This is a genomic window from Flavobacterium silvisoli, assembly GCF_004329815.1.
Lineage (GTDB): Bacteria > Bacteroidota > Bacteroidia > Flavobacteriales > Flavobacteriaceae > Flavobacterium > Flavobacterium silvisoli.
Window position 1 is genome coordinate 1 of sequence record NZ_SJPE01000012.1, and the last position, 57,221, is coordinate 57,221.

The following is a 57,221-nucleotide window of genomic DNA, read 5'->3' on the forward strand; positions in this document are numbered from 1 at the left end:
CAAGTATTAGGAGCAGAGCGAGTAGGCGAAAACGTAGCTTACAATTACAGCACTGCAGAAAGCGCTTTCAGTGCCTGGATGAACAGTCCAACCCATAAAGCCAACATTGAAGGGAATTTTACCCATTTCGGAATTTCCGTAACCACCGACCCAGCCACCGGAAGAAAATATTACACCAATATGTTTATTAAAAAATTACCTTAATAACCTAGTGTACAAAGAGAAAATAATAGTTTGATTATTGTTTTGTTTGATTTTGACAGATCTAAAAACCCGCCTCTAAAGCGGGTTTTTTAGTTTATTTAAATCCTAGACGTGACTTGAGTTTCAGGAATAATAAAGCGATTGAATAAGCATCATCTGAAGCGGAATTTTTTTCGCTTTGTGGAATTTTATACAGCTTAATTAAGTCATCCAACGAAAATGATTTATTGGTAATATCATATAGTTTTTGATGCATGATTTCGATATCCAAAGCCTCATTTTTTAATTTACCGCACTCCATTTTTTCGAGCACCTCATTAATCATTTCAATGTCAAAATGAATGCGATGACCAACCAAAACCGCGTTGCCGATATAATCTACTAAAGCTTGAATAGCTTGTGGTTCAGCCAATTTAGATAATTTACTTTCAATCAGGAATTCATTTGACAAACCATTGTCATGAAGGTATTTGTATTGCAAAATGACAACTTCAAAATTGTCTCCCACCTTGATAATGTCATTAACCACACCAATAGCTCCAAAGGAAAGAATTACATCTTTCTTCGGATTTAAACCGGTCGTCTCAGTACTCAGAATAACGTATCGGTTGGATTTTGTTTCAAATTTAGCCAGATACAATTTCCAAAACTCAGGATAATCTTTGTTTATGTTTTTAATCCAGTCCAGCATATTAAGAGAATTGTGTCAATCTGAATTTGTCTTTTATTAATTCTTCGAGCTCTTTCATTGGGCCGAGTGCATTTTTGAGTTTTTCCCTGTCAGCTTTAGAGAGTTCATCGATATTTATGAAATCACCAGAAGTGTCGTTTTTAAGACCTTCGAGTGTTCTGAATTTAGATAAAATCAGAAAGGCATCGGCACAATTCAAATAAATTTCGGAATACTTGGGATCTATCATTGCCAATTGTTTGAAACGCAAATAGGTATTATTAATTCCTCTTAAATTCAAACTGATAGCGAAAAGTCGTGCTCCGTCAACCAAAGGCATAATCGCTCTGTTTTTGATATCAAATTTACCTTTGTGTTCTCCGTCTTCTTCCAAATTAAACTTTTTGAAAAAATTCAGCGGCGGATTTTTACGCAGGGTGTCATTACCCAAATAATCGAAGAATAAGACGTTGTTTTTGGAATTATTGAAAATCACATCAGTAATAGCGTCTTCAATTTTTCCTTCTCCAAAAGCAATTTCATAATCGAAAAAAATGCTGCTGATATCGTTCGATTTTTCCCCGGGTGTTTTCATCCAACTGTTGTACTGCTTTATCCAATCGGTTAGTGATTTACACCAAAGCATATTGCTGGCCATGTGTCCGTTTGGACAGAATTCATATCCTACTTTTTCGAGTATAGCAGTCGCCCTTTTAGCTAATTTCAAGAAATAATCCTTAACATCACGATATTTTTCAACAGATACATCCTCAAAAACCAAAATACTGTCCTGATCAGTCAATAAAAGTTGTTCTTTTCTGCCTTGACTTCCGATGCTCAACCATGCAAAACGGGCGGGAGGTGAGCCCAAATCAAGAATCGCTAATTCTACCGATCTTTTTACAATAGCAGTTATAATTTCGCCTGAAATGTTATAAATATGAGGTAACGGAATGTTCTTAGCGATGGATGCCTGAATTAAATCGGTTAGCTTTTCACGTACTTGTTTCAATTCCTTAGGCGAGAGAGCCCGTTTAATCTCTTTAATTAAAACTCCAGGGTTATTTGCCTGTGCTACAATTAGATCATGCTCAGATATAATACCTTTTACATCGGATTTATCCGAACCGTCAGCCGTTACACATAAATGACTCACATTGTGCTTGAGCAATAATAATTGAGCTTCTGCTACCGAAACATTTTCCGGAACAGTAATAACCGGTGAGGACATTATCTTTTCAACAGTATTAGTAATCGGAAATCTTCCGTTGGCAATTTTACTTCTGAAATCTGTATCCGTAACAATACCGATTGGCTGATTTTGATCTGTAACTATAGCACTGTCGATTAAATTTTCTGTCATTAATTGTGCCGCATCTTTTATGACAGTAGTTACAGCTATTTTAATAGGAGTTTTGTTGTAAGCTAATGATTGGAAATACTGAATTTCAGTAGTTTGATTTTCAGTGTATACATTATCCGTAATGAGTTTTCCCCGGTTTTCTTTGTCGAATGGATTACGGGTGTTTGTGGCAAAACTTTCGAGTAAAAAGTCTAGAACCTGAGAATTTTGTGCAACAAACGGTTTGAAAACATTGATGGGAATGGCGTAAACAATACTGTCTTCACGAGCTTTGGCGGTCATCATATAGTTGTTTTTGGCAAAAAACGGACGCAAACCAAACACATCACCCGCATAGCATTTATTCAGCAATGTTTCTTCGGCATCTGCAATAACGGAAAGATTGATAACTCCTGATGCTACGACATAAAAACTGTCATGAAGTTTGTCATCAATTTGAAACAAGGTTTTATGTTTGTCTAAATTAACCACACCGATACTGGTTGCAACCTGAATTAACTCGTCATGACTCAAATAGTTAAATGGCGGATATTCTTTTAAAAAGTTGGCAATATTTTCAGCTATCGAATTACTCATGATTTTTAATGCGTTAAATTGAATTCAATTTGATACAGACAAAAATAGGAAAGCTTTAATCAAGTTGGGACCATTGTTAACAAGATTTGAAAACTAATAAACTCTTTAATAGTAAATGTTTTTGAAAAATTCTATTTTACATAATATAAATTATGATTCAAAATAAGTATATAATAATTTAGGCTTACTATAGATGTATTTGTTTGTATTTAAACAATTTATATAATTCTATGTAAATAAATAATATCAAAAATTGAGTTCTCTGAATTTTTTGCCAATGGCTAAACTCAATTTCGTTTTATAATCCTCAATCAACCATTCACGATAATTTTTACTGGTTTTACCAAGACATTTCACAAAACTCTTGACGCGACTTTCAATATCATCCGAAAGCAATTTAGATAACATTCGTGCGCCATTCAGTTCGTTTGAATTTTCGACACACATCGTAGCATGTTGTTGAATTGATTTTTCGAGCACTTCTTTGGGACGCAAATTCATAGCCATGTTTTTCTTGAATTCACTTTCAATATCCATATCAATCACTGCCGTTTTAGCAAATATTTTACGCGTTGCTTCGGGCATGGTATATTTGAAATTACTTTCAATTTCGGCATCATCTCTTAAGTTTTCAAGATAATATTCGGGTGATTTAAAAATATGCTGCCAATCTACCGGATCATTCCACAAGCCAAATCGCAGGGCGTTATTTCCTAAATCGATGACAATAAAATTGTCCTTATTGGGTAATTTTCGTGAACCGCGACCAATCATTTGAAAATATAACGTCAAAGACTTAGTAGCTCTGTTTAGTATAATACTTTCAACAGTAGGCTCATCAAATCCGGTCGTCAAAATCCCTACAGAAGTCAATATTGCGTCCGGTGTTTTTTTGAACCAATGTAAAATTTCTTTGCGATCTTCAACACTTGTTGTATTATCAAGGTGTCTTATAGCGTAACCGGCTTCTCTGAAAGTTTCGTACACATACAATGATGTATTGATACCGTTGTTAAAAATCAGAGTCTTCTTGCCTAATGATTTTTCGGTGTATGCATGGAGCAATTTTTCCTGCATAACCATGTTCATGTACAAATCATCAGAAGACTTTACTGTATAATCTCCGTTAATTCCAACTTTCAACGAAGTTAATCCAACATCATAACTATACGTAGTTGCTTTAGCGAGAAATCCTTTATCTATAAGGGACTGAATGGTATCACCAACAATTAACTCATCGTAATTTTGATGCATGGGCAATTTAATATTGGAGCTCAAAGGAGTGGCTGTAACTCCAAGTATAAATGACTTTTTGAATTGTCCGAGTAATTTTCGAAAAGAATTATAATGAGCCTCATCAATGATGACCAAACCAACGTTATCAATCATTAGTTTTTCGTCATTCAAACGATTTTTCAGGGTTTCGACCATCGCTACAAAACAAGAATATTCATCCTGATCCGGTAGCTCTTTGATGTTGCTGTTGATGATTTTATTTTTAACATCAAAGCCTTTGAGCATTTTAGAAGTTTGTTTGCAGAGCTCAATTCGGTGGGTTAATACCACTACTTTTTTATTGTGTTGCGACAAGTAGCGTCTTACAATTTCAGAGAAAATTACTGTTTTTCCACCGCCTGTTGGCAATTGATACAACAAATGATGGTCGTTCGGGGCATTGTCTATACGGTCAAAAATTTTGTCAATATCGCCTTTTTGGTAACCGTAAAGTTCCTTTTTTTCTTCGATTTCGATACTTAAATCTTTGTGAGACATGGTGATTTGTACAATTTTGCAAAAGTACAGCTAAAAAAGAGTTCTTACACCATTAATTTTTCAAATAACACAAATTTAATATTCAAATCGCTCAACGATGGCCTCGAATTGATGAGCATTGAACCAATCTTGATTGACGGCTTCTTCCTTAATACCCATCATCCTATTCTTGAATTCGTTTAAAATCCCGTTTTCAATTAAAAAACTAACGGCTTGATGATAAGAAGTCAGCATGCTTTTAAAAAACAATTCCGATTTGATGATTTTCTCTGCCGAAAACGCTTGTGCAATTTCAATGTTGTATAGCATCACATCAGCAATGATGAATGCGTCAACTCCAAGCGAAATAAAATGTTTAATGAATTTTTGAGCTACTGAACGACGCATTTTGGCCCTCTTACTTTTCACAGGGAAATATTCGTTTGAAATTTTAAACTTAGCTTCCTGCACTAATTTATCTTCATTCGGATTAAAAGCGAAATTATAGTACACCTTTACGTCATTAAACTTTTCGTAAAGCTCTAACAATTGCTGCTCCAATTGTTCTTTTGTAAGTTCGTGCAGATACTTTTTTAAATCGCGTTTGCTCATGGGTTGTGTATGATGACAAAAGTAACCGCTTTTTTAGTTTCAGTATTGATGTTATTACTTAATTTTGCAATCAAAATAAAAATCATGACTAAACTCTTTAAGTTCACCGCTATTGCCGAAGGTATTTCGTATCTTGTTTTATTTGCCAACATGCTGATTGTGAAACCCAGCAACCTTGAATTGTATAAAACATTATTATTTCCAATAGGAATGGCACACGGATTATTGTTTATTGGTTATGTTATTTTGGCACTGGCAATTCGCACAGCTCAAAATTGGAGTTTTAAAGACTTATTTGTAGTGCAGGTTGCCTCCCTCCTGCCGTTTGCCACGTTTTATGTAGAGAAAAAATATGTAAGAAATGCATAAGTTCGTAGCTAAAATATTCGGTTGGAGTTACCCTCTTTTCAAAAAATGGGATTTTGGAGAGACACTTTCCGCCTATTTGAGCTTAGCGATTAACATTGTTGTCTTATCATTTTTATCCTATCTGATATTCCTGATTTTTCGCTATGTATTGGTCAGAACGATGATAATTGTTGCGCGTAAGACCAAAACCCGATTTGATGATTTATTAGTTTCAAATAAAACGGCGAAATATATTGCTCATTTAATTCCGTTACTTTTTGTTTACAAAAGCGTTCCGATCATCCTGGAAAACTTTGTTTACTGGGAAGCTGTATTCGGAAAACTTGTAGCAATCTATATTGTTTTGTTGAGTTTATGGATTATTAAAACCATTTTACATGCAGTCAGAGATCATCTGAAATCAAACCCGTCTTACAGTGATAAACCTATTGACAGTTACATTCAGGTAATCATGATTGTGCTGTGGTTGTTTGCATTTATTTTTATTGTTTCCAAAATTTTTGACATCAGTACCGGAACCATGTTAGGAACATTCGGAGCTGTTTCGGCCATCATATTGTTGATTTTCAGAGATATTATTTTGGGATTTGTAGCCAGCGTACAAGTTTCGTTAAACGATATGGTTCGAATTGGTGACTGGATTACGTTCGATAAATTTGGTGCCGACGGAGATGTAATCGAAATCAATTTGGCTACGGTTAAAGTTCGGAATTTTGACAACACTACTACCACTATTCCCACCTACAGTATGATATCCGATTCGTTCCGAAACTGGCGTGGTATGTTGAATTCACAAGGAAGAAGAATAAAACGACACATCCTCATCAAGGCCAATAGCATTCGATTTCTGAATGAAGATGAATTACTGGAACTAAAGAAAATTCAGCTGGTAAGCAGCTACATTGAAAAGCGTCAAGCTGAAATTAACAAGTTCAATAAAGCCAATCAAGTTGATAAGTCAATACTGATTAACGGGCGAAACATGACTAATTTTGGTTTGTTTCGAAAATACATTACACAGTATCTTAGCCAATACCCAGGTTTAAACAAAGATATGATTTTGCTTTGCCGGCAGTTGCAACCTACTCCGCACGGAATTCCGTTAGAGATTTATGCCTTTTCAAACGACAAACGCTTTGAGAACTATGAATACATCATGGCCGATATTTTTGACCATATATTTGCGTCTATTGTTTACTTTGATTTAGAAATATACGAACTTCCTTCGAGTAAAGATTATCTTTCTGATTAATCTCCCAAGCGGTCTTTTATGTATTCTATTTTTGTTTTTCCGTGAGGAGCCGGCTTTCCGTCATCTCCTAAACTCACCATTGTAATATTCTCCAGAGTTATGATTACTTCTCTGGTCATCATATTTCGAACTTGACAGGTCAAAGTCAAAGATGTTCGTCCAAATTTAACAACATCGATACCAATTTCAACGATATCACCCTGACGTGCCGAGCTCACAAAATTAATCTCGGACATGTTTGGTTACAATTTTATTGTTTTCTAACTGAATGACCGAATATAACGCCAATTCCTCATCAATCCAGGCTAACAATCTGCCACCAAACAAAGTACTGTTTGGATTTAAATCTTCCGGTTTTACCCATTTTCTGGTATGAAATCTCATTTTGTTTGTATTTTTTGTAAAGCAAAATTAATGATTTCATCATGGTCAAAAGCCAATTTTGGCAAATCATTAATCGGAAACCATTGTGCCTCTTTAGCATCATCTGAAGCTTTTGGAACAACATCGGCGGAAACAAAACCGTAATAGGCTACAGAAACTACATGATGTCTTGGGTCTCGGTATGGTTTCCCGAACGCCTTAAGTTGTGTCATGGTTTCTATTGCTATTTGGGTTTCTTCCAGTAATTCTCTTTTTACAGCAACATCAATATCCTCGTGTTCATCAACAAAACCACCCGGTAATGCCCAAGCATTCTGAAAAGGCTCATTTTTTCTTTTTATCAATAGAAGATAAAGTGTATTGTGTACAGATTTGAAGATGACGGCATCAACCGTCAGGAAAATTTTGGAAACTCTCATTTCTGTTTTTAATAGTTGATTGTGAACTGTTTTCTGAAATCCAATAATAGGCAAAAAACTTGGTTATTTGGGGGAAACGTTTATATTTGCAATGACTTTAACATTTCATTAAAATAATTACAAATCATATCATATGAAGAAACACCTACTACTAGTAATTACTCTTTTAAGTGCTTCAGTAGTTCTTACTGCACAGGAAAAGAAAAATGAGAAAAAAGCCGATAAGGAGTTTATCAGTGCCGATGTTGACAAAGAAATTCAAGGAGACACTTACAACAGATGGTCAATAGAGGTTGATTTTGGACAAAGTAAAGGAGGAAAACCCTATGCTGACGGTTATTTTGCCAGTGACCCGGACAAGTTTATGGGAGGATTTCAATTCAATCACTATGGTATTGGTGCGCGTTATATGTTAAGTCCGAAGTTTGGTTTAAAGTCTCATTTATCGTATGATGATATTAAAAAATTACCAGGCTCAAGAAGTTTAGATTTCAAAGTGCAACACATACAGCTTACATTTGAAGGTGTAGTAAATGCTGCCAGATTATTTGATATACAAGAAGGAGCAAAACGATTTGGAATGTTATTCCACTTTGGTATTCAAGCATCACAAATGATGCCTAAGATGAACACTGCTGCGGGAAGCAACAAAGGCAGAAAAGAATTAAACGGCGGAATTGTGGTGGGTATTACTCCATCATACAGAATTTTTAATAATGTTAGTGTTTTTACAGATATTACCATCAATTCAAACGTAAGACAACATTTTAACTGGGATGGTTCTTATTCTGACAGAAGTAATAACTTAACCGGAAGTTTATTTACTACATCACTTGGATTGTCTTTTGCTTTAGGAAAAGGAAAAGTTCACGGCGATTGGGCGATTATTAAAGATAAAAAAGACAAAGAAATTGATGAATTATCTAACCGAATTGGTGAAATCGAGACCTTGATGAATGATTCTGATAAGGATGGAGTTCCGGATTATCTGGATGCTGAAAACAACTCAATTGCCGGTGTGGCTGTTGACACCAAAGGAAGAATGGTTGATAAGAACAATAATGGTGTGCCGGATGAGTTAGAAAAATATATCGACAAAACAATCACAAACAATAATAACAACAACACTAACACTGCAACCGTAACTAACGGCATGTTAGAACAGTTGATTAACGATGGTTATGTGGCTGCTTATTTTGATGCTAACAAAACAAAACCTACCAATGCATCTGCTGATAATATTGGTTTTGTATTAAACTACCTGAAAAACAATCCTGATAAGTCAGTACAAATTATCGGATATGCCGATGAATTGGGTAGCAGCGATTACAACAATAAATTGTCTGGAGAAAGAGCACAAAACGTGAAAACAATATTAACCAAGGCCGGTATAAGTCCTTCACGATTGACAATCGTAGGAAACGGTATCGATAGTTCTGTAGATAAAAACTCAGAGTACGCCCGACGTTTGGTTCGCAAAGTAATCTTCAAAATCAAATAATAATTAACAATCAATTATTAATAACTAAAAAAAACCTCTGCTTTTCAGCAGAGGTTTTTTTTTAATTTTAAGTAGTCCGATAGTACGAAGAAAAGTATTTACTTAAAAACTAACTCGATCAACTTTTACTGTTGTAATCTTAAAAAACAAATAACTATGGAAGCACGCGATAATCATGTTCTCGAACTAAGAGGCGAAGCTCTGGGAATAATCAACCATCAATCTTCGTTAGAAGAGACTTTTCAAAATAAAACGCTGAGACCCATACTGAAAATACAAAATGACTTGTTTATTGCGGTTTTTATCAATTACGCCATAAAACAAAAAAATGTCTTTTTTGGTTTGACCCCCGAAAAAAAGATTGCTTACATAGAAAACGTTATTCAGCGGGACATTAAATTCAGAAATTCACTCAAAGGAATTGTTATCGGATTGTTTACTGTAGATGAGTATAATGAGTACATTCAAAACTCTTCTAACCTAAATAAAAGAATGATGAATATGCTGATTGAAAGACTAAAAAGTCAAATTCAACTGCTAGAGCCTAATTTATACAGTTAAATACTTAAACCTTTTTCGCTATTTTAAATAGTTCTGTTTGATATCCAAAAAAGTTTGATTTGTATGAATCAGGGTCGAGACTATATCTTTTCTCAACTCACTTAAATCTTCATAATGCAAGTACTTGGCCCAAGCAGTTTCAAAAAGTACTTCTTTAATAATACGCATGATTTTAGCTGTTTCCTTTGAATTCCTTAATGCATAGGTTTCAGTTTCAATAAGCGATTCTTTGTGAAAAAAATCGACTTCTCCGGTTTCAAAATCTACTTTAATATAAAACAACTTGGAGGTATCATCATTCGGATAAAAGCTTTCCCAGTTGGCAAAGGCAACCGTGATATTCTGATTTTTAAATGTATTCAAAGGAATTAAACGCCAATAACAATCACCCACTCTACCCCAATGATTAGAAATGCGGTACAATCCTTTTTCAGTGAAAATATAGTGACTTCCGGACTTGCTTTTGTAGTTTACTTTCATCGACTGTATTTCGTCTGATGATACTTCATTCCAAATACAAAAAGTATGACTGTGAAAATTGACTCTGTTATAATTTTTGACCAAAATATATTCAGTTCCTGTCTAAATGTAATTAGTCTTCTTCTCCTTCTGATTCGGCACCGCTGCTGAATGCTTTAAAATCTTTTCTGATTTCAGTATGGCGAATTTCACCGCCTGAAGTTCCAACCTGCTGAGCTAAAAATACTCCAGCCAAAGCAATTACGAAAGCGATAAGTGAAATCAGTTTTGCCTTGCTGTGATTTTTAAAGTTGGCATATAGCCCTAACAAAGAAACTGCTCCCAATATGTATAATACCAAGGCTAACTTTTCAGCTATTTCCTCATGCTCATGAATTATTTGTTTACCAATACCCGGCATATCCTCGACTACTTCCTCTGCTCCTTCTCCGGTGGTCATACTCAGCGCAGCAAAAACAGCTGCGACAATAAAAATTACATAAGCTACGTTCTTGACAACATTGTTTTTAGAAAAAATTCCGGCCGCTAAAATTCCCAATCCAAGAATGGTTCCAATGATGGGAAAATGATTTACTACTAAATGATAATGGGCTTCTGTCATGATAAATAAGTTTTAGTATGTACCCAAAGTTACCATATTTTGGTTTAACTGAAATGATAATTATCAGTCTGAACGCTATTTAGAAAAACTCAAAATTACTTTGGTTCCCACTTTTTCTTCACTCTCAATTTCTAAATCGATTTGCAGTAAGATACACAATCGTTTCACTATTGACAACCCCAGACCGGTTCCTTTAATCTCGGGATGCTCGTTGGCTTTGGAACGGTAAAACTGATCGAATATTTTTTGAAGATCTTCTTTGGCAATTCCTATACCGTGATCGGCAATACTGCATATGATCTTATCATTGGCTTCAATAATGTCGAAATTGATGGTATCTCCGGTTTTAGAATACTTAACAGCATTGGTCAGAATATTGTTGATGACAATACAAAGCAGATAAGCATCGGTAGTGACATAATAATCTTTTTGTGTATGCGATATGCAAGTGAGCTTCTTTTCGCTTATGATACTGGCATTTCTCGACATTACATCAAAAAAAACAGCATTGAGCGAGACTTTTTCCATTTTCAAAGACTGCTTTTGATTTTCAAAACGAGCCAATAAAAGCAATTCATCTACTAAATTATTCAACCGATTCACTTCATTGATACAAAAATCAATTTTTTCTTTATACTGTTCAGGATTACGGGGTTTACGAACTAATACCTCTAAAGTTCCTTTAATTACAGCCAAAGGGGTTCTCAGTTCATGAGAAGCATCTGAAGTAAATTGTTTTTCACGCTCTATTGCATTTTCCACCCGATCCAACAAGTTGTTTATGGTTTTGGAAAGTGTAAACAATTCATCTCTGTTTTGTGGCAAAGGAATTCTGGATTTCAGATTATCCTTGGTAATGATATTTGACGTTTCTATAATAGAACTAATGGGCTTTATGCTTTTGCCGGCAATGAATCGCGCGATAAAAAATAGCACGAGTAATACTAACGGATAAGCCACCACCAATATGACAAACAGGTTATTCAATACCATTTTAGAATCTTCGAGTGACATGGCAACAATCAAAAAACCAATAATTTTGGTTCCCTGATACAATGGTACCTGTACTTGTCGAACAGAGATATTATCTAATTTACCATCAAACAATTCATTGTTGATAGCACCTGGATAAAAGGTTAATTTCTTCTTCTTTAAGTTAGGCGATTTGTTGACTAAAGCCCCCAGCTCATCTACGAATTGTATGAAAGCCGGACTGACATCTACTTTGTTAAATTGTACTTGTTTCCACTGTTCTTCGCGAACCAAAAGGACGCAGTTTTCTTTGACTTCGATTTCTTTTAAATGTTTTGCAATTTCATTCTGAATATCGTTATTTACTTTTACATAAACACTGAAACGAACAATGGAAAAAATGACAAAAAACACCACAAAAATCAAGAGTGCTGTGGTGATGATGTAATTAGAAGCTATTCTGTTTTTAAACGAAAGTTGTTGCATCAGTCTTTATCGTTAGCAATATATCCCACACCGCGAATGGTTTTGATATAATCTTCATCTACTTTTAAATTCAGTTTTTTGCGAATGGAATTCATAAAAACATCAATAACACCGGTATCATATTCAAAGTGAATGTCCCAAACATCCTGGATGATTTGTGTTCTGGAACATACGCTACCTTTGTTTTTAACCAAATAAGAAAGCAGATCAAATTCTTTTTGTGTCAACGAAACTTCTCGCTTATCAACGGTGACTGCGTGTTTTAACAAATTGATTTCTATGGGACCCAAAGTCAGAATTTCTTGTTCACTTTTGTCGCGCAATTGAACCTTAATGCGCTCCACCAACTCATCGAAACTAAACGGTTTTTTGATATAATCATTGGCACCGCTTTTCAATCCTTCAACGGTTTCCTGAACGGTGTCTTTGGCGGTTAAAAATATTATGGGCAATTTTGTGTTTTGTTGTCTTATGGCTTGGCAAACCTCTACTCCTGTCATTTTAGGAAGCATCCAATCGAGTAATACTAAATCAAATTTGCCATTTTGAAACAGTTCAAATCCTTTTGCTCCGTCATTGGCTGAAGTAATCGTATAACCTTCTTCTTCAAGCCCTTGCTTCAGGAATTGTACAATTCCCTCTTCATCTTCTACAATTAGAATGTGCTTCATTTGAGTTGTGTTTATTCTTTGGATAAAGATAAATTAAAAATAAGGTCTTGCCAATGCAATCGAATCTATTTTAATCAAATATTAATAGAAATTGATTGAAAATTGAACCGGAGAAGTTATAATTGTGTTATTTTGTCAAAAAAAAATAAATATGCAGTTTTTCAAAAAGTATTCTCCTTTCGTTAATTTGACGTTGCTGTTTCTTCTGGCCAATTTTATTCTTCGAATTGTACTGCTTTTCCATCCGATTACCCAATCCAATTTCGGTTTTTTAGAGATTATCAACATCTTTGCGTTAGGGTTTGTTTCTGATGTTTTTGTTTTTACTGTAGCCGCAATTTTTCTTTGGTTATACTTACTCTTTTTATCCGATTCAAAATACTATAAACCTTGGGGATATATCATTTTCGCCGGTTTTGTTGCCCTGTTTCTGTATGTGACTTTCGGCAATACCATTTTAAACGAATACGGTGGCTCATTGCCCGAAATCGGAATGTACTTCATCGGCATTAAAACGATTGCTTTTGGATTGTTGTTATTCTTGCCTAAGTACCGCAAAAACATACGATTAGGATTGTATACTATTACCATTTTCATTTTTGTTTTATTGATTATTCAAAATGCCATCAGCGAATTCTTTTTTTGGAACGAGTTTGGCGTGCGGTATAATTTTATAGCGGTTGATTATTTGGTTTATACCAATACCGTAATTGGAAACATCATGGAATCTTACCCAGTCATTCCATTGTTTACCGGAGTTGGACTCATTGCTGCTTTCTTCACTTATGTCATCGTTAAGAGAACAAAACCATTTCTTGAAAAACTACCGTCCTTTACCGATAAAATAAAAAACATGGCGATTTATGTCGTCTTATTTATCATTTCATTAGGAGCTATTCCTTTTTTGGCCAAACAGCAAAATTCCTCCAATGTTTTCACCAATGAATTACAGGCCAATGGCGTTTATAAATTTTATGTAGCATTCATGAGTAGTGAACTCGATTTTGATACGTTTTATAAAACCATGCCCCAAGAGGAAGCTTTTGCTTTATTGCACAAACAACTACCGGGTACTGCTAACGAGAGTAGTTTAAGAAAAACGAAAAGCGATTCCACCGAAATACATAAAAATGTAGTGTTGATTACCATTGAAAGCTACAGCGCTGAATACATGAAAGCGTATGGCAACGAGGATAACATCACTCCTTTCCTAGATTCTTTGGCCACCAAAAGTTTGCAGTTCACTAATCTGTACGCTGTAGGTAACCGAACGGTTCGTGGTTTGGAAGCTGTAACCTTGTGTTTGCCGCCAAGTGCCGCCGAAAGCGTTGTGAAAAGAAAAGACAACAAAAATAAATTTTCAACCGGCAGCATTTTCAAACAAAAAGGATATAACGTGAAATACATGTATGGTGGAGATGCTTTCTTTGACAATATGGGTGATTTTTTTGGTGGCAATGGTTATGACATAGTCGATAAAAAAACATTTTCTCCCCAAGAGATTACGTTTTCAAACGTTTGGGGCGTTTGTGATGAAGACATGTATAAAAAGGCAATCAAAGTTATGAATTCTGAAGCTCAGGAAAATAAACCTTTCTTCAACCACATTATGACCGTGAGCAACCACAGACCGTTTACGTATCCGGAAGGAAAAATTGACATTTCAGGTCTGTCAAAATCAAGAAAAGGCGGTGTAAAATATACTGATTATGCACTGAAACAATTTTTCGCCATGGCTAAAAAGCAACCTTGGTTTAAAAATACCGTGTTTGTTATTTTGGCCGATCATTGCGCCTCAAGTTCAGGTAAAACCGAATTGCCTATGGATAAATACCGTATTCCGGCCATGATTTATGCACCTGGCATGATTCCGGCTAAAGAAGTGAATACACTGATGTCGCAAATTGATGTGATGCCTACATTATTCGGGCTCCTGCATTTTGATTACGAGAATAAGTTTTATGGCCAAAATATTTTTGACAGCAGTTATACGCCCCGTGCTTTTATAGCTACTTATCAGGATTTAGGATATATAAAAAATAATGTATTAACCATCATTTCACCGGTTAAAAAAGTCAAGCAATTCGAGTTAATTCAACAGCCAAATCCCAAAGTTGGCACTAATTTTCAGTTGTATTTCGAAGAAAAACCAATGAAAACTCTTCGTGAAGATTTAGTGAATGAAACTATTGCTTACTACCAAACTTCTGCTTATTTGTTAAAGCATAAAAAATATCAGAAATAGTTTAACTATTATCGGTTGATTTTATTAATCGTAAGATAATACCACTGATTTCATAAAGGTTGTCGGTACAAAAGTTAATATCGATTGAACTAATCGTTTTTTATATATTTTTGTTCCAAATACCACTTATGATGAGGCACAAAAATTGGCTTGCAATAGCTTTTATGGCTATTGGCATTTCGTTGGCTTATAGTCAGCAAACCGTTAAAGAAAACGATTATACTATTACATACAACAAGGCAAAAATTGATTTACAATTCGATCAGTCAAACGCAATCATCACCAATGCCATTGATGTAAATACCCAAAAACCGATTCTGGTTCGCAAAGAAGGAAATGGTTATGTTTTAGATAACTTATCTCCGGCAGAAATAATCAAAGTAGAGTATCAGACCGTTACACAAAAAGGAACTTCGGAACATACGACATATTTAGCCAGTCCTTCAGCTTCTTCGGGCGAAATTAATGTTTATTTCAACCATGCCGTTAATACTAGTTACAGCCAAATTCAACCTGCTGTTAACTTAGGCAATACGCTCGATGATATGCTGATCAGTTACATTAATGCTTGTCAAAACACGTTAGATATTGCTATTTACAACTCTTATTCACCCAGTACTGTGACCGGAATTGCAGGAGCTATCAATGCCGCTTATGCCAGAGGTGTTCAGATTAGAGTCATTTACGACGGAAGTACCAGCAGTGCTATGATTCCGTTATTAAATTCAGGTATACCTACTTTGGCCAGTCCTAATAATTCCAGTTATGGAATCATGCACAATAAATTTGTCATTTTTGATGCCAACAGCAGCGATCCGAATAAACCTTATGTTTGGACCGGTTCAACCAATTGGACAGTGGTTCAAATTGACGGTCCTGACCGAAACAGTGTTATCACCATTCAGGACCAGGCCTTAGCCTTGGGCTATAAAATAGAATTTGAGGAAATGTGGGGTAGCTCCACTGCGACTCCTGATTTAGTAAACTCCCGATTCGGACCTTACAAAACGGATAATACTCCGCATACCTACATCATAGGAGGAAAAACCATCAACAGTTATTTCAGCCCGAGCGACAATGTTACTTCTAAAATAATTTCGGCCATCAATTCGGCTGACAGCGATATTAACATTGCGACTATGGTACTGACCCGAACTGATATCAGCAATGCTATAATCAGCAAATACAATGGAGGATTGACGAATTTAAACATAGTAATGGATACTCAAAATCCAACCGGAAATCAATTTGAAACTTTAAAAGCAGCTTTACAAACTAATCATGTGGTTAAATTTACCAACAGCGGTATTATGCATCACAAATTCATGGTTGTTGATAATTTCAACAGTACTTCTGACCCATTGGTATTATTGGGCTCTCACAATTGGAGCAGTTCAGCCGAAAACAGAAACGACGAAAACACCCTTATTGTTCACGACCTGAATATTGCCAATCAGTATTATCAGGCATTTGCTTATTTGTATTTAGATGCCGGTGGTGTTTTAACATTGGCAAATCCGGAGTTTACCACCCGTGAGTTTAAACTTTACCCCAACCCTACTTCGGGTTTAATAACCATTGACACGCAAAATGCTTATGCCTTGGATAATGTTACAGTTAGTGTTCACGACGTTATGGGAAAAAATGTTTACAGTAATGAATTCCCGAGTTTAGTTCACGAAAACATTACTATTGACAGTCAGGCTGCCGGACTATATTTTGTTACCATTCAAAGCAGCGGTAAGACTTGGCATTATAAAGTAATCAAAGAATAACTTGTCTGTATTTCAATTCAATCGGAAGTATTTTGGATGGACAGTTTTATTGTTTATTGTCGAAATTCTGATTGCTTCTTTTGTACACGATACAATCATCAGGCCCTATGTAGGTGATGTTTTGGTGGTCATCCTTATTTATTGTTTTGTCAGATCATTTCTGAATCTGAAAGTTTCAACAGCCATATTATTGGTAATGGTCTTTGCCTTTAGTATTGAAACGCTGCAGTATTTTGATTTAGTCGAAAGACTTGGTCTTAAACACAGTAAAACAGCCCACATTGTATTGGGCAATTCATTTGAATACACTGATTTTGCGGCCTATACAATCGGAGCTCTAGTAGTACTTGCTGTAGAAGAAGCAATGAAAAAAAGAAATTTATAACAACCCGTTGTACTTTCTGATGAACCACTCGGCTGATAGAGAAACAGCGATTAAGACTAATAACCAAACCCAATCAATCAAAGGTGTCTTTTTGACAATGGTTTTTTGAACCGCTACATAACTTTCGTCTTCCAGAAGTTGTTTCACCAACAAATCGGTTTGGTTAGCCAAATACGCTTTCCCTTTGGTTTGTGATGCTAACTGATTCAATTTATTCCAGTCCGGATTTACAAATTGTTTTTCAATGTCAAAATCTAAAACTTCAAAACTGCTGCTGTATGAAGAATTAGAGTTCAATTCCTTCACGGTAAACGAGTAAGTTCCGGCAGCTAGTCCGTCTAAATTTGCCTGAAAAGCATTCGTGGTTCTGAGCAAATCGTAGTTTTTAACTTGTTTGGTTTTGGTATTTGTGACCGATATTGTAAGTCGGGCCTTTTCATCAAGTTCATAATTTTTATTGAAATACTGAGCCGTAATTTCAATTCCTTCCCCCGAATTATAAAAGCGTTCATGATTGACCACCAAAGACTTTTGGTTGTTATTGGAAGCTAAAAACTGAATGGTTTTATCAAGAAAAATGTCGAAATCGGCAAAACTCTTTTTGTTTATATATGTTTGTGCCCGCCATTTCCAAATGTTTTCTCCAAACAAAAAAGCATTGCGTGAGCCCTGATTTTCTGTAAATGCCAACAACGGTTGATTGGTAGCAATATTGCGGATGGTAGACCACAACAAAGTATTCGTGTTGGTTTTAGCCGTAATTGTTCCGAAACTGTTTTCTAAAGGCGGTAGCTGTTCAAAGCCGATATTATCAAGCGCAAAAAGATTAAACTGACTATCAAATGATGGCAAATAATCTTCTTTCTGACTGCTCATCTTAAACGAAAAACTATTCTGATTTTGATTTAAAAAATTGAAATCGGTATCGTTTCCGGTAATAATCCAGGTGTTGACTTTTGTATTGCTGTTTTGCTCAAAAACAGTTTTAAACTCCATCGTAGGCTGGTATAATATTAAAATATTATAATCAGTTAATGATTTGATTTCATTAGGTTTAAGGATAGTTACTTTTCTTTGTGCATTAGACTCTACGGCGCGTTTAATAGCACCCAGATCAGGGTGAGCCATAGCCGATATCAATGCTACTTCCGTTTTTTGGTCAATGACTTCAACGGCAAAATTTTTGGTATTGTTATAGGTGTTTTTTTCCTGTTCCTTTGAAGTGATAGTGGCTCTTAAAATTTGCAATCCTACTTTATCTGCCGGTAATAAAAGGTTGAGTGTGGCAGATTTTTTGGCGGGAGAAAAAGCAACGGTTTGTTCCGTCAAGACTGTATTTCCTTGTGAAATCTTGAAAGAAGCATTCACCGATTTCGTTCCGGAATAATTTAAAAAAACTTCTACCGGAAATTTATTCTTATGAAACGCATATTTATTAACGTTTAACTGGGTAATTTTTAAATCGAGATACGTTGCTGTATCGCCTACAACTATAGAATAAACCTTATTATCCGGGTTGAAAGCAAACACAAAATCATCGCCTGATGTTTGATTTCCGTCCGAAATTAGAACCGTTGGGAAATGCTGGTTTTTGTATATGCTTTTGAGGTTTTTGGCGGCTATGTCAATGTTAGACTGCTTTCCTTTGAAATCGATGGTATCCGATGGCAAAAAATCTTCATCAAATTGATACGTCTGCACATCAAATTTTTCGGCTAAAGCACTGTTGTTTTTTAGTTTTTCAAATACTTCCAAGGCCGATTTATCGGCTTTCAAATCTTTTATCGAAGCTGAATTATCAATGACAATAGGTAATGGTGTTTTGATAGTTTCAACCGTTTTCTTGGAAATTATGGGGTTAATCAACAAGAGTAACAAACCAAATACCGTAAAAAAACGCAAGAAAGCCAAAAACAAAGTCGCTTTTGACTTGTTTTTGGCCTTGTATAAATAATGATAAAATGAAACACCGGCAGCAATTAGTATTGATACGAGTAATAGCAAAATTGTTGATGTGTTCATATAAATAGTGAATCAGTATTCAGTTATTAGTCTTCAGTTTTTAAAATGATCCGGTTCTGTTGAAACGGCTGACTGAATACTACGTTAACATTCCTCCGCAAACATTCAACACTTGTCCTGAAACATAGGCACTCATGTCTGAAGCCAGGAATAAACACGCATTGGCTACATCCTCGGGAGTTCCTCCTCTTTTTAACGGAATAGAATCTCTCCAGCCCTGAACCACGTCTTCGTTTAGTTTTGCTGTCATTTCGGTTTCAATGAATCCCGGAGCGATAGCGTTACAACGGATATTTCTCGATCCTAATTCAAGAGCGATTGATTTAGTAAACCCAATCATTCCGGCTTTTGAAGCGGCGTAGTTGGCCTGACCGGCATTTCCTTTCACTCCTACTACTGAACTCATATTCACGATTGAACCTTTGCGGTTTTTCAGCATGATTTTCTGAACTGCTTTGGTCATATTGAAAACCGACTTTAAGTTGATTTCGATTACTTTATCAAAATCTTCTTCACTCATACGCATTAAAAGGTTGTCCTTAGTGATTCCGGCATTATTGACTAGTACGTCAACACTTCCAAAATCGGCTACTACATCGTCAACCAATTTTTGAGCTTCGTTGAAATCGGCTGCATTTGATTTATATCCTTTAGCTTTGATTCCCAAAGCAGACAATTCGTTTTCTAAAGCCAAAGCTGATTCGGCCGAAGAACTGTAAGTAAAAGCTACATTAGCTCCGTGTTGAGCAAAAACTTTAGCAATTCCGCTTCCTATTCCTCTACTTGCGCCGGTAATGATGGCTACTTTTCCTTCTAATAATTTCATTGTAATAAAAGTTAGATTTGATAATTTAATGAAAGGTCAAATATAGAATAATTTATAGTTAGGAAAAAATAACATTTGTATTTAAACCTTTAGTATTATTGTTTGTCGAAAAGTCCTGACCCAACCCGAAGATGAACAACCAAAACCATTTTGAACAACTGTATCATGAGTACCGAGTACTGGTGTTCAACGTGGCCTTGAATTATCTGCAAAACCTTGAAGATGCCGAGGAAATTACTCAGGATGTATTTGTAAAGGTGTACCATTCGCTCGGACATTTCAGTCACCAATCTTCGCATAAAACCTGGATTTACCGCATTACCATCAATCATTGTTTGGATTTTATCAAGAAGAAAAACAGTCGTAAACGCTTTTTTATATTTGGCCCAAAAAGTCAGCATGAGCAGGAATACTTAAATACTGCCACCTTTGAACACCCCGGAATTTTAATGGAAAACCAGGAAGATGCCGCACTGCTTTTTGAAGTTATCAATACGCTGACGGAAAATCAGAAAACAGCTTTCCTGTTGTCTAAACTGGACGGATTGAGCAATCCTGAAATAGCAAAGATTATGCAGTTGAGTATTTCTTCGGTAGAATCGTTGATTTTCAGAGCCAAAGCATCACTTCAGGAAAAATTAGGGGAAAAATTTAAAAACTACCGCAAGAAAAAATAAAGACTTGCGTCTAAAAGAATAACTGAAATTCTGAAACCAATTCAGAACACTTAAATTCAGCTGAACAATGGAACAACACAATTGGATAGAAAAAGTACTGAACAGCACCAACGGCATGAAAGCGGTGGAGCCCGGCGATGATTTACTATACAAAATCAGACAGAAAATAAACCGACCGGATACTGTATCACCAACAACGGTGTGGCTTGTGGCGGCTTCGGTGGCCGTTTTAGTCATCTTGAACATTACAGTAATGCTTTCTGAAACGGAGACGAAAACCGAGAACAGTGCTACTTCAGCTTATTTGGAAACCACTATCAACCAAAGCAATCAGTTATACCGATAACCATGGAAAAGACAAAATTACTAACGATAGCCGTGATTGGCCTTTTATTGCTCAACTTAGCTACTTTGGGCTTTTTGTTTTTAAACGGTCCGAAAGGTCACCGTCCTCCTATGGAAGGCCCACCTATGGGCAGACCCAAACCCAGAACCATTATTATTGATCAATTGCATTTTGATGCTCTTCAGCAAAAAGAATACGATCAATTAATTGAGTGGCACCAAGCCACCATTAGCCAACTTGACCGAAATATTCGTCAAACCAAAAGAGCACTTTATTCTCAGTTGATGCAGACGGAGGTTAATCTTAAGGCTAAAGACAGTTTGATTGCCGTGTTAAACGGATATCAAAAGCAAGTAGAAGCAACGCATTTCAAGCATTTTGAAGACATTAAAAAGCTTTGTCGTCAAGACCAGCTGAAGGATTTTAATGATTTGACCGAAGAGTTAGCCCGCATCTTCGCGCCCAAACCTCAAGGCCCGGAACATGAGTAAAAGCGGTATAGTCATGGTTTTGATTTTGTTGTTTGGTTGGAGGAGCACTGTTCAACACAAAACGGATTTGTTGTATCTCAATTTTCTGCCCAAATTTGACCAACTGCCGTTTGATTTGAATCAAAACTATACGTTGAGTGTTTTTGATTTACAAGCCGTTTATAACGGAATTTACTTTTTGAGAATTGGCAATAATACCGATGCGGATGCCTATAAAATAATCGTTAACCAATAAGCCTATGAAACCAAAATGGATTTCCTTACTGGCCATACTTTCGTTATGGTCCTGCAGCAACGACTCTTCTGAAGCGTATGTTGACCCTTATGCCAATGTTAAAGCCACCTTTGGCAACAGTATCGACTTGGATAATCTGGCTAACTACGCCAATCAAACCATACCGACCTATATTACCAAAGATAACGGCATGGCTAACCCTATTACTGATAAAGGAGCCACACTGGGCAGGGTTTTGTTTTATGATAAAAACCTATCCTCTAACAATACTGTTTCGTGTGCCACTTGTCATCAGCAGGCCAATGCTTTCAGCGATACCAATGTAGCCAGTATTGGGGTAAACGGTACCACAGGCCGTCATGCCATGCGTTTGATTAATGCCCGTTTTGCCAATGAAAACAAGTTCTTTTGGGATGAACGCGCCGCTACTCTTGAAATACAAACTACCCAGCCCATCCGCAACCATAACGAAATGGGATACAGCGGAGCAAATGGCGATGAAGACTTCAGCAATTTGATTACCAAACTGAGCGGAATTGGGTACTATAAAGAGCTGTTCAAATTTGTATATGGTACTGAAGAAATAACCGAAAATAAAATTCAGTTGGCTTTGGCACAGTTTGTACGCAGCATACAGTCGTTTGACAGCAAGTATGATGTGGGACGGGCTCAGGTTGCGAATGACGGGCAACCGTTTCCTAATTTTACCAATCAGGAGAATCAGGGAAAGCAACTGTTTCAGGCTCCCCCGCAGTTTGATGCCACGGGAAGCCGAACGGGAGGCGGATTGGGTTGTGCCGGTTGCCATGCGGCCCCCGAATTTGATATAGCCCCTAACTCGGGCAACAATGGTATCATAGGTGTACTGAACGGAACCGGTATAGATGTGACCAATACACGTGCTCCTTCGCTGCGCGATTTGGTAAAAACAAACGGAACTCTTAACGGCCCGATGATGCATACCGGAGTTTTCACCGACCTGCAAACGGTTATCGGACATTATGGCAACATTACCATAGCTCCCGGAAATGCCAATGCGCTTGACCCTAAACTGCGCCCGGGTGGTAATGGTCAAAAACTGAATCTGACGGCTCAGGAGGTGAATGCTGTGATGGCTTTCCTGAAAACCCTCTCGGGAACCAATGTGTATGTGGATCCTAAGTGGTCTAATCCTTTTTCTAACTAAAAATACTGAGCCCCTCAATTGAGGGGCTTTTTTGTGGGGAGTGCTTTGGGGTGAAGCTTGTAAATTATCTGAGGGTGAAGGCTTTTCGGTACATCAGCCTGGGCGGACACTTGAAGTGACGAGGTTTGATGCTTGATGTGAATGCTTGACGTTAGGGCTTCTCGATACATCCGCCTGTGGCGGACACTCGAAGTGACGGTTTTTTTGATGCTTGAAGTGTCATTACTCCTACCACTCAGTCGTCAGTTCGAGTGATTTTCTTGGAACGCAGTGGAGAGAAAATTGTATCGAGAACCCTTGTATAGAAAATGCTTCTCGATACATCCGCCTGAGGCGGACACTCGAAGTGACGGATGTAGTAGTGAAGGATAAAGAAAATCGTCAGTTCGAGTGATTTTCTTGAAACGTAGTGGAGGCTTCTCGATACTTTTTTGCTACGCAAAAACACTCGAAGTGACGGTATCTTATACTTGAAGTGTTGCCTCTCTTACTATCCGGTCGTCAGTTCGAGTGATTTTCTTGGAACGCAGTGGAGGCTTCTCGATACTTTTTTGCTGCGCAAAAACACTCGAAGTGACGGATGTAGTGGTGAAGGATATAGAGAATCGTCAGTTCGAGTGATTTTCTCGGAACGCAGTGGAGAGAAAATTGTATCGAGAACCCCTACTTCATTTGAAGTTCTTTTTTGCCAAATTAATCAACGCATCATAATGACCATCAATTAAGGCTTCTTTCTTGGCTTTTGACCACTTTTTGATTTGCTTTTCTTTTTCAAATGCCAGATTAATATTGGTGAATTCACAATAAAATACTAGTGATACCGGCCTTCTTTTGTAAGTGTAACAATCAGGAAAATAACCTGTGTCGTGGCGGTATATTCTTTGTGTCAAATTACTGGTGACTCCTGTGTAATAAGTTCCATCCGAGCATTTAAGTATGTATACATATGATGGTTTCATGTTTTAAAAGTAAGAAATATATTTTAAAAAGCTTTTCGATGCTCTTAGGTGAAAACTTGACATAATGGCTTCTCGATACTTTTTTGCTACGCAAAAACACTCGAAGTGACGGTTTCTTTTGATGCTTGAAGTGATGGCTTCTCGATACGTCCGCCTGAGGCGGACACTCGAAGTGACGGAGTTTTTGATGCTTGAAGTGACGGATGTAGCGGTGATCTGTCGTCAGTATATAAAAAAATCCTGTCTGCCTTGTGACAAACAGGATTCTACCAAAAAAATTAAAAATCCAACTTACATCTCTATCGCTGTTATATAAAACAAGCTAACGGGAAGTGTTATTTACTGTATTTTGACAAATTTGCGGTGTAATGCCAGATCACCGCTTTTGATGCTTATTACATAATGACCCGCGGCAAGACTATCGACCGAAAGGGTATTTTGTTCTGTGTTCCCCTGCAGCATATTTCTGCCGCTCATATCGAATATGACGTATTCAAAACCGGTGTTGGGCCATCCTTGTACCGTGAGTGCCGTTGTGGCCGGAACCGGATATACTACCACTTTGTTGAGATCAAAATCAGCCGAACTCAGGGTATTGGCAGTCCAACTGAAGCGTTGCCCAAAGGCGGGTTTGCTCAAGGTGCTGAGTTTGCACTTCTCATCAATAACTGTCCCCCGCAAAGTAGCAGACCAAAGCGTGTTGACTGTGGTTCGGGTGTTGAAATCGACATCGGTTGTTTTTAAGCCTACTTCTAAATAACTGGTGAAGTTGGCGTTGAGTATGGTTCTGCCGTACACGATATCGACTTTGTTGGTGGTTTCGGATAGCCGAATCTGAAAATCGATGATATCGGTTTTCGTTGGGTCGTCTATGGTTTCTATTCGGGCTGTGCCGTACCATTCGACTACAAAGACCCTGTTGGGTGCCTGCCCAAGTACTGCAGTACTAATCTTGGTTTGTGCCAGATTGGTATTGATGGGATGAAGATCGATACCGGCAGCCGATATGATGCCCTGAACTAAATCTAACTGAGAATTTGTTAGGGGGTTTGTTAGGGAAACTTCGTTGGGCTGAGCCGGGCCAAACCATACAAAGCCGTTTTCGGAAATGCCGAGGCTGTTTTGATTGACTCCGCCGAACTTAAAGGTAAACGGTAAACTTACCACAGCCGGTGACACTACGTCGTCATTAACGATATGCTCGGTTACCGGAGCACCCGATGCTGACAGGTAAGGAAATGAACTACCGTTATCCTGAAAAGAATAGTCGCTGACCTGTGCTTTAGCTATAAACGAACTGAGCGCTAAAGCTGTAATGAATATTAGTTTTTTGATCATGATTGATTGAATGATTTTGATTGATGATTGAAACTTCTGATGATTGATGATTGAAACTATTGATGATTGACGGCGTGAAACTACAGTTGATTGAATGTGTAGTGATACTATTTTGTCATGAAAGCGATTATTTTGTACATGAACAGTCTGATGAGGCTTTGCCTTGTAAGGTTCTCTTTATTACTCAAAACTGCCGGCGGTAATTTTTAAACAGTTCTGTGCCTGAAGCAAATGCCTTTCGTTGTGAACAACAATAAACCGAAAGGTGTCGCCCAAGCTGATGGTTACCCATTTTGACATAGCCGTAGGAACCTGTACCGCATTCAGATTGAGGTTTCGGGAGGTTTCTAACAACGAGAGCAACTCCTCCTGATGTGTTATAAACTGTTGTAAAACCTCGGGCTGCACGTTTGAATTTACAGGATTCATTTGGGCCAATGCTTTCATCTTTTTAATTTTCCCGGCCTTAGGTTCCATTAGTTTTACAAAGAATTGCCCCAGTATACCGGTTTTGAAACTGCTGTTACCGGCTTTGGTCTGTGCCGTTTGTATGGCTTTTTTTAATGCCGGTAAATAAAAGGTATAATACCGGTTGAGGTGGTCAATGCATTCTAAAACAGACCAGGCCTCGGGGTGGGTCTTCTGGCGGAGTTGATGTTCCTCCAGTTTTTGAAATACGTTGACTAAGGCTGAGGCTTTTTGAGTTCTGTCGTGCAAGTCATCTACTAATGCCAAAGTGTTTATTTTCATACTCCTTTTTATTGATTGTGCGTATTATTTTGATTCCTATTTGTTGGGGACAAAATTCAGACAATGACTGTTATAAAAAATTGATTTGAATCAATTTCGGTGTATGTGGTTATTTTTGTGCACGGATGCGGCTGAAAGTTTCGGGCGTCATGCGCAGGTAGGAAGCAATATATTTGGCCGGGATATGCTGAAAAAGCTGGGGACTTCGTTTAAAAACTCTTTGATAGCGTTCTGTTGGCGACACCGTCAGCAAATCGGTTTCGCGAGTGATTAACTGGGTTACAATAGCTTCCAGTGCCTGAGTGTACTGCAGCAAAAAAGTGCTGTTTTGTTTGATGTACTCGTAAAAGTCGTTGCGGTGAATGCGAAGTACCACTGATTTTTTCAAAGCCTGTATGTAAAACTCGGAAGGTGCACCGGTAAAAAATGAAACGGGAGAGTTCATGATGGAATCGGGATAACCAAAACGAATAATCTGTTCCTGATACTCGGTGATGTAGAAAATTTTGAATGCACCCTCTTCAACCATGTAGAGGTATTGGTCTACCATACCTTCTGCCACTAGGTATTCATCACGCTGAATAGTGATTCTCTCGGAATAAATTTCATCCGGGTTGCGAAGATTGGCCCATAAATTAAGCTCTTTTGGTGCGTTCATCGGAAAACTTTCCCCAAAAGTATAAAAATTACTGGTTTACAACCAAGAGCGCTGTACAAACACTCCCCTATTTTAAGTTGGAGGAATAACCGAATAAAAGTAACGTTGCTGACGGCTCTGTAATTTCCCCTTCGGGTTTGAAGTCGAGCTTTTGAAGCAATTGGATGGATTTGTGGTTTTCGTTGAGTGTGACTGCCAGTATTTTTTCTCTACTCTTAATCAGTTCATTGCGCATGGCAGCTGCTGCTTCATAAGCATAGCCTTGATTACTGTACTGAGGCAAAAAAGCAAAACCCAAATCGGAAAATTGCAGGTGCTCTCTTTTGATAAAAGTGATGATGCCTACAGGAACCGCAGTTTCTTTTAAGAATACTGTCCAGTAATCGGTATTGGGATTTGTAATGATTTTGGTTATGTAGGCCTTGGCATCAGCGGAATTGTAAATGTTTCTGTTGCCAATGAACTGCAGCCAGCCATCGGTATTTACAAGTTCCTGAATAAAAGAAGCGTCCTGTAAACCCATTGGTATAATTGAAAGACGATGCGTATGAAGCTTTATATTCATCCTTTAGAAACACTTTTATGATTTATACTTACAGTAGAAGCTTGTTCATATTCCTGCGCGGTGGCATCGGTAGCGGCATCGGTCTTGAATTCCCAATGGTCTTTTTCCTGTTGCAGTTGGGTACAAAACTTACCATAGAGGGTACTGACTGTTTTTCCGTCTTCAGTAATTTGCAGTGCAAAATATCCGCAATCGGTTATGGAATGTTCTCCCGTTGTTTTGCGCTGGACTATCTTGAAGGACAATTCCATTTTTTGATTATGACGGGCCACCGTTTGAAAATAGTCGCGATAAAAAACGGCTATTTCGGCTTGGCCGGTATATGAACCCGGAGGTTGCTGACGGTACAGGTTTATGATGTTGGCATCGGTGGTATACAGTTGCACAAGCTGCTCTGAATTGAGTTCGGCATAAGCTTTTGAAAAATTGCGGTACAAAGCATCGGGTGTATCAGTATTCGTTTGTGCTGATGCAAAGCTGTACATTGCTAATAAGGTAAAAAGGACAATGTTTTTTATATTATTCATGTTGAAAATATTTAATTAAATACAAGTCTAATTCTTTAGTAACTATATATTTAAAAAAGATCATATAACGTAATCATTAAAAATTTAACAACACATGATGGCTATCGATTTAACCATCGTTTAAATTCGCCCGAGTTGTCAATACTGACCACCACATCAAAATCGGTTGCCGGTTTGAGTTCTAACTTGACGCGGCTTTTAGACCACACAATCATTTGCTGAATACTGTCAAACCCTACAATAACCTGACGGTTGATGCGAAAGAAATGATTGGGATCAACCTTGTGCTCTATGCTTTCCAACGATTGGTCGAGCAGGAATTTTTCGTTGTTTTTGGAGACTAATTTTACATAACGTCCTTCCGACAGAAAATAAGCTACCTGATCAATGGAAATGCTCTTGATTTTTTGACCGGATACCACCATAAACCGTTCCTGAAAAGAAGGCTTATCAATAATGGTTTCCAGAAGTTTTTTCATATCTACAGCCAGTTTACTGTTTTGTGATTTGAATTTGTCTAGTGCAAATTGTAAATCTTCTTCTGAAAACGGCTTGAGCAGATAATCAACGCTGTTGAGTTTGAAAGCCCTGATAGCGTACTGGTTGTAGGCAGTAGTGAATATAATAGGTGCCGTAACCTTTATATTTTCAAAAATGGAAAAGCAAATATCATCGCCTAAATGTATGTCTAAAAAAATCAGGTCGGGCTGCTGTTCTGACAACCAGGCAATGGCTTTTTTTACGTTGTCAATAACCTTGACAATTTCTATAGACGGATCTACTTTTTTAATCATGGCCACCAAATTGTCGGAAGCCAGTTTTTCGTCTTCTATGATTACAACTTTCATTCGTTTTCTTCTTTTATGATGGGTAATTCAACCACAAATTGATCGTTCCTGATTTCAAAAACCGGTTGCAGGGTGGTGATGTATTTGTAGCGTGAAATGATATTCTTTAAACCGGTTTTGGTAGAATCTTCGACATAATTTCTTTGCTGAAGATTGTTGGTCACCCTCAAAAAATCTCCGGTATTGCTGATGCTGATATACAAAGGAGCCTCGGAGGAAATAATGTTATGCTTCACGGCATTTTCTATCACCATCTGTAATGAAAACGGAGGCAGAAAACCATTGAGCGCCTGCGAATCAATCTGAACATCGAGCACCAAATTGTCATCGAAACGCATTTTCTGCAGTTGCAGGTAGGCGTTGACGTGCTGTAGTTCCTCAGCTAAGGTAATCAGGTGTCGGTCTTTGAGCTCAAGCGTATTCCTGAATATTTTGGAAAATAAGTTTGTGAATTCTACAGCTTTCTGTTGGTTGGTTTTAATTAATGAGGACAGTGCATTGAGTGAGTTAAACAGAAAATGGGGGCTCACCTGATTTTTGAGCGTTTCGAATTGAACCAGTATATTTTCGTTTTCCAGGCGGAGGTTTTGTTTTTCTAAAGCATCTTTTTCCTGACTCAACAACTGATTGGCTTTTTGATTTAGTTTGTAGTTTCGATAGAGTATAAAAATGATGATGATACACAGCACTGTAATCAGCGCTAAGATGTAACGCCAGGTTTCATTCTTTTTGATCTCGGTTGCCTGCAGCTTTTTTTGTACTTTGAGGAGTTCAATTTCTTTAGATTTGATGTTGTTTTCAAATCGGGCTTCCAATTCGGTCGTAGCCTGGAGTCTGTCTTCTGAATTGATTTTATTGGTAATGGCAATCAGAGAATCACTGTATACTGCCGCTTGTTTGTAATTGCCTTTCTTTTTTAACCATTCGTAGTATTCTTCATAATAGGCCTGAATATAATAGGGTGTTTTAAGCGCTCTTGCCGTTTTGCCTGCTATGTCAAGATACTTTTTAGCTTTTTCCAATTGATTGTAATCGGTATACAAATCGCCCAAAGCTAAAGTGACTATAGCTAAGGTACGTTCACTGCCCGATTTTTTTTGGTATTCTAACGCTTTAAGGCTGTAATATTCGGCGTTTTTAAAGTCTTTTAATTCTCCGTATGCCACAGCCATATTGTGAAAATTCATTGCCACACTATTGTAATTTTGCGACTGCTGCATGTAGGGAATGGCTTTTTGATAGTATTCGATAGCCTTGTGGTAATCACCGGCATGATCGTAGGAAACACCGAGGTTTACATAGATATTTTTGAGATTATTAAAATCTTTTTTATCGGTAATCTGCAATGCTCTGTTTAAGTATAGTCGGGCTTTGGGGTAGTTTTCCATGTTGAGTTCTACCGCTGCCAAATTGCCCAAACTAAAAACTTTGCCTTCATTGAGGTTGAGCGAATCAAAAATAGCGTAAGACCTCATGTGGTACTTGAGTGCCTTGCCGTTATTTCCCATGCAGGTTTCGGTAATCCCTTTTACCAATAACAACAAACCTATATCAACGGAGCGTTTTTTTTGTTTGGCGATAACCAACATGGAATCTGTCATTTTAGCCACCCGCACCGGTGCATCAAAAGCCACCCTGTTCAGTGAATCGATTTTATTCCTGAACGCATCTCCTTTCCTGATTTGACCGTAGGATAACAGAGTAGTACAAATAAATAACAGGGTATATTTTGACATGGATCCTTATTTTTGAGTAGGTTTGGCTTCGCTTCCCGCTAAGATGCCACCATCAATGGTGAGTTCAATTCCGGTCACGTATTTTGATTCCTCACAGGCCAAATATAGCGCACCATAAGCCACATCAACAGCTTCCCCAAAATGTCCTAAGGGAATTCCACTTTCAATATGATTGATAAACTGCCTGCGTTGTTCTCCGTCACCCAGCATTGCATCCCACATAGGAGTCATGATAGCAGCCGGGTGGATGCTGTTACAGCGAATGCGATATCCTTTTTCGGCACAATATAGGGCTACACTTTTGGTGTGATTTCTAACCGCCGCCTTGCTTGAAGCATAAGCTACAGCCGCCGGAATTCCCACTATCCCGCTTCGGGAAGAAATATTTACTATACTCCCACCCTTTTCTTTCATGAGTTGAATAGCGTATTTGCAGCCCAACATTACTCCGTTTAAATTAACCTGGTGGACTTCTTCCCAGGAAGCTAAATCAACATGTTCGGCATCAAATGGGCCTTTGGTTTCTAAAAAACCGGTTATTCCGGCATTATTAACTAATACGTCCAGATGTCCGTAGGTTTCTTTAATGTAATTAGTGGTATCCAACCAAGCCGCTTCTGATTTTACATCTAGATGCATATACTCAGCTCGGTTACCTAATGTCTGAACCCATTGCGTTTCTGTTTGGCTTCTGATGTCGGTAACTATAACCCTTGCGCCTTCTTTATAAAACACTTCAACTATGGCTTTACCGATTCCTCTGGCAGCACCGGTAACTAAAACGATACGATTGGCTAGTCTTCCCATGATTTCCTGATTACTACTTTATAAAATTAATAAAAACGATCATATGATGAATTGATGCGAGAGCAATACAGCACAAAAGATTATGAATCTTAAAATTATCAGACAAATCTACAAGAAAGCTAAGCGTCACTCGTATGAAAGTGTAATGAAAGTACATTTTAATGCTATAAAAGCAATAGCTTCAAATAAAAAAACTCCGCATAAGCGGAGCAAAAAATACTTTTTTTAACCCAATTTATTTGTAATCCCAGAATTTTAACAGCTAGTTTTAATAACTTAACTTATAACTCTTACTACCATACAATTATAGCATCCCGGTTTTGCATTATGAATGTGTAAATAATCTATTTCCTGATTAATAAAAACATGATGTAAAGTTGCCTTTAAATCAATACCCTGAATTACATCGGCATAAATCATTGTTGCATTTTTATCAAAGCCCCGGATTGACAAAACTCTGTGATCAAACATTTTTGGTACTTCATTTACGTTAAAGGATTTGGTAACCGCTTTTTTTTCGAATAAAGATTGGTCCGTTTGCCCGGTAAGGAGATGGTACAGCATGGTGTTCGAAATTGAGCAATACAACCTCTTCCCCTATTTCGGCGTCTTCCAAACTTACTCTGCAAGGAAACCCCGGAAATTTATCTACAATCATTCTTTTAATATTCATTCTTTCCAATTCGTCTTCGGGTAAATCGAAATAGACTGTGAAAGGGGTTTTGTTTAAAGCAATGAGTTTGAAATTATTTGTCATTTTATAATCTTATCTGTTATTGTAATAGTTATGAATAGTGTAAAATCCCAGCAAAACAATAATGATAAAAATTAATAGTTTCATTTTTTGATTTTGATGATGCTTATCTGTTGTCAAATGTATAAACCAAGATGCAGGCACTAATCACAAAATGCAACCAGAGAATCAAAAGATGTTGTGAAAGCGAATATTGGGAACATCAGCAAAAAACCAAGTTCTTTATTACTCAGACAGCACCAAAGATGCTTAAAAAGAGCTGGTTAACACTAAAACCGATTCATACTGCCATTTTTCACTTTCATTACATTTTAAATTAATGAATTGTGATAGTGCTGTTATTTTTGAGCTGTAAAATCATTAAAATCAAAAACATGAACAGATTACTCACTAAAATCACCCTTGGATTTTCATTACTGATTTTGACTCATGTCGATGCTCAGGAATGGACACCGGTTGCCTCGCTGCCTCACAGAGAGTTTACCGCCATACAAAACCTTGATGGCAGAATGTATGCCGCTTCAGAAAATAAGTTGTACACCTCAGCCGATGGCAACAACTGGCAGGTTGAAAGCATTCATCCGGTAATCATTACTCCAACTTGTATCACTTTATTCAACAACACACTTTATGTAGGGACCCTGTCTGATGGTGTATACTACAGAAGTACAGCCACGGGCTCTCAATGGCAACATGCTTTAATGGGACTTCACATCAGTACTTTTATTGTTCATGAAGGACGTCTGCACCTGTGCAGTCAGGGTTCGGGAGTTTGGCGAAACATTTCGGGAACCTGGAACAACATGACTTATGATTTACCTACCTACTCTTATAATGTCAATAAAATAGTTTCTCTCAACGGGAAGCTTTACGCATTTGCAGGAGCCAATGGGACGTTTTACAGATTCAATCCGGAGACTTCTAAATGGGTAGAGGATTATTACCTCAACGGATATGCTCCGGGATTATCGGCTGATGATGCCGTAAACCAAAATGGTACCATATTTATGGCAAGGGGCAATCGTTTGCTTCGGACTGATGATGGTGGTGATACCTGGGTTTCGGATGCGAACGGATTGATTAACGGTATCAACCGGTTTTTGTACCAGGGAGCCCAGTTTATGTATTCACTAACCCTTGATGCTACTACCAATTACACCTATTTTCAGAAAAGAAACAACACCGCACTGAGTCAATCAACCTGGAGCAGTTATAACGAGTTACTGCCTTTTTATACTTATGGCTTGGATGAATTCAAAGACAACCTGTACGTTGCTACCAATGAAGGTGTTTTTTTCAAAAAAATGGAATCTTTGGGCATTGAGAATCCGCAATTGCGCAGCGACATCAGCATTTATCCTAACCCTTCATCAAATGGAATCATAACGATAGCGAGTAACAGCATCATTGAAAAGATAGACGTTTACGATTTAGGCGGCAGGCTAATCCAATCCCAAAATGGCAACTCTGTGAATGAAACCCTAACTTTGAACTCAAAAGGTATATTTCTTGTGAAGCTTTTGACCAACAGTCAAATCGTTACTCAAAAAGTTATTGTTCCTTAACACTTCAACTGATGAAACACACTCTTTCCCTTCGCTACTTGTTATGTTTGTTCTTGTTGGTTGTCTTTTACAATTGTTCTCCGATAGAACAGTTCAGGTATGAAAAGAGACAATCTGTCTTAATCGGTTCTCTGAGGGAGCGTTTGTTTTTTGAATACAGTTCGCCGTTGAATGATTCTATGAAAATTTACATGGAATTAGAACTGGCCAAAAATCCAGAGCTTCAATTACCATTAGAAAAGATATACTCTATCGAAGAAAAATTAAAAAAAGAAAAACCACTTTTGGGTTGCTACTATTTGATGAAAAAAGAATTTGACGGTGAGAAAAAGCTCTATATCATTCTGGATTGGAACCAAAACAGCGGGGTCATCATCCGATTCTTTACCGATTCGCCCACGCTGATTAAAAGTCTGCCCGATTATTCTTTTTGATTTTGACAATCAATTTTTATGAAAAGAAAAAACCGATTAGTTTCCTAATCGGTTTTTATTTTCAGAATTATCTATCTACAGTTTAAAGATTATATCAGCATAAAAATTGCGTCCCATTCTCGGAATATTGTTCCAATCGGAATAAGTAGTGTAATAGGTATCTAATGCATTTTCGACACCTACTCTGAGTCCGACTGAACACGGATTCCATTTGAAATTATATCCTACCCCCAGATTAATTACGGCATAGTCAGGAGTACGGTCTTCGCCATATGATGGGCTGTAACGGGTTTGCGTAGCATTGCCCTGCAAGGTCAACTCGGCCGAATAGCTGTTTTTGCGAAAAGCAAGTCCGGCAGTATAACTCAGCGGACTTATAAACGGGAGGTTTACATCCTGAGCATCTTTTCCGTAAGTATAGAGCAGTTGAGCATTCCATTTTAACTCGGGCGTCAATTTGTAGGTGGTGGTTAATCCTGCATTCCAAATCACGGCATAAGAAACCGCAGTATACACTTTTACACCATTGGCTCCTAAAGTCATAGGCACCAATGTGGCGTTAGGTTTGGCAATAATGTAATCATTGATATGGAAGTAAGACGAGCTTAATTTGAGGCTTGCTTTATCATTTTTAAGTTCGATAAAAGCATTTCCTTCCAGAGACTTTTCATTTTTGAGATTGGGATTCCCCACTTGGTCAAAGTTATCAAAGCTATTGTATAGATAAAACCCATAACCTTCTGACACAGAAGGAGCACGTTCACCATACCCCAATCCGAATCCATAACTGAAACGAGGTTTATCAAGATGATAATTGATGGCTAAACTTTTCAAGAAGCGGTTTTTTTGCGCTTTCATTTCGGGGTAAAAAATCTGCAGGCTTTCAAGCCCGAACTCACTGGCGACCTTGTTGCTGTGTTGGCCGGCAGCTGCTGTAAATTTGATTCCGGAATGGCAATTGAACACGTAATCATCTTCTATAAAAATGCCTTGGTAAAAAGTGCGCACATCGGGCCAGGTATACATAAACATAGGTGCTTCGTTCGGATTTTGAGGATACATGGTCATCTCAGCTTTGGACTGATTATAAAACGCATTCAAATTTGCCAAAAAATGATGTTGTCCTAAGACAGCCTTCGCTTTTGAATAGTAGCCAAACGTTTTGCTCCAACCCGGCATATCCATGTGGATGGGCACATTGGGGCGGTGCGTGTCATCCATCTTGTGGGTAATGGTATTAAAGTAGACTTTGGTTTCCCAATCTTTGACCATCGAATTCTTAGGGACATATTGCCATTTTAAAGATGTAATGAGTGCTTCGGCCAAAGACACATCCATAGGCAAAGCGGGATAGCCCACATTGGTAGCTTTATCATAAATAACAGAAGCTTCCAGTAGCTGATTTGCGGCCAATTTAAGACCTGATGTTCCGGAGAAATTGATTTTCTTGAATTGAGAGAACAGAACTTCTTTGTCATTGCCGGCTTTATAATCCCCTGCATTTCGATACATGAAATCGGTATCAAAATAAAGTAAACTGTCGGCATAGGTTACTGAAGTTCCTATGATTTTTTGACGGTTATTAGACTCAAAACCGGAGTTGAGACTGATGTCCCATTTTTGTTGGTCAAATTTGTTCTGATTTCGTTTCAAATCAACCGATCCGCCAATAGTACTGCCGTAACAGGCTCCCTCCTGCCCGGAACAAATGGTAGCCTCGGAGAGATTAGACACTTCGACATAAGAAGTAATCGGATCCATCTTATCGGTACAGGCCCCGAAAATGCGCATACCATCAATGGTAATCAAAGTGCGTTCTGTTGGCATGCTGTTGATGATGGGTTCCCATGCGTAAGCGCCTCTTTTAATCATGCCTATTTTGATTGATTTTTGCAGATATTCATCAATAGAAGACAGCGTCTTGGATTGCTTTTCGGCCAGTGGTACTTTTTTGCCGATTACAATGATTTCTTTTAATTCCTTGGGCTTAAGAGAATCATTGGAAACCTCCTGAGCCTGGCTGTAAAGTCCGGAGATCAGAGCCGCAATTATAAAATGTATTTTCATTTGAAAAGACTTTAAAAGGTCAAAAGCAGTATACTCCTGACCTTTGTTAGTACTTCTTGGATTTTAGAATTCAAAATCAAAATAAAGACTGCTTTCGGTAACGGTGTCAGTGATTGACTCTCCTTTTAATACTGTGCCTTCAGGACTGATTAGTTTTAAATTGATTTTCCAATAACCGGTCATGGTTAATGACATCTTACCGATATATAATTCGCCGGGAGCGGTTTGAGTGGCCGCCACATTATTAGGCGAACCGTGATTACCCATACTTGGCATGCGTGGATCTATTTCTAAAGAATAACCGTCAGCAACCGGAAAATGCATCATATCCTGCATTTTGAAAATGCCTACAATTATATCGTTCACCGCTACTTTGGGATGGTGCGGTTCGGCATAAGCCACTATGTATTTTACGCCGTCGGTACCGGTAAAGCTATTCACTCTTCTATCGGTAGAAGCCGGCACATCGATTACGTCTTTTGCAGTATAATCAGTTCCGTCAATGGTATAATTGATTTGTAAATCCCAGTATTCTGTAGCGTTTTGCGCCATCTGAAAAACAATGTATCCTTCATACAAGGTACCGGAAGGTGTCACTTTTTCTACTTCAGAATACGGACAAGCGTGGGTCATCATGTTCATGTGCATTAAAGGCTGCCAAGTTACTGAGGCATTTTTGATGTAGTTTCCGGTGGTTTTGTCTTTGATGCGTATAGAGATTTCGTTATACCCTTGTTGCAGGCCTCCCAAGTGGGAATACAATTCGATGACATGCGTATCATTAGTCATTTCCTGAAATTTGGAAATATTAGCCAATTCATCCACAACCGGTGAATCACTGCTGCTGGAGCATGAAGTTAAAGACAATAGTAAAGCTGTGGCTGCTGTAGCCATAATGTTGTATATGCGTTTCATTTTTTTGTTTGTTTACATTAATATCATGCCTGTCGGAATTATAATCCGATAGGTTTTGGACATAACTGTCCTGTCAAAAAGCCTTAGGAACTCATTGACTCTTCAAAACAATTAATTAAACAGCGGGCGGATGGAACACACTTCCTGCAGTAGTATAATCATAGAGATTGGTGTAGTGTGTGTTTACTTTGAAAGATGGATTCCCATATACTTGAGGCACTTCACAAGGATGAAAGTACAAACAGAAAAAAGTTTCGGTTTCCTGAGAAGTACCCTTTTTAGTTGGCGTAAGCGGCTTTTCGTTTTCGGCTTCTTTGGCCAGTTGTTTCATCAAGTGACATTTTCCGTTACAGTGCATCTCGGGTTTGGCTTTATTGACACAAAGCACTTTGGAGATGTAGTCATAATTAACAATGTAGTCAACCACCGGAAAGACCGGTTTGAGCAACATGATTAAAGCTATTATGATTACCGTTTTTTTCACGGAATGAAACTTGTTTTAGATTTCGGTAAAAACTAAACGAATCTCTTATTGGGTCTATACTAAAAGAGCATACTGTAGTTTTACAGGGCAAATGTAGTGCGTTAAAATTTGATTTTTGTATGACTATAGTCATATTTTTAGTATTTTTATAACTACTAATTTTGTAAACCAAAGCCAAAAAAGCCCTATAAATGAGGCTTTCAAGGCTAAAAACACTTAAAATCAACATGCAAATAGATCTAGATTTACTCTTTACCTGGGGTGCCATAGCTAAGGAATATAAAAAAGGAGAAATGATTTTTTGTGAGGACGAAATGGCTAATTTTTATTATCAAATTATTGAAGGAAGTATTCGTATGTTCAATTCAAACGATGAAGGAAAGGAATTTACTCAAGGGTACTTTACCGATGGGCAAAGTTTTGGCGAACCTCCTCTGTTTATAGATGAAAAATATCCCTCAACAGCGGTAGCTTTTCAGGATTCGAAAATCATCAAACTTTCCAAAGATAAATTGATTAAGATTTTAGACGAATATCCGGCTGTACAAAAGAAGTTTTTGAATTTAATGTGCCGACGCATCCACTCGAAAGCACAAACCTCAAAAGACATCATCAATCAGAAACCTGAGTTCAGGATTTTGGCTTTCTTAAATGCGCACAAAAAAGAAAAGAACTATCATGAAAAAGAACTGATTCCGTACACGCGACAGGAAATAGCCAATTTTACGGGATTGCGGGTAGAAACAGTCATCAGGGCGTTATCAAAAATGAGTAAATGTAAAAAAGTGGATATCATCAATCACAAAATATATTACTAATGAACTTTAACAGTAAGTTTTGGTTAAAATTTTCACTAATCAATCTGCTGATTGTTGCCCTACTGGGACTTTTGATGCGTTATAAAATCGGATTTGAATTTCCTGTTTTCAATCAAAAGAGTCTGCAACACTCCCACTCCCATTTTGCCTTTTCAGGTTGGATTAGCCATACTCTAATGGTTTTAATGATTGCCTACCTGAGTAAAAAAAATCAAGCCTCGCTCAGTTTAAACAAATACAATTATATCCTGACAGCCAATTTAATCTGTGCTTACGGCATGCTCATCTCGTTTATCATACAAGGCTACGGAGGCTTTTCCATCACATTTTCCACTGTTACGTTGTTTATTTCTTATGCTTTCGGTTATACTTACATAAAGGATTTAAAAAAATTGCCTACTGACGATTTGAGTAAAAAATGGTTCTCGGCGGCTGTTTTTTTCAACATTATTTCTTCTATAGGCACTTTTGTTTTGGCCTACATGATGATTAATAAAAATATCCATCAGGAGGAATATCTGGCTTCTATTTATTATTATCTGCATTTTCAATACAACGGCTGGTTTTTCTTTGCCTGTATGGGGCTGCTGTACGGATTCCTGAATTTGAAAAAAGAAGAGAATGCGTTTTTTGACACTACTTTTAAGTTGTTCTTTTTTTCCTGTATTCCTGCCTATTTCTTATCTACCTTGTGGGCCGATTTACCGCCGTGGTTGTATGCGCTAACTGCTATTGCAGCCCTAGTACAAGTGTTTGCCTGGTATAAGTTTTTATTGATTATCATCAGAACTAAAAGAGATTACCTAACTAATTTCCCCTATTTTTTGCGCTATATTTTGCTGTTTGTGGCCTTTGCCATGAGTGTAAAAGTATTGCTTCAGCTGGGCTCAACCATACCATCGGTCAGTAAGCTGGCTTTTGGTTTCCGACCTATAGTGATCGCCTATTTGCATTTGGTTTTATTGGCCATCATCAGTTTGTTTATCTTATTTTACATCTATGCCAATCACCTTATCCACAGCAATAAAAAAATTAAATTGGGAGTGATTATTTTTTCAGTTGGCGTGCTTCTCAATGAAGTTATTTTGGCAATTCAGGGTGTGGCTTCGTTTAGTTATACTTTAATTCCGTACGTAGACAAGTTGCTTTTCGGAGCAGCCATTGTTTTAGTTTCGGGTATAGGATTAACAGCTATTTACTCGATAAAAAAAGTAAAAACAGCCCTTAATTTATGACTCAACTCATAAAATAACCATTTCATAATTAGGTACTTTGTGTGTATAAACCAAGTATTTATTATCATGAAAAAATCAATCCAAACCTTGTTATTTGCCGGTCTGTTAGTAGCTTTCAGTTGCAAACAAACCGACCAAGCCCCAACCGAAACCACAACAGAAGCACAAGCCACCGAACAACCTTCAGGACAATCGGGTGTGAAAGACGAAACCTCGAGTCCAAACATTGTACAAACGGCCGCAGGCAGCAAAGACCACACGACTCTGGTGGCTGCAGTGAAAGCCGCTGATTTAGTTGATGCCTTAAGCAATGCCGGTCCTTTTACCGTTTTTGCGCCAACTAATGCCGCTTTTGACAAATTGCCGGCCGGAACCGTAGACGACTTATTGAAACCGGAAAACAAAGAAAAACTGAAAAACATCTTAGGTTACCATACCTATGTTGGCTCTCTTAAAACAGAGTACATGCAGGATGGTCAGGAGTTTGATATGGTTTTTGGAGGTAAAGTGAAAATCACTAAAAAAGGCGATAAAACTTTTGTCAACGGTTCAGAAATAGTAGCTTCAATACCTACTTCTAACGGAATCATTCACGTTATTGGAGATGTATTACTGCCCAAATAAAGTTTAATTATTAGTTCAAATAAGTTGCATTTTTTTATGGAAAGCGCCGGTTTTTTTTTGAATCAGCGCTTTTTTTTTGTGATTTGAATCATAAGAAAACCAAAGCGCATTGCTTCTATTTGTAGTGTTATATAACAGTATTCATCTTATGAACATGTCATTTAGATACGGTCTGATTCTGGTAGCGTTACTATCATTATTTGCTCTTTACAATGCCATTATTTACAGTTCAACTTCAGATTATGGTAAAGTATCTTTATCCGAAAAAGCTTTGAATGGAGAGCAGGTTTGGTTGCAAAACAATTGCAATGCCTGTCACCAGCTATATGGTTTAGGGGGATATTTGGGACCCGATTTAACCAACGAATATACCCGAATTAATAACGAAGCTTACCTGAAAGCCATGATTAACAGTGGTGTGAAAGTAATGCCTAAATTCAATTTCAGCACAACACAACTGAACGATTTGATTCAATTTTTAAAAGAAGTAGACCAAACCGGCTATTACCCAAACATGGAAGCCGTAACGAGAGCTTACGGTTGGGTAAACCTGAAATACAAAACTCCTTTACATGAAAAGTAACCACTATCCCTTTTATTTTATAGCCACTGGTTTAATTTGTTTAGTGATAGGCATATTGTGCGGGCTGTTGGCCGGATTTCAATATATAGTCCCCAACTTCATCAAATCAGTTTTACCATTCAATGCGCTGCGACCTTTGCATACTTTGTTTGTGGTGTCCTGGATTTTGTTGGTGGCGATTGGTGGTATTTACTACTATCTCAATTTGAATTTTCAAAACAACAAAGTTAATTTCAAGTTCATCAAATGGCATTTTTGGTTATTTTTAGTTACCGGTTTAGGCATCATTTATGCGTATTTGGGTAAACAATTTGAAGGTAAAGAATACTTAGAATTTCCGAGTTATTATTATTTCCCGATTGTGCTTGGTTGGATACTGTTTGGAATCAATTACTTCAAAATTACGCTTTCGCATTACACCTTTTGGCCGGTGTATTATTGGATGTGGGGCACCGGAATTTGTTTTATGATTTATCATTTCACCGAAGCTCATCTTTGGTTATTACCTTATTTCAAAGGTCATTTTATACAAAACATTGCTTTGCAATGGAAAGCCGGAGGTTCTTATGTGGGTTCCTGGAACATGTTGGTTTACGGAACTTCATTATTTGTCATGGCTAAAATAAGTAACGATGACCGTTACGCTAAATCCAAAAAGGCCTTCTTCTTTTACTTCCTGGGGTTAACCAATCTAATGTTTGGTTGGGCCCACCACATATACATCATACCCACAGCGCCCTGGATTAGATATGTAGCTTACGCTATCAGCATGACTGAATGGGTGATTTTGTTTTCCATCATATACGACTGGAAAAAGAGTCTATCCGTTCAAATTATAATCAAATATTCTTTGGCTTATCGTTTTATGAAGCAGGCTAATTTTTGGGTATTTTTAAACATCATTCTGGCGTTGCTGATTTCTATCCCGTCATTGAATATTTTTACCCATGGAACGCATATCACTGTTGCTCACTCGATGGGAACCACCATTGGAATCAACACCATGATTTTGCTGTCATCGGTAACTTATATACTTGAATCGACCGGACTAATTGCTGCAACCATTACCCGTAAAATTGAAAAGAGTTTGACGTTTTTTGCCGTTGCTTTCTTCGGCTTTTGGTTGACCCTATTGGTTTTGGGAGCTAAAAAGGGATATTGGATGTTCTTCGGACAAAGGCTTTCTTTCGGGGAGTTTCAGGATTCACTCCGCGGCATGTACATACTGTTTTTTCTTTTCGGAATCGGGATGGCCATTGGGTTGTACCGCATTGTTTTCTCATTGTTGCGAATCATTAATTCACTAGTCAGTATCAATCCCGAAAAACAACGTTAAAAGCCGCATTGGTTTTGATTTGTTCAGCTTTAATTTTTAACGAAGCCGGCAAAGGAGCTAGAGTTTCCACATTATTTCTGAAAAACTGCAAGTAATATGTCCCCGTGTAGTGATTGGCCTCCAAATAAGCCATCATTTCGCTTAACTCTTCGTTAGAAATTAATTCAGAGTGATAGGTTGTCCGGATTTCAAATGGGACAGTACTCTTTTGCAACACCTGAAACGATTCTTCAAAACCAAAAAATAAATCCGATTGGGTAATTTTCTGAAACTGACCTTTAACCGCTTTAAAATCCAAAGCTACATAATCAATAAGTTGTTCATTAATCAGTTGTTTTAAAACATCGGGGCGCGAACCATTCGTATCAATTTTAACTGAAAACCCCATAGCTTTGACGGCTTTGATTTGTTCAACAATGTGTTTGTGAATCAAACATTCGCCACCGCTAAACACTACTGCATCAAGCAAACCTTGGCGCGATTGTAAAAAAGAAATTGCTTCAGGAAAAGTTACGACACCTTTTCCTAAAACAATTTCCGGATTATAACAGTATAAACATCTCATATTGCAGCCGGCATACCAAAAAATGCAAGCCGATTTGTTGGGAAAATCCAACAATGTAAAAGGAGTTATACTGTAAATAGACATGCCTATTTATTACATTCTCTGAAATGAACCCTTTGTTTATGCTCCCCCTTTTTACCAATATTAAAACTCTCTACCGGTCGGTGATAACCCATAACCCGGGTATACACTAAACATTTGGTTCGCAATAACTGGTTTGTTGCTGAAATTTCATTAATCTGTGTTTTCATATTTAATTTGGTTTTGGTTTTCTAAAATGGCTTCGTCACATTTCGGGCAATATTCGTGTTCGCCGTTCAAATAGCCATGTATTGGGCAAACACTGAATACAGGAGTTACTGTGATGTAGGGTAATTTGAATTTAGTCAATACTGTTCTGACAAAGTTTTTACAGGCTTCGGCGCTGCTGATACGTTCGTTCATGTACAAATGCAACACAGTTCCGCCTGTATATTTGCACTGCAATTCATCCTGCATCAATAATGCTTCAAACGGATCCTGCGTATAATCGACCGGGATTTGAGAGCTGTTGGTGTAATAAATGTTTTCACCGCTACCGGCTTGGAGAATATTAGGAAAACGCTTCTTATCTTCTTTGGCAAAACGATAAGTTGTGCCTTCGGCAGGAGTGGCTTCTAAATTGTAAAGGTTGCCGGTTTCTTCCTGAAATTCTTTCATGCGATTGCGAATATGATCTAAAATTCTCAAACTGAAATCATGACCAAAATAAGTGGTAATATCCTCATTGTCATCGGTAAAATTCCGCACCATTTCATTCATTCCGTTAACTCCTATTGTTGAAAAATGATTTCTGAAATGTGGCAAATAACGTTTAGTATACGGATACAATCCGCGATCGTACATTTCCTGTATGAACTGACGTTTCTTCTCCAAAGTTGACTTAGCCAACAGCATTAATTTGTCTAACTGTTGCAACAATCCTTCCTCATCTCTTTCATACAAATACCCCAATCGAGCCATGTTGATTGTTACTACTCCAATGCTTCCGGTCATTTCCGCACTGCCAAAGAGTCCGTTGCCGCGTTTGAGTAACTCTCTCAAATCAAGTTGCAAACGGCAGCACATGCTGCGCACAGCATTGGGTTTGTAGGCATTCGGATTTTCTATGCGCTCTCCTTCTTCGTTCAAAATATATTGACTGCCGATAAAGTTTTGGAAATAAGAAGACCCTATCTTGGCTGTATTTTCAAAAAGCAATTCCGTGTTTTCTCCGTCCCAATCAAAATCTTCAGTGATATTGACAGTCGGAATTGGAAAAGTAAACGGTTGTCCGTTAGCATCTCCCTCGGTCATTACGGTATAATAGGCTTTGTTGATCAGATTCATTTCGGGTTGAAAATGCTCATAACGCATATCTGCAAGCGATGCTACTCCGCGCTCTTTAGCCCTTTCTAAGGTATTTTTGTCATTAATGGTTTCAAATAGATGACGGTCATTTTTAGTAGGAACTTGTTCTTTCAAATCGCTTGGAACCACCCAATCCAAGGTGATGTTAGTAAACGGTGACTGTCCCCATCGTGCCGGTACATTGAGATTGTAAACAAAACTTCGGATGGCTTTGAGTACATCATCAAAGGATAAATTGTCCTTGAAAACGTAGGGAGCCAAATAGGTATCAAACGAACTAAAAGCTTGTGCACCTGCCCATTCGCTTTGCAGTATGCCCAAAAAATTAGCCATTTGTCCCAAAGCTTCTCTGAAATGGGACGGTGCCTTACTTTCTACCCTGCCTCTGACGCCGTTAAAACCATCATTGAGTAAAACCCGCAAACTCCAACCGGCACAATATCCGGTCAGACAATCCAAATCATGAATGTGGATATCCCCGTTGCGGTGCGCATATCCTTCTTCTTTTGAATACACTTTATCCAGCCAATAGTTAGCTATGATTTTTCCGGCCACATTATTCACTAATCCGGCATTAGAATAGGATGTATTGGCATTGGCATTAATACGCCAATCGGTTTGCGAAATGTACTCTTCGATGGTTTGGGTGCTGTCTACATAAGTAGTATCGTCATTCAAACCCTGTATGTGTTCCCGTTGTAATTTTCGGGTGTGCCGGTACAACATGAAAGAACGCATTACTGTAAAGTATTCTTTTTCAAAAAGTACTTTTTCAATAATATCCTGAAGCTCTTCGACAGCCCAGGTATTTTTGCCCTCTGTGGCACTGATTACTTTTTCGAAAACCGTTTCATCAAACGGTACCGAAACACTGTCAAAACTTTTTACTATGGCATCTTTAATTTTATAGCCGGCAAAAGGTTTGTAATCACCATTTCTTTTGATAACATATCGTTCCATGTTACAAAAGTTTACAGTAGTGATTGAGTCAATTTATCGAGAACCGTGAATTGTTTTTCCAACATTTTAGCACCCGGAAACAGTATGTTGTTTTCCAGATGAATGTGCTTGTGCAAATCGGCTTCAAACTCTTTCAACATAGCAAAAGTTACTCTGTAAGTTTCACAGGCATCGGCCGGCGGTACATAATTGTTGGTTAATTCGGCAATTTTAGCAAATCGTTCGCCTTCAATAGTGTGCTCTTCCTGCATCATAGCAATCGGATTATCCACAGTACCAAAATGAGGCACGGTGATTTCCTGATTGTTTTTTTGAGCATTGAGCATCTTTTTGATGAACGGAAATAAAATAAGCTCTTCTTTCTTCATGTGTTTGGCCAACTCGCCTGCTCCTTCAACAAACAATTTATTGATTTCAAACAATTCCGGATGACGGCCACCATGCACCTTGCAGAGTTTGTCTAAAAACATGAAGAGTACCGAAGATTTTTCTTCTACATAACGGTGGTGTGTTTTTTCGATGTAGTCGATTAACAAATCCAAAGGCCAGGATTTAAAATCGATTCCCCCATCGTTGGTTGATTGCATTACTGACGTAATTTCATCTTCTAATACCTTGGAACTGATTTGTTTTTTTTCGCAGGCTTCGGCTAAAGTTCGGTTTCCTTTGCAGCAAAAATCGATTCCGTATTTTGAAAATACCGCAGCTGTTCTGAAATCGTCAGCCACGTACTCTCCTATCGTTTTTTTGTTTGTAGTTTCCATTTTATATGTGTTTTAATTTACTCCAATATTACGCACTTATGGAGGTTGCCAAATATGATTAAAATCATATAAAAGCTTAGTTTTCAGTATTTATTTTGCATGAAACTTCAAATAGTTATTCATTTTTTAATATTGAACCATATCTACTTATCAAACAACATTATGCAAGAATTAAAAGAAAAAATACTGACTTTGAAAAAGGTCAAAAATGCTGTGATTTTGGCACATTATTATCAGGAGCCCGATATACAGGAAATAGCCGATTATGTGGGCGACAGTCTCGGATTATCACAGGAAGCCGTTAAAGCTAAAGCTGATATCATTTTGTTTGCCGGGGTGCATTTTATGGCCGAAACTGCTAAAATCCTGAATCCCAATACCAAAGTGATTCTTCCCGATTTAAAAGCCGGTTGTTCATTGGCAGAATCCTGTCCGCCTGACATTTTTAAAAAATTCATAGAAGCGCACCCGGATCATATTGTTATCACTTATGTCAATTGTTCGGCCGAAATTAAAGCGCTGAGTCATTTGGTTTGTACTTCTTCTAATGCGGTTAAAATTGTTGAATCGGTACCCGAGAACATTCCGATTATTTTTGCTCCCGATAAAAACCTTGGGCGTTATATTGAACAACAAACCGGCAGAAAAATGGTGTTGTGGGATGGTTCCTGTGTGGTGCATGAAGCATTTTCGTTAGATAAATTGATTGCGTTACATCAAAAACACCCTAATGCCAAAATCATTGCGCATCCCGAATCTGAAACACATATATTAAAAACCGCTTCTTACATTGGATCTACCTCGGGTATGATTGATTTTGTAAAAAGTAATCCGTCAAACGAATTTATAGTTGCCACCGAAGCCGGTATTTTATACAAAATGCAACAGGAAGTACCCCAAAAGCTATTGATTCCGGCTCCATCTGTAGAAAACAACACTTGTGCCTGCAGCGAATGTGATTTCATGAAAATGAACACCTTACAAAAGGTGTACGATTGTTTAGTTAACGAAAGCCCCGAAATCACAATTCCGAATGCCATCCAAAACAGAGCTCTGATACCTATTGAACGCATGCTTGAATTATCGCACCAATGATACAAACCGATTATTTAATTATAGGCTCAGGCATTGCCGGACTCACCTTTGCCCTGAAAACAGCCGAACGTTTTCCCGACAGATCGATTACTATTGTTACAAAATCGACTGCAGATGAATCTAATACCAAATACGCTCAAGGCGGTATTGCAGTAGTTCAAGGCAACAGTGATGATTCGTTCAAAAAACACATCGAAGACACGCTCATTTGCGGTGACGGTTTATGCGATAAAGCAGTGGTTGAAATGGTCGTAACCGAAGGTCCTAAACGCTTGCAGGAACTTATAGACTGGGGAGCCCGTTTTGATAATAATGCCGAAGGACATCTCGATTTAGGTCGTGAAGGCGGCCATTCCAAAAACCGGGTGGTGCATTACAAAGACCAAACCGGATTAGAGATTGAAAGAGCTATTTTGCTACAAGTACATAAAACCCGTAATATCATAGTTTATGATTTTCATTTTGCGCTGAATTTAATTACCCAAAATGACACTTGTCTGGGTGCCTGCGTACTTAATGAACAAACCCATGAAGTGCTGACATTTCAATCAGATTATACGGTGTTGGCTACCGGAGGTATTGGCCAATTGTACGGTCATACCACTAATCCGGCTATAGCTACCGGAGACGGTATTGCCATGGCTAATCGGGCGGGTGCTGCAATTAAGGAAATGGAATTCATTCAGTTTCATCCCACGGCTTTATACAATCCAAATTCAAGCTCAACGTTTTTAATATCTGAGGCCGTTCGGGGTTTTGGCGCTTATTTACGAACCAAAGTCGGTCGCCGATTTATGTTGGATTATGATGAAAGAGGCGATCTGGCTTCGAGAGATATTGTATCGCAAAGCATTGAAAAAGAATTAAAAAGATCAGGTGATGCCTGTGTTTACTTAGATTGCACGCATTTGAACAGTTCCGATTTTAAAAATCATTTTCCGATGATTTACGAAAATTGCCGTCTTTTAAACATTGCTATTGAAAAAGATTGGATTCCGGTTATGCCTGCTCAACATTATTTGTGCGGAGGAATTTCGGTGAACCAAAATGGTCAAACATCTGTTACCAACTTATTTGCCTGTGGTGAATGTGCCCGAACCGGATTGCATGGCGCCAACCGTCTGGCTTCCAACTCGCTACTAGAGGCTTTGGTGTATGCGGATAACATTTACCGGTTTTTAGCTGAAGTAAATGAAAAAAAACAAGCCATTAACTGTATTATTCCGGAATGTAAATCTAATTACGGTCCGCCGATGGATATCGATTTTTTATCAAAACTAAAATCCGAATTGCAATTGTTGATGCAGCAGAATGTGGGAATAGTGCGCAACGATACCGATTTATTTCGAACCCAAATGCAACTTAAACTTTGGCAAAATCAAGTTTCAGGTTTGGAGCGAAGATATAGAATCAGCAAAGAAATTTACGAATTGAAAAATATGATTAATGTTGGGATTCTCATTGTTGAGCAATCCATCAAAAGGCAGGAAAACAGAGGTGGGTTTGTGAAAGAATATAAAAAATTACAAGCCGCCGATTCTGACTAGACTTCCCAGTACCAACATGGCCACTCCTATAACGGTGACTAAAATAATTTGAAATGCCGCTTTGGGTAAATCTTTTGAAGTCAATTTAGGGAACAGAAAAAGCTGGGCATTAACCGCCAGTCCTACGGTTATCAACAGCAATATTAATTTAAGCGAAACTACCCTTTCGATAGCATTAGAAAACGAAAACCATTTGGTAAATGTGACATCATAATCATAAGCCATCAATATGCCCGTCAGTAATAAAACAACTAGTGCAGGCATACCTATAGGCTCAAATTTATTTTTGAAATTTTGTATCGCGGTTACTTCTTTTGACTTTATGGCTTCGGGCAAAAATCTAAGAGAAAGAAATAAGTGTCCCCCAACCCAAATTGAGGCGGCCAGCAGATGAAGCACTAATAAGACGTGATGATACATTAATTTAGTGTTTTATACATCATTAGAGAAGCAATATTCATAGCTCGGTTTTTAATTTCTTCAGCCTTTGGTCCTTCAAAAAGTTTATCTACGGTAGCGTTGAACAAAGAAATCCAGTGCTGAAAATGCTCTTGCGTCATCGGACTCTTTTCGTGTAACTCTTTGTGTTTCATCATGGGATTTCCGTTATAGTTTGCGGTACAAAATAATATATTCTCCCAAAAGTTGTACATTTTCGGCAAATGAGCTTCCCAGTTAACTTTTGCCACTTCGGTAAACAAATAGCCGATTATCTCATCGGTTTTGACTTTGTTATAAAAAGCATTGACCAGTTTTTCAATATCTTTTCGGTTTCTTATATCAGTTTTCATTTTATAAATCTTTGCGATTAAACTTTCGGAGTGAAATGAAAAAAGGAACGGCAACCCACAAACAAAGCAATAAGAAGGAAACCGTAAGTCCGACAGTTGTTCCGAAAAAGTCTTTAAAAATAGCACCGGTATATCCCATCATAGCCGAAACATCGAGATGCAATAGTATTTGGATTCGGGCTAAATCAATCGGACTTAAGGCAGTAATACCTACCATCGCATTTTCTATAGGATAATCGGAAAATTGGAACAGTAGAAATAACACTATACCGTCAAACAATAGAGCAAAATACAACCAGGTCATGATGGCTATTCCAATTCCTTTCGCTTTATCCCGGGTCATGATTGAACTGAGAAATGCCAACGCCACAAAGACTATCGAAATCAAACAGCCTACTATGAGCATCATCACTCCTACACTATCGGGAGAGTTCACTAAAAGCGGAATTCCGGCCCCAATGAAAAAAGCCAAAACCATTGCTAATGAAAGTCCGAAGAACAAACTCAACCAGATTTTTTTTCTTTTAATAGGCTGACTCAGGAGCAGTTCGATAAACTCTGAACTATTGTACAGGTAGATGGTAGAAAACAATATGGAAACCAAAGGAACGGTAAATAAGATTACGTTTAAAACCGTCAATATCCCTTTGGCAGAGTTGTCTTCTAATGCAAAGGAACTCCACGACAACACAGCCAAAATCAGTGTGTAAGCTAACACGATTTTGTTTTTGAGTATATCGAGCAAAATAATTTTAATGATTCTGTTCATCTTTCTTTTTCTTTAGGATTTGAGCAATCGCTTTGGATATTTTTTCTTCGCCGGTTTCAGTTTGCAGTTCTTCAATTTTCTTATGAAAATGTACTTTTCCATCCTGCATGAAAATGATTTCGGTAATTAAATCATCTAATTCACTCAACAAGTGTGAAGTAATGAAAATCAGCTTTCCTTTTTCTTTTTCTTTAATAATTTTTTCTTTCAAAATTTCAGAAGCTAACGGATCTAAACCAGCTGTAGGTTCGTCTAAAATCAAAACATCCGGGTTGAATAAAAAGGCCAATACGGCACTGATTTTTTGAGTAGTTCCACCCGAGAGGGTTCGCATCTTTTTGTCATACATTTTCTCAATTTCAAAAGCATGGAGTAAATCTTCGTCCAATGCTTCGCGGCTGTTTCTGATGCGTTTGATCATTTCTATAATCTGACCGATAGTCATATTATCGGGATACCGCCCAATTTGAGGCATGTAACCAATATTTTCGCGATACAAATATTCTTTTAGAACTGTTTTTCCGTTAAATTCTATCAATCCTTTATCGGGCAATACCATACCCAGTATCGACTTGATTAAAGTGGTTTTTCCGCAACCGTTGGGACCAATCAGCGCAATACATTCGCCTTTTTTACAGGAAAGATTTACATCTGAAAGGACTTCTATTTTGCCGAATTTTTTATGAATATGCTTTATTTCAATCATAGCGGTAGTGACTTCATTAGGGGCGTTTTGTCGACAAAATTATCGGGTGTTATGCTGGGCAATACTTTTTCGGATTTATCCAGAAGTGTAATCATAAAGCTTCTGTATAGCAACATGGTAGAGGTGTTCTTCTCAGTCAGTACTGCAAATAAACTCAACGGATGATAAGGCACATCGCCTACTCCGTCTTTGTTTAAATCATAACCTTCGTATTTGTCCCAATAATTACTGTTAAAAGTGTTCAATACCAAGCTGCCGTTGGTGCTGATGTCAAACGTATTTTTAAGAAAATTGTTGTTCAGAATTTCGTTTTCCATGCAACTGGCCTGAATTTTCATTCCCCAACCATTGGATATGAAATCGTTTTTCTCAACTTTCATTCGGGAGGTTCCTTCCATGTAGATACCCGAAGTATTTTTGATGAATTTGTTATTGAAAATATAACCGTCGGCAATTTCCTTAAGCAATAAGCCATAAGCGGAATCGCCCCAGTTTTCTTCAAATGTATTGTTAATCATCTTAACACTTTTGGAAAACATAACAGCTACTCCTGCCCCGTTGTTTTTAAATAGGTTAGTAATATATGAATCGTCATTGGAGAACATAAAATGCAGCCCGTAACGAATATTTTTAGTAGAAATATTTCTCCAAATTACCGAATTGGCAACAAACTCGAAATAAATACCGTCGCGGTGACCCGAAATGGTGTTAGCAATAATTTGCAGGTTGTTGCTTTTCCAGCAGTGAATGCCGTTTCCGATAAGTTGCTCTTCGGTTCCGTGCGAAATGATGATATTTCCTTTGACTTCACAGTTATTACAGTTTTGCAGATAAATCCCAAAAAAGTTGTTATCTAACTTGTTATTCAGGATTCGGACAAAGCTTCTGTTGTATACTTTTATGCCGCAAGGATCATCTAAAGCTGCAAAGCCTGAATTGATAATTTTAAATCCTTTAACTACTACGCTGTCTGCTTTTATCGATAAAACTTCTCCTTTTTTGCGTGCGTCTAAAACAGGATATCCTTGGCCCCAAAAGACGATTTTTTTATTAATCACGATATTGCCTTCGCGGTACAAACCTTTATGAACAATGATGGTGTCACCGTCTTTGGATTGCGCAATGGCTTTACGGATATTTTTCAACGGATATGGATTCCCGACATGAATGGTGTGGGCCACCATCATTTGAAAAGCAAAAAAAAGGCAGGCTATGTAGCAGAAATTTTTCATTTAGTAGCTGCTGTAAAGTTCTTTCCAGGTCAATAATTTGGCATTCAGTTTTGACTGATATTGTGCCGCCTCTTTGTCAGAAGCAAAGGCCACAGCATTTCCGTGCATCGGACTGTTGATGCTGCCTCCTTTTAAGAAATAGCATTTTTCTACCGGAAGTAAAGTATTTTCTTGTAAATAATCGCCAACAAAAAAGGCTTTGTAAGGCACTACCGTATTTGATTTTGCAAAGTGTATCATACAAGCCACATCGTCAAACTTATAATACCTTCCTTTTTGAGTGATTAATTCGGCACCGAATTTTCCGTTGGCAATAGTCATTTTACAAAAATCACAAGAATCCGTGTTCAACTGTATGGGTTTAGGTTCGCCTGATATACATGAGACAAGTACTATTGAAATTAAAAAGATAAGTGCTGACTTTTTCATTGAATTGTTATTTTTTCTTTAGTAAATTATATTCTTTGATTACAACAAATAAAAGCAAAACGGCTGCTGCACTCATGAGCCATCCTCCGGTATCGGGTATTGAAAAAGCTCCGAAATTCAGTAATTGTTTGTACCCTAACAACGGTGGTTGATAAGCCATTCCGGGAACTTTAATAGCGGCATCCGGGTTTAAATTGTGTCCGTACTCGTAATTCCATCGGTAGAAATCAACTGCAGCTAAAAGTATAAAAACTACATATGTAAATAAAAACAACTTAACAGCCTTGCGTTTATTTATCATTGCCAAAAGCAACGATGTTAAGGCAAATAGTCCAAAAACAATCGGTAAAATTTTGAATTCGATAAAATTATCAGTGTGTAATGTTGCCATTCCTATATAGTGATTCAATCCGTTAATGATATCAACGTCACCCCCTATTTTATTGGCGTACAACTGCAACACTAAACCTTCGGGATATTGAGGAGCTTCTAATTCAATTCGCCACATGGGCACAAATAAAGAACCGGCAAAAAGTGCTGCTACTATCAAAAGTAATACTCTTGACAGGATTGAAATTTGTTGAGTTTTCATAATTGAAAAATAAAAAGGAGCAATTTCAAAATTGCTCCTTTAGTGAAATGTTTTTTATTTTTGGGTAGGAGCAGGTAAATTAGTACCCACGCTGAAACTTATCGGAACATTGCTTCCGGTCGGTGATACTCTTATATATCCTTGCATTTCTTGGTGTAAGGCACTACAGAAATCGGTGCAGTAGAATGGGAACATGCCTACTCTGTCCGGATTCCATTTGAGGGTTGAGGTTTCTCCCGGCATGATTAACAATTCTGCTGTGCTGGCACCTTTGATCGCAAATCCGTGAGGAACATCCCAATCTTGTTCGAGATTAGTAATGTGGAAGTAAACTTCATCTCCCATTTTAATACCTTCAATATTATCCGGAGCAAAGTGTGAACGGATACAGGTCATGTATACGTCAACTCGTTTACCGTTACGAACTACTTTGGTGTCTTTTTCTCCTTTGGTTACAAACGGGTGTTTGTTGTCTTCCAATTTGTAGAATTTCAATTGTCCGTTATTTCGAATCAAATCTGCCGGAGCCGCTTGTGCATAGTGAGGTTCACCAATGGTAGGGAAATCCAATATTAGTTGCATTTTATCTCCGCTGATGTCAAAGATTTGAGCACTTTGCGCTAACTCCGGTCCGGTTGGCAAATAACGGTCTTTGGTAATTTTATTGTAAGCAATCAAATATTTACCAAATGGTTTTTTACTGTCTCCACCAGGAATACACAAGTGTCCTACTGAATAATAGGTTGGTACTCTGTCTAACACTTTAAGCGATTTGATGTCCCATTTTACCACTTCAGAAGACACGAAGAAGGTAGTATAAGCATTTCCTTTACCGTCAAACTCAGTGTGTAATGGCCCTAAGCCCGGTTTTTGAACTTCGCCGTGAAGCGCAGCTTCGTATTTCACTACCGGAATTCCGTCGTATTCACCTTCAAATTGTTTGTTTTTGATGGCGTTTTGCAATTTGTCAAAACTAAACACCGGAATCAAAGCAGCCAATTTTCCTGAACCTACTATGTATTCTCCGGTTGGATCTACGTCACAGCCGTGAGGTGATTTCGGACATGGAATCATATAACAAATGTCTTTCAGCTCTTTTGAATCCAAAATCAGCACTTGAGTTTTGATTTCTGAAGTTGCGGTATGAGTACTTTCATTGTACACGTTGTGAGCGTACTTGGTTGGAGTAAGTTTTCCTTTTCCGGCTTTGATGTACTCTTCTGCTTTTTTCCAGTTAACAGCCATGATGAAATCTTTATCTCTTTGCGAAGCATTAACTTCTAATAAAGTATTAGCTTGTTCGGTATTGTAACAAGAGAAGAAGAACCAACCGTGTGATTTTCCTTTACCGGCATGCGATAAATCGAAGTTCACACCCGGACACTGAATTTGGAAAGCAATATCCATCTGTCCTTCCTTGCCTACTTTTACAAAGCTCAAATGTCCTTTAAAATTCTTTTTATAAGTATTAATCGGCACATCTCCATCAGAGTTGTCGGCAGGTACACTGAAACGGGTTCCGGCTACTACATACTCTGTGTTTTCGGTGATGAATGGAGATGAGTGATTACCGGCACTGTTAGGAATTTCGATAATTTCCTTGGTGGTAAATGTTTTCAGATCAATACGAGCGATACGGGGTGTGTTATTGGCATTACCAAAAACCCAACGACCATCCACCTCTCCGTTAGTTTGCGACATTTCGGTGTGGTGTAAATCATCCCAAGGCACAAAACCGTGTGAAGTGTTTAACATAGGTTTTGTTTCTTCGTTGTAACCGTATCCTTTTTCAGGATCTACAGAGAACACCGGAATTACACGGAATAATCTACCGCTCGGCAAACCATACACGCTCAATTGTCCGCTGAAACCACCGGAAACAAAGTTGTAAAACTCATCGTATTTTCCGGGAGCTACGTAGGCCTTCTGAGCAGCATCACCGCTTACGGCATCACCGGAGTTTTTCGGTTTACAGGAAATGAGCAAGGCACTCCCCATAGCAATAGTAAGTATTGCTTTTGTAAATTTATTTTTCATTTTGGTATAAGATTAGATTAACAATCTTTGACTCAATTCCTGAGTCTGTATTGACAGTTTTTTTACTTAACGCCGTCTATTTTACGCATGTATTCTAAAATACTTCGGGCTTCTGTATCGTTTAAGCCTTGATTGGGCATACGTACCAAACAGATTTCCAATTGCGCCTGCACTTTCGGATCTTTATTTATCATAGGATCAGGATTAGTGATAAAGTTCATGATCCATTGTGGTTGATGACGTGAAGTAACTCCGTGCCAACCCGGTCCAACCAACCTCTCATCGGTAATTTTGTGACAAGAAGTACATTTCACACCGGCTACTTTTTCACCTTCTGCGGCCATAGCCTGATCCAAAGTAGCACCTAAGTCCACTTTATCATATTTCCCTTCTCCACGGTTAGGGTCATAAGTTGAAGGATCGGCTTTGGTAGCTGTAGCTTCTTCTGTTGTTGGTTTAGAGAAATCATCTCCTGATTGTTCTTTTTTGCCACAAGACACAAACAGTAATCCTACAGCAATAAATAATGATAATTTGTACATGATAGTTCAGTTTTTAAAATTTCTTACACAAATTTAAAAGTTAAACAGTTGTTAATTTTATGACTGTAATCATAACCATCTAAAATTGGTTGAAAATTCTAGTTCCGGCGTATATCATTTTTCTAAAAAAAATAAAAGCAACTGTCAAATAACCAACATGAAGTAAATAAACATGTACTTTATCTCTAAATTTTAACAGTAAAATCATATAAAAATCTAAAAGAAATGTTAACTTTGTTTAACCACAACATGCCTCCATTATTACAATTAACTATTTCTTCTTAAATATGAATTGGGAAGAAGTATTGATATTATCCCGATTTATGATTGGAAAAAAGGCTCTTCTTGAATTTTTTAAAATTTCACCCACTCCAAGCTTAGTGTTGTATCCTGATGCTCCTAAGTTTACAATTGCAGAGGTCAATGAAGCCTATCTCAAAGCTACTCAATCAAAAAGAGAAGACCTAGTGGGACGAGGAATTTTTGAAGCCTTTCCGGATAATGATGCTAATCCTGCTGCGGATGGCGTTAAAAATCTTTCTCACTCGCTTAATACAGTTATCAGTAGTAATCTGAAACACAAAATGGACGTTCAGCGGTATGACATTCCAATCAGAGGCACATCAGAGTTTGAGATAAAATACTGGGAGCCAGAAAATATCCCTTTGTTTGATGAAACCAACAAGCTACATTTAATACTTCACTGTGCTATAGATATCACTGAGAAGAAAATAGCTGAGGACAATATTAAACTTTTAAACGAAAAACTGGAGCAAAGAGTACAAGAACGCACCGAAGAAGTAGAAAAAGCACTCAAACGATTTGAGTACGTTACACAAGCTACCTTTGATGCGATTTGGGATTGGAACCTGAATGAAGACAAAATCTTTTGGGGAACCGGTTTTGAAAACATGTTTGGTTACACTACAAAGGATCTGAAAGGAGACAGCTCGGCCTGGATTAACAAGATTCATCCCGATGATATAGAAAAAGTAAGGCAAGGCTATTACAACACCGTAAAAAGCCCTGACACTAACTGGATTGAGGAATACCGGTATAAAAAGAAGGACGGAACCTACTCATATGTAATAAACAAAGGCGTAATCATTCGTAACGCTGATGGCAGAGCTACCAGAATCATTGGTGCCATGCAGGACATTACCAAGAAAAAAGAAGAAGAATTACGATTGAAACTACTGGAGTCCGTAATCGTTAACACCAATGATGCCGTACTAATTACCGAAGCCGAACCTTTAAACGAACCCGGTCCCAGAATCATTTATGTAAATGAAGCCTTTACCAAAATGACCGGTTACACCTCCGAAGAAGTAATTGGTAAAACGCCTCGTATTTTACAAGGTCCGAAAACTAACCAAGCTGAATTAAAAAAACTAGGAGCCGCCTTGCGTGATTGGCAACCTTGTGAAGCTACTTTGTTGAATTATAAAAAAGGTGGTAAAGAATTTTGGATTCATATGTCAATAACGCCAGTGGCTGACGCTAACGGTTGGTTCACACACTGGGTAGCTGTAGAACGTGATGTTACCGAGATAAAAAAAACGGAAGAAGAACTATTAAAACGATTAAAAGAAATATCCGACTATAAATACGCTATTGATGAGTCTGCTATTGTGGCTATCACAGACCAAAAAGGAATCATTTCTCACGTGAATGATAATTTTTGCAAAATATCAAAATACTCTCGAGAAGAATTATTGGGAAAAGACCATCGTATCATC

The 57,221-nt window shown here is 37.9% G+C and carries 61 protein-coding genes and 1 pseudogene (1 of these 62 running past the window's edge); 23 read left to right on the plus strand and 39 right to left on the minus strand.

All coding sequences use genetic code 11. From position 1 onward, the window contains the following. Positions 1-204 (plus strand): CAP domain-containing protein (locus EZL74_RS09945; RefSeq protein ID WP_240034584.1); only part of this gene is annotated, 204 nt, incomplete at its 5' end. Between the two features lie 94 nt (positions 205-298). Here the strand turns inward: EZL74_RS09945 and EZL74_RS09950 are convergent. The 4 genes from EZL74_RS09950 to EZL74_RS09965 all read right to left on the minus strand — a co-directional run bounded on the left by EZL74_RS09950 (position 299) and on the right by EZL74_RS09965 (position 5,177). Continuing rightward, positions 299-895, minus strand: a complete 597-nt coding sequence (locus EZL74_RS09950; protein WP_131476461.1) for a 3'-5' exonuclease — start codon at positions 893-895, stop codon at positions 299-301. Position 896: 1 nt separating this feature from the next. Further along, a complete protein-coding gene (locus tag EZL74_RS09955; RefSeq protein ID WP_131476462.1) occupies positions 897-2,813 on the minus strand; it encodes a DUF294 nucleotidyltransferase-like domain-containing protein in 1,917 nt (638 codons plus the stop codon). Positions 2,814-3,059: 246 nt separating this feature from the next. Further along, positions 3,060-4,586, minus strand: coding sequence for a DEAD/DEAH box helicase (locus EZL74_RS09960; protein ID WP_131476463.1), 1,527 nt, complete (start codon positions 4,584-4,586; stop codon positions 3,060-3,062). Positions 4,587-4,661: 75 nt separating this feature from the next. Then, on the minus strand, positions 4,662-5,177 hold the full coding sequence (locus EZL74_RS09965) for a DUF6155 family protein (RefSeq protein ID WP_131476464.1): 516 nt from the start codon (positions 5,175-5,177) through the stop codon (positions 4,662-4,664). Between the two features lie 84 nt (positions 5,178-5,261). Here EZL74_RS09965 and EZL74_RS09970 point away from each other — a divergent pair, with 84 nt between their 5' ends. Further along, positions 5,262-5,546 carry a DUF3817 domain-containing protein gene (locus EZL74_RS09970; protein ID WP_131476465.1) on the plus strand — a complete coding sequence of 95 codons (285 nt, stop codon included), beginning with the start codon at positions 5,262-5,264 and terminating at the stop codon, positions 5,544-5,546. Further along, on the plus strand, positions 5,539-6,798 hold the full coding sequence (locus EZL74_RS09975; protein WP_131476466.1) for a mechanosensitive ion channel family protein: 1,260 nt from the start codon (positions 5,539-5,541) through the stop codon (positions 6,796-6,798). The genes EZL74_RS09970 and EZL74_RS09975 overlap by 8 nt, the downstream gene beginning before the upstream one ends. On the opposite strand, the pseudogene EZL74_RS09980 reads toward EZL74_RS09975, so the two are convergent. Both EZL74_RS09980 and EZL74_RS09985 read right to left on the minus strand, forming a co-directional pair. Further along, a pseudogene (locus EZL74_RS09980) lies at positions 6,795-7,182 on the minus strand (acyl-CoA thioesterase). The gene EZL74_RS09975 and the pseudogene EZL74_RS09980 overlap by 4 nt on opposite strands. After that, positions 7,179-7,601 carry an NUDIX domain-containing protein gene (locus EZL74_RS09985; RefSeq protein ID WP_131476467.1) on the minus strand — a complete coding sequence of 141 codons (423 nt, stop codon included), beginning with the start codon at positions 7,599-7,601 and terminating at the stop codon, positions 7,179-7,181. Before EZL74_RS09985 ends, EZL74_RS09980 begins: the two are co-directional and overlap by 4 nt. Before the next feature lie 133 nt (positions 7,602-7,734). Here EZL74_RS09985 and EZL74_RS09990 point away from each other — a divergent pair, with 133 nt between their 5' ends. Together EZL74_RS09990 and EZL74_RS09995 are read left to right on the plus strand one after the other, a co-directional pair. Next, entirely contained in the window at positions 7,735-9,102 is a 1,368-nt protein-coding gene (locus tag EZL74_RS09990; protein ID WP_131476468.1) for an OmpA family protein, read from the plus strand. Between the two features lie 156 nt (positions 9,103-9,258). After that, positions 9,259-9,663: a glyoxalase gene (locus EZL74_RS09995; RefSeq protein ID WP_131476469.1), complete on the plus strand. Its 405-nt coding sequence runs from the start codon at positions 9,259-9,261 to the stop codon at positions 9,661-9,663. Between the two features lie 18 nt (positions 9,664-9,681). Here EZL74_RS09995 and EZL74_RS10000 read toward each other — a convergent pair whose 3' ends face one another. The 4 genes from EZL74_RS10000 to EZL74_RS10015 form a co-directional block, all read right to left on the minus strand. Beyond that, entirely contained in the window at positions 9,682-10,143 is a 462-nt protein-coding gene (locus EZL74_RS10000) for a hypothetical protein (RefSeq protein ID WP_131476470.1), read from the minus strand. A 112-nt stretch (positions 10,144-10,255) separates the two neighbouring features. Next, complete coding sequence (locus tag EZL74_RS10005) at positions 10,256-10,744, minus strand: hypothetical protein (protein WP_131476471.1); 489 nt, start codon at positions 10,742-10,744, stop codon at positions 10,256-10,258. Between the two features lie 75 nt (positions 10,745-10,819). Next, positions 10,820-12,202, minus strand: coding sequence for a sensor histidine kinase (locus EZL74_RS10010; protein ID WP_131476472.1), 1,383 nt, complete (start codon positions 12,200-12,202; stop codon positions 10,820-10,822). Beyond that, entirely contained in the window at positions 12,202-12,873 is a 672-nt protein-coding gene (locus EZL74_RS10015) for a response regulator transcription factor (RefSeq protein ID WP_131476473.1), read from the minus strand. The genes EZL74_RS10010 and EZL74_RS10015 overlap by 1 nt, the downstream gene beginning before the upstream one ends. 151 nt (positions 12,874-13,024) lie before the next feature. On the opposite strand from EZL74_RS10015, the gene EZL74_RS10020 reads away from it, so the two are divergent. From EZL74_RS10020 to EZL74_RS10030, 3 genes are all read left to right on the plus strand, one after another. Next, the gene (locus EZL74_RS10020) at positions 13,025-15,118 is read left to right on the plus strand and encodes an LTA synthase family protein (protein ID WP_131476474.1); all 2,094 of its coding nucleotides are present in this window, start codon (positions 13,025-13,027) and stop codon (positions 15,116-15,118) included. 128 nt (positions 15,119-15,246) lie between these two features. Then, entirely contained in the window at positions 15,247-16,893 is a 1,647-nt protein-coding gene (locus EZL74_RS10025; RefSeq protein ID WP_131476475.1) for a phospholipase D-like domain-containing protein, read from the plus strand. 1 nt (position 16,894) lies between these two features. Beyond that, positions 16,895-17,278: a ribosomal maturation YjgA family protein gene (locus EZL74_RS10030; RefSeq protein WP_131476476.1), complete on the plus strand. Its 384-nt coding sequence runs from the start codon at positions 16,895-16,897 to the stop codon at positions 17,276-17,278. On the opposite strand, the gene EZL74_RS10035 is transcribed toward EZL74_RS10030, so the two are convergent. Continuing rightward, positions 17,273-19,300: a hypothetical protein gene (locus tag EZL74_RS10035; protein ID WP_131476477.1), complete on the minus strand. Its 2,028-nt coding sequence runs from the start codon at positions 19,298-19,300 to the stop codon at positions 17,273-17,275. The two genes, EZL74_RS10030 and EZL74_RS10035, sit on opposite strands and share 6 nt — an antisense overlap. A 79-nt stretch (positions 19,301-19,379) precedes the next feature. Beyond that, on the minus strand, positions 19,380-20,126 hold the full coding sequence (fabG, locus tag EZL74_RS10040) for a 3-oxoacyl-[acyl-carrier-protein] reductase (RefSeq protein ID WP_131476478.1): 747 nt from the start codon (positions 20,124-20,126) through the stop codon (positions 19,380-19,382). A gap of 131 nt (positions 20,127-20,257) precedes the next feature. On the opposite strand from fabG, the gene EZL74_RS10045 reads away from it, so the two are divergent. The 5 genes from EZL74_RS10045 (at position 20,258) to EZL74_RS10065 (ending at position 23,061) form a co-directional block, all read left to right on the plus strand. After that, positions 20,258-20,803, plus strand: a complete 546-nt coding sequence (locus tag EZL74_RS10045) for an RNA polymerase sigma factor (RefSeq protein ID WP_131476479.1) — start codon at positions 20,258-20,260, stop codon at positions 20,801-20,803. Between the two features lie 67 nt (positions 20,804-20,870). After that, positions 20,871-21,149: a hypothetical protein gene (locus tag EZL74_RS10050; RefSeq protein ID WP_131476480.1), complete on the plus strand. Its 279-nt coding sequence runs from the start codon at positions 20,871-20,873 to the stop codon at positions 21,147-21,149. A gap of 2 nt (positions 21,150-21,151) precedes the next feature. Continuing rightward, the gene (locus EZL74_RS10055) at positions 21,152-21,640 is read left to right on the plus strand and encodes a periplasmic heavy metal sensor (RefSeq protein ID WP_131476481.1); all 489 of its coding nucleotides are present in this window, start codon (positions 21,152-21,154) and stop codon (positions 21,638-21,640) included. Next, positions 21,633-21,875 (plus strand): hypothetical protein, encoded by a 243-nt coding sequence (locus tag EZL74_RS10060; RefSeq protein ID WP_131476482.1) that lies wholly within the window; start codon positions 21,633-21,635, stop codon positions 21,873-21,875. Before EZL74_RS10055 ends, EZL74_RS10060 begins: the two co-directional genes overlap by 8 nt. Positions 21,876-21,879: 4 nt before the next feature. Next, positions 21,880-23,061 carry a cytochrome-c peroxidase gene (locus EZL74_RS10065; RefSeq protein WP_131476483.1) on the plus strand — a complete coding sequence of 394 codons (1,182 nt, stop codon included), beginning with the start codon at positions 21,880-21,882 and terminating at the stop codon, positions 23,059-23,061. Between the two features lie 668 nt (positions 23,062-23,729). Here the strand turns inward: EZL74_RS10065 and EZL74_RS10070 are convergent. The 11 genes from EZL74_RS10070 to EZL74_RS13295 form a co-directional block, all read right to left on the minus strand. Next, positions 23,730-24,020, minus strand: coding sequence for a GIY-YIG nuclease family protein (locus EZL74_RS10070; protein WP_131476484.1), 291 nt, complete (start codon positions 24,018-24,020; stop codon positions 23,730-23,732). 339 nt (positions 24,021-24,359) lie between these two features. After that, entirely contained in the window at positions 24,360-25,358 is a 999-nt protein-coding gene (locus EZL74_RS10075; protein ID WP_131476485.1) for a T9SS type A sorting domain-containing protein, read from the minus strand. Between the two features lie 180 nt (positions 25,359-25,538). Beyond that, the gene (locus tag EZL74_RS10080; RefSeq protein WP_131476486.1) at positions 25,539-26,108 is read right to left on the minus strand and encodes a DinB family protein; all 570 of its coding nucleotides are present in this window, start codon (positions 26,106-26,108) and stop codon (positions 25,539-25,541) included. 109 nt (positions 26,109-26,217) lie between these two features. Next, positions 26,218-26,766 (minus strand): Crp/Fnr family transcriptional regulator, encoded by a 549-nt coding sequence (locus EZL74_RS10085; RefSeq protein ID WP_131476487.1) that lies wholly within the window; start codon positions 26,764-26,766, stop codon positions 26,218-26,220. A gap of 67 nt (positions 26,767-26,833) precedes the next feature. Further along, the gene (locus tag EZL74_RS10090) at positions 26,834-27,331 is read right to left on the minus strand and encodes a GNAT family N-acetyltransferase (RefSeq protein ID WP_131476488.1); all 498 of its coding nucleotides are present in this window, start codon (positions 27,329-27,331) and stop codon (positions 26,834-26,836) included. After that, entirely contained in the window at positions 27,328-27,858 is a 531-nt protein-coding gene (locus EZL74_RS10095) for a hypothetical protein (RefSeq protein ID WP_131476489.1), read from the minus strand. The genes EZL74_RS10090 and EZL74_RS10095 overlap by 4 nt, the downstream gene beginning before the upstream one ends. Before the next feature lie 101 nt (positions 27,859-27,959). After that, positions 27,960-28,706, minus strand: coding sequence for a LytR/AlgR family response regulator transcription factor (locus tag EZL74_RS10100; protein ID WP_131476490.1), 747 nt, complete (start codon positions 28,704-28,706; stop codon positions 27,960-27,962). Beyond that, complete coding sequence (locus EZL74_RS10105) at positions 28,703-30,442, minus strand: tetratricopeptide repeat-containing sensor histidine kinase (RefSeq protein ID WP_131476491.1); 1,740 nt, start codon at positions 30,440-30,442, stop codon at positions 28,703-28,705. The genes EZL74_RS10100 and EZL74_RS10105 overlap by 4 nt, the downstream gene beginning before the upstream one ends. A gap of 6 nt (positions 30,443-30,448) precedes the next feature. After that, positions 30,449-31,249, minus strand: a complete 801-nt coding sequence (locus tag EZL74_RS10110; protein ID WP_131476492.1) for an SDR family oxidoreductase — start codon at positions 31,247-31,249, stop codon at positions 30,449-30,451. Positions 31,250-31,525: 276 nt separating this feature from the next. Then, positions 31,526-31,813, minus strand: a complete 288-nt coding sequence (locus tag EZL74_RS13290; RefSeq protein WP_317125808.1) for a DUF1203 domain-containing protein — start codon at positions 31,811-31,813, stop codon at positions 31,526-31,528. Continuing rightward, positions 31,740-32,006 (minus strand): DUF1203 domain-containing protein, encoded by a 267-nt coding sequence (locus EZL74_RS13295; RefSeq protein WP_240034586.1) that lies wholly within the window; start codon positions 32,004-32,006, stop codon positions 31,740-31,742. The genes EZL74_RS13290 and EZL74_RS13295 overlap by 74 nt, the downstream gene beginning before the upstream one ends. Positions 32,007-32,377: 371 nt before the next feature. On the opposite strand from EZL74_RS13295, the gene EZL74_RS10120 reads away from it, so the two are divergent. After that, entirely contained in the window at positions 32,378-33,568 is a 1,191-nt protein-coding gene (locus EZL74_RS10120) for a T9SS type A sorting domain-containing protein (protein ID WP_131476493.1), read from the plus strand. A gap of 11 nt (positions 33,569-33,579) precedes the next feature. After that, entirely contained in the window at positions 33,580-34,002 is a 423-nt protein-coding gene (locus EZL74_RS10125) for a hypothetical protein (RefSeq protein WP_131476494.1), read from the plus strand. Between the two features lie 75 nt (positions 34,003-34,077). Here EZL74_RS10125 and EZL74_RS10130 read toward each other — a convergent pair whose 3' ends face one another. From EZL74_RS10130 to EZL74_RS10140, 3 genes are all read right to left on the minus strand, one after another. Beyond that, positions 34,078-36,069, minus strand: a complete 1,992-nt coding sequence (locus EZL74_RS10130) for a TonB-dependent receptor plug domain-containing protein (protein WP_131476495.1) — start codon at positions 36,067-36,069, stop codon at positions 34,078-34,080. A 63-nt stretch (positions 36,070-36,132) separates the two neighbouring features. Further along, a complete protein-coding gene (locus EZL74_RS10135; RefSeq protein WP_240034587.1) occupies positions 36,133-36,984 on the minus strand; it encodes a hypothetical protein in 852 nt (283 codons plus the stop codon). Positions 36,985-37,099: 115 nt separating this feature from the next. Continuing rightward, entirely contained in the window at positions 37,100-37,468 is a 369-nt protein-coding gene (locus tag EZL74_RS10140; RefSeq protein ID WP_240034588.1) for a hypothetical protein, read from the minus strand. A 227-nt stretch (positions 37,469-37,695) separates the two neighbouring features. On the opposite strand from EZL74_RS10140, the gene EZL74_RS10145 reads away from it, so the two are divergent. The 5 genes from EZL74_RS10145 to EZL74_RS10165 all read left to right on the plus strand — a co-directional run bounded on the left by EZL74_RS10145 (position 37,696) and on the right by EZL74_RS10165 (position 42,064). Continuing rightward, the gene (locus EZL74_RS10145; RefSeq protein WP_131476496.1) at positions 37,696-38,286 is read left to right on the plus strand and encodes a Crp/Fnr family transcriptional regulator; all 591 of its coding nucleotides are present in this window, start codon (positions 37,696-37,698) and stop codon (positions 38,284-38,286) included. Further along, complete coding sequence (locus EZL74_RS10150; protein WP_131476497.1) at positions 38,286-39,521, plus strand: hypothetical protein; 1,236 nt, start codon at positions 38,286-38,288, stop codon at positions 39,519-39,521. The genes EZL74_RS10145 and EZL74_RS10150 overlap by 1 nt, the downstream gene beginning before the upstream one ends. A 66-nt stretch (positions 39,522-39,587) precedes the next feature. Further along, a complete protein-coding gene (locus EZL74_RS10155; RefSeq protein WP_131476498.1) occupies positions 39,588-40,145 on the plus strand; it encodes a fasciclin domain-containing protein in 558 nt (185 codons plus the stop codon). A gap of 154 nt (positions 40,146-40,299) precedes the next feature. Beyond that, positions 40,300-40,728, plus strand: coding sequence for a c-type cytochrome (locus EZL74_RS10160; protein ID WP_161971725.1), 429 nt, complete (start codon positions 40,300-40,302; stop codon positions 40,726-40,728). Then, positions 40,718-42,064 carry a cbb3-type cytochrome c oxidase subunit I gene (locus EZL74_RS10165; RefSeq protein ID WP_131476500.1) on the plus strand — a complete coding sequence of 449 codons (1,347 nt, stop codon included), beginning with the start codon at positions 40,718-40,720 and terminating at the stop codon, positions 42,062-42,064. The genes EZL74_RS10160 and EZL74_RS10165 overlap by 11 nt, the downstream gene beginning before the upstream one ends. On the opposite strand, the gene EZL74_RS10170 is transcribed toward EZL74_RS10165, so the two are convergent. The 4 genes from EZL74_RS10170 to ric are packed head-to-tail and all read right to left on the minus strand — an operon-like array spanning position 42,042 to position 45,742. Then, entirely contained in the window at positions 42,042-42,713 is a 672-nt protein-coding gene (locus EZL74_RS10170; RefSeq protein ID WP_131476501.1) for an anaerobic ribonucleoside-triphosphate reductase activating protein, read from the minus strand. The genes EZL74_RS10165 and EZL74_RS10170 overlap by 23 nt on opposite strands. Before the next feature lie 2 nt (positions 42,714-42,715). Next, the gene (gene nrdD / locus EZL74_RS13305) at positions 42,716-42,880 is read right to left on the minus strand and encodes an anaerobic ribonucleoside-triphosphate reductase (protein ID WP_131476502.1); all 165 of its coding nucleotides are present in this window, start codon (positions 42,878-42,880) and stop codon (positions 42,716-42,718) included. Continuing rightward, positions 42,864-44,978 carry a ribonucleoside triphosphate reductase gene (locus EZL74_RS10180; RefSeq protein ID WP_131476503.1) on the minus strand — a complete coding sequence of 705 codons (2,115 nt, stop codon included), beginning with the start codon at positions 44,976-44,978 and terminating at the stop codon, positions 42,864-42,866. The genes nrdD and EZL74_RS10180 overlap by 17 nt, the downstream gene beginning before the upstream one ends. An 11-nt stretch (positions 44,979-44,989) precedes the next feature. Continuing rightward, entirely contained in the window at positions 44,990-45,742 is a 753-nt protein-coding gene (gene ric / locus EZL74_RS10185; RefSeq protein WP_131476504.1) for an iron-sulfur cluster repair di-iron protein, read from the minus strand. Positions 45,743-45,904: 162 nt separating this feature from the next. On the opposite strand from ric, the gene nadA reads away from it, so the two are divergent. Then, positions 45,905-46,837: a quinolinate synthase NadA gene (gene nadA, locus EZL74_RS10190; protein WP_131476505.1), complete on the plus strand. Its 933-nt coding sequence runs from the start codon at positions 45,905-45,907 to the stop codon at positions 46,835-46,837. Then, positions 46,834-48,384 (plus strand): L-aspartate oxidase, encoded by a 1,551-nt coding sequence (nadB, locus tag EZL74_RS10195; RefSeq protein ID WP_131476506.1) that lies wholly within the window; start codon positions 46,834-46,836, stop codon positions 48,382-48,384. Before nadA ends, nadB begins: the two co-directional genes overlap by 4 nt. Here the strand turns inward: nadB and EZL74_RS10200 are convergent. The 9 genes from EZL74_RS10200 to EZL74_RS10240 form a co-directional block, all read right to left on the minus strand. Further along, the gene (locus EZL74_RS10200; RefSeq protein WP_131476507.1) at positions 48,361-48,804 is read right to left on the minus strand and encodes a CopD family protein; all 444 of its coding nucleotides are present in this window, start codon (positions 48,802-48,804) and stop codon (positions 48,361-48,363) included. The genes nadB and EZL74_RS10200 overlap by 24 nt on opposite strands. Further along, positions 48,804-49,175, minus strand: coding sequence for a group III truncated hemoglobin (locus EZL74_RS10205; RefSeq protein ID WP_131476508.1), 372 nt, complete (start codon positions 49,173-49,175; stop codon positions 48,804-48,806). The genes EZL74_RS10200 and EZL74_RS10205 overlap by 1 nt, the downstream gene beginning before the upstream one ends. A gap of 1 nt (position 49,176) precedes the next feature. Next, entirely contained in the window at positions 49,177-49,944 is a 768-nt protein-coding gene (locus EZL74_RS10210) for an ABC transporter permease subunit (protein ID WP_131476509.1), read from the minus strand. Beyond that, entirely contained in the window at positions 49,928-50,650 is a 723-nt protein-coding gene (locus EZL74_RS10215; RefSeq protein WP_131476510.1) for an ABC transporter ATP-binding protein, read from the minus strand. The genes EZL74_RS10210 and EZL74_RS10215 overlap by 17 nt, the downstream gene beginning before the upstream one ends. Beyond that, on the minus strand, positions 50,647-51,882 hold the full coding sequence (locus EZL74_RS10220; protein ID WP_131476511.1) for a nitrous oxide reductase family maturation protein NosD: 1,236 nt from the start codon (positions 51,880-51,882) through the stop codon (positions 50,647-50,649). Before EZL74_RS10220 ends, EZL74_RS10215 begins: the two co-directional genes overlap by 4 nt. After that, a complete protein-coding gene (locus tag EZL74_RS10225) occupies positions 51,883-52,311 on the minus strand; it encodes a nitrous oxide reductase accessory protein NosL (RefSeq protein ID WP_131476512.1) in 429 nt (142 codons plus the stop codon). 7 nt (positions 52,312-52,318) lie between these two features. After that, the gene (locus EZL74_RS10230) at positions 52,319-52,903 is read right to left on the minus strand and encodes a hypothetical protein (protein ID WP_131476513.1); all 585 of its coding nucleotides are present in this window, start codon (positions 52,901-52,903) and stop codon (positions 52,319-52,321) included. A gap of 54 nt (positions 52,904-52,957) precedes the next feature. Then, a complete protein-coding gene (gene nosZ, locus EZL74_RS10235) occupies positions 52,958-54,940 on the minus strand; it encodes a Sec-dependent nitrous-oxide reductase (protein ID WP_131476514.1) in 1,983 nt (660 codons plus the stop codon). 62 nt (positions 54,941-55,002) lie between these two features. Next, entirely contained in the window at positions 55,003-55,482 is a 480-nt protein-coding gene (locus EZL74_RS10240) for a c-type cytochrome (RefSeq protein ID WP_131476515.1), read from the minus strand. A 287-nt stretch (positions 55,483-55,769) separates the two neighbouring features. On the opposite strand from EZL74_RS10240, the gene EZL74_RS10245 reads away from it, so the two are divergent. Beyond that, on the plus strand, positions 55,770-57,221 hold the 5' portion of the coding sequence (locus EZL74_RS10245; protein ID WP_131476516.1) for a PAS domain-containing sensor histidine kinase. It continues 1,293 nt past the right edge of the window; 1,452 of the gene's 2,745 nt are visible here — the first part of the coding sequence; it begins with the start codon at positions 55,770-55,772; its stop codon lies beyond the right edge, outside the window.

What these genes read in the sequence shown, in the direction of transcription:
- EZL74_RS09950 (WP_131476461.1), bottom strand. Translation starts at nt 895, where the DNA reads ATGCTGGACTGGATTAAAAACATAAACAAAGATTATCCTGAGTTTTGG.
- EZL74_RS09955 (WP_131476462.1), bottom strand. Translation starts at nt 2,813, where the DNA reads ATGAGTAATTCGATAGCTGAAAATATTGCCAACTTTTTAAAAGAATAT.
- EZL74_RS09960 (WP_131476463.1), bottom strand. Translation starts at nt 4,586, where the DNA reads ATGTCTCACAAAGATTTAAGTATCGAAATCGAAGAAAAAAAGGAACTT.
- EZL74_RS09965 (WP_131476464.1), bottom strand. Translation starts at nt 5,177, where the DNA reads ATGAGCAAACGCGATTTAAAAAAGTATCTGCACGAACTTACAAAAGAA.
- EZL74_RS09970 (WP_131476465.1), top strand. Translation starts at nt 5,262, where the DNA reads ATGACTAAACTCTTTAAGTTCACCGCTATTGCCGAAGGTATTTCGTAT.
- EZL74_RS09975 (WP_131476466.1), top strand. Translation starts at nt 5,539, where the DNA reads ATGCATAAGTTCGTAGCTAAAATATTCGGTTGGAGTTACCCTCTTTTC.
- EZL74_RS09985 (WP_131476467.1), bottom strand. Translation starts at nt 7,601, where the DNA reads ATGAGAGTTTCCAAAATTTTCCTGACGGTTGATGCCGTCATCTTCAAA.
- EZL74_RS09990 (WP_131476468.1), top strand. Translation starts at nt 7,735, where the DNA reads ATGAAGAAACACCTACTACTAGTAATTACTCTTTTAAGTGCTTCAGTA.
- EZL74_RS09995 (WP_131476469.1), top strand. Translation starts at nt 9,259, where the DNA reads ATGGAAGCACGCGATAATCATGTTCTCGAACTAAGAGGCGAAGCTCTG.
- EZL74_RS10000 (WP_131476470.1), bottom strand. Translation starts at nt 10,143, where the DNA reads ATGAAAGTAAACTACAAAAGCAAGTCCGGAAGTCACTATATTTTCACT.
- EZL74_RS10005 (WP_131476471.1), bottom strand. Translation starts at nt 10,744, where the DNA reads ATGACAGAAGCCCATTATCATTTAGTAGTAAATCATTTTCCCATCATT.
- EZL74_RS10010 (WP_131476472.1), bottom strand. Translation starts at nt 12,202, where the DNA reads ATGCAACAACTTTCGTTTAAAAACAGAATAGCTTCTAATTACATCATC.
- EZL74_RS10015 (WP_131476473.1), bottom strand. Translation starts at nt 12,873, where the DNA reads ATGAAGCACATTCTAATTGTAGAAGATGAAGAGGGAATTGTACAATTC.
- EZL74_RS10020 (WP_131476474.1), top strand. Translation starts at nt 13,025, where the DNA reads ATGCAGTTTTTCAAAAAGTATTCTCCTTTCGTTAATTTGACGTTGCTG.
- EZL74_RS10025 (WP_131476475.1), top strand. Translation starts at nt 15,247, where the DNA reads ATGATGAGGCACAAAAATTGGCTTGCAATAGCTTTTATGGCTATTGGC.
- EZL74_RS10035 (WP_131476477.1), bottom strand. Translation starts at nt 19,300, where the DNA reads ATGAACACATCAACAATTTTGCTATTACTCGTATCAATACTAATTGCT.
- fabG (WP_131476478.1), bottom strand. Translation starts at nt 20,126, where the DNA reads ATGAAATTATTAGAAGGAAAAGTAGCCATCATTACCGGCGCAAGTAGA.
- EZL74_RS10045 (WP_131476479.1), top strand. Translation starts at nt 20,258, where the DNA reads ATGAACAACCAAAACCATTTTGAACAACTGTATCATGAGTACCGAGTA.
- EZL74_RS10050 (WP_131476480.1), top strand. Translation starts at nt 20,871, where the DNA reads ATGGAACAACACAATTGGATAGAAAAAGTACTGAACAGCACCAACGGC.
- EZL74_RS10055 (WP_131476481.1), top strand. Translation starts at nt 21,152, where the DNA reads ATGGAAAAGACAAAATTACTAACGATAGCCGTGATTGGCCTTTTATTG.
- EZL74_RS10060 (WP_131476482.1), top strand. Translation starts at nt 21,633, where the DNA reads ATGAGTAAAAGCGGTATAGTCATGGTTTTGATTTTGTTGTTTGGTTGG.
- EZL74_RS10065 (WP_131476483.1), top strand. Translation starts at nt 21,880, where the DNA reads ATGAAACCAAAATGGATTTCCTTACTGGCCATACTTTCGTTATGGTCC.
- EZL74_RS10070 (WP_131476484.1), bottom strand. Translation starts at nt 24,020, where the DNA reads ATGAAACCATCATATGTATACATACTTAAATGCTCGGATGGAACTTAT.
- EZL74_RS10075 (WP_131476485.1), bottom strand. Translation starts at nt 25,358, where the DNA reads ATGATCAAAAAACTAATATTCATTACAGCTTTAGCGCTCAGTTCGTTT.
- EZL74_RS10080 (WP_131476486.1), bottom strand. Translation starts at nt 26,108, where the DNA reads ATGAAAATAAACACTTTGGCATTAGTAGATGACTTGCACGACAGAACT.
- EZL74_RS10085 (WP_131476487.1), bottom strand. Translation starts at nt 26,766, where the DNA reads ATGAACGCACCAAAAGAGCTTAATTTATGGGCCAATCTTCGCAACCCG.
- EZL74_RS10090 (WP_131476488.1), bottom strand. Translation starts at nt 27,331, where the DNA reads ATGAATATAAAGCTTCATACGCATCGTCTTTCAATTATACCAATGGGT.
- EZL74_RS10095 (WP_131476489.1), bottom strand. Translation starts at nt 27,858, where the DNA reads ATGAATAATATAAAAAACATTGTCCTTTTTACCTTATTAGCAATGTAC.
- EZL74_RS10100 (WP_131476490.1), bottom strand. Translation starts at nt 28,706, where the DNA reads ATGAAAGTTGTAATCATAGAAGACGAAAAACTGGCTTCCGACAATTTG.
- EZL74_RS10105 (WP_131476491.1), bottom strand. Translation starts at nt 30,442, where the DNA reads ATGTCAAAATATACCCTGTTATTTATTTGTACTACTCTGTTATCCTAC.
- EZL74_RS10110 (WP_131476492.1), bottom strand. Translation starts at nt 31,249, where the DNA reads ATGGGAAGACTAGCCAATCGTATCGTTTTAGTTACCGGTGCTGCCAGA.
- EZL74_RS13290 (WP_317125808.1), bottom strand. Translation starts at nt 31,813, where the DNA reads ATGCTGTACCATCTCCTTACCGGGCAAACGGACCAATCTTTATTCGAA.
- EZL74_RS13295 (WP_240034586.1), bottom strand. Translation starts at nt 32,006, where the DNA reads ATGACAAATAATTTCAAACTCATTGCTTTAAACAAAACCCCTTTCACA.
- EZL74_RS10120 (WP_131476493.1), top strand. Translation starts at nt 32,378, where the DNA reads ATGAACAGATTACTCACTAAAATCACCCTTGGATTTTCATTACTGATT.
- EZL74_RS10125 (WP_131476494.1), top strand. Translation starts at nt 33,580, where the DNA reads ATGAAACACACTCTTTCCCTTCGCTACTTGTTATGTTTGTTCTTGTTG.
- EZL74_RS10130 (WP_131476495.1), bottom strand. Translation starts at nt 36,069, where the DNA reads ATGAAAATACATTTTATAATTGCGGCTCTGATCTCCGGACTTTACAGC.
- EZL74_RS10135 (WP_240034587.1), bottom strand. Translation starts at nt 36,984, where the DNA reads ATGAAACGCATATACAACATTATGGCTACAGCAGCCACAGCTTTACTA.
- EZL74_RS10145 (WP_131476496.1), top strand. Translation starts at nt 37,696, where the DNA reads ATGCAAATAGATCTAGATTTACTCTTTACCTGGGGTGCCATAGCTAAG.
- EZL74_RS10150 (WP_131476497.1), top strand. Translation starts at nt 38,286, where the DNA reads ATGAACTTTAACAGTAAGTTTTGGTTAAAATTTTCACTAATCAATCTG.
- EZL74_RS10155 (WP_131476498.1), top strand. Translation starts at nt 39,588, where the DNA reads ATGAAAAAATCAATCCAAACCTTGTTATTTGCCGGTCTGTTAGTAGCT.
- EZL74_RS10160 (WP_161971725.1), top strand. Translation starts at nt 40,300, where the DNA reads ATGTCATTTAGATACGGTCTGATTCTGGTAGCGTTACTATCATTATTT.
- EZL74_RS10165 (WP_131476500.1), top strand. Translation starts at nt 40,718, where the DNA reads ATGAAAAGTAACCACTATCCCTTTTATTTTATAGCCACTGGTTTAATT.
- EZL74_RS10170 (WP_131476501.1), bottom strand. Translation starts at nt 42,713, where the DNA reads ATGTCTATTTACAGTATAACTCCTTTTACATTGTTGGATTTTCCCAAC.
- nrdD (WP_131476502.1), bottom strand. Translation starts at nt 42,880, where the DNA reads ATGAAAACACAGATTAATGAAATTTCAGCAACAAACCAGTTATTGCGA.
- EZL74_RS10180 (WP_131476503.1), bottom strand. Translation starts at nt 44,978, where the DNA reads ATGGAACGATATGTTATCAAAAGAAATGGTGATTACAAACCTTTTGCC.
- ric (WP_131476504.1), bottom strand. Translation starts at nt 45,742, where the DNA reads ATGGAAACTACAAACAAAAAAACGATAGGAGAGTACGTGGCTGACGAT.
- nadA (WP_131476505.1), top strand. Translation starts at nt 45,905, where the DNA reads ATGCAAGAATTAAAAGAAAAAATACTGACTTTGAAAAAGGTCAAAAAT.
- nadB (WP_131476506.1), top strand. Translation starts at nt 46,834, where the DNA reads ATGATACAAACCGATTATTTAATTATAGGCTCAGGCATTGCCGGACTC.
- EZL74_RS10200 (WP_131476507.1), bottom strand. Translation starts at nt 48,804, where the DNA reads ATGTATCATCACGTCTTATTAGTGCTTCATCTGCTGGCCGCCTCAATT.
- EZL74_RS10205 (WP_131476508.1), bottom strand. Translation starts at nt 49,175, where the DNA reads ATGAAAACTGATATAAGAAACCGAAAAGATATTGAAAAACTGGTCAAT.
- EZL74_RS10210 (WP_131476509.1), bottom strand. Translation starts at nt 49,944, where the DNA reads ATGAACAGAATCATTAAAATTATTTTGCTCGATATACTCAAAAACAAA.
- EZL74_RS10215 (WP_131476510.1), bottom strand. Translation starts at nt 50,650, where the DNA reads ATGATTGAAATAAAGCATATTCATAAAAAATTCGGCAAAATAGAAGTC.
- EZL74_RS10220 (WP_131476511.1), bottom strand. Translation starts at nt 51,882, where the DNA reads ATGAAAAATTTCTGCTACATAGCCTGCCTTTTTTTTGCTTTTCAAATG.
- EZL74_RS10225 (WP_131476512.1), bottom strand. Translation starts at nt 52,311, where the DNA reads ATGAAAAAGTCAGCACTTATCTTTTTAATTTCAATAGTACTTGTCTCA.
- EZL74_RS10230 (WP_131476513.1), bottom strand. Translation starts at nt 52,903, where the DNA reads ATGAAAACTCAACAAATTTCAATCCTGTCAAGAGTATTACTTTTGATA.
- nosZ (WP_131476514.1), bottom strand. Translation starts at nt 54,940, where the DNA reads ATGAAAAATAAATTTACAAAAGCAATACTTACTATTGCTATGGGGAGT.
- EZL74_RS10240 (WP_131476515.1), bottom strand. Translation starts at nt 55,482, where the DNA reads ATGTACAAATTATCATTATTTATTGCTGTAGGATTACTGTTTGTGTCT.